This window comes from Huintestinicola sp., assembly GCF_051882455.1.
Lineage (GTDB): Bacteria > Bacillota > Clostridia > Oscillospirales > Ruminococcaceae > Huintestinicola.
The window spans coordinates 1-57671 of record NZ_JBJERV010000070.1 but is presented as its reverse complement, the minus strand read 5'-3'; the positions used below and the strand labels follow the sequence as shown (position 1 = coordinate 57671).

General features: G+C 48.0%; 50 protein-coding genes, 2 tRNA genes, 1 other RNA gene and 1 pseudogene (1 of these 54 running past the window's edge). 41 read left to right on the top strand and 13 right to left on the bottom strand.

The annotated features are described in order from the left end of the window. Positions 1-76, bottom strand: the 5' end (the start) of a protein-coding gene (locus ACI4J0_RS09315; RefSeq protein ID WP_439765535.1) for a methyl-accepting chemotaxis protein. 1433 nt of this gene lie to the left of the window's left edge; the window shows 76 of its 1509 coding nt (coding positions 1-76); it begins with the start codon at positions 74-76; the stop codon falls past the left edge of the window. Positions 77-328: 252 nt separating this feature from the next. On the opposite strand from ACI4J0_RS09315, the gene cdaA reads away from it, so the two are divergent. The 4 genes from cdaA to ACI4J0_RS09295 all read left to right on the top strand — a co-directional run bounded on the left by cdaA (position 329) and on the right by ACI4J0_RS09295 (position 5299). Then, positions 329-1267 carry a diadenylate cyclase CdaA gene (gene cdaA / locus ACI4J0_RS09310; RefSeq protein ID WP_439765534.1) on the top strand — a complete coding sequence of 313 codons (939 nt, stop codon included), beginning with the start codon at positions 329-331 and terminating at the stop codon, positions 1265-1267. Further along, the gene (locus ACI4J0_RS09305) at positions 1267-2673 is read left to right on the top strand and encodes a CdaR family protein (RefSeq protein ID WP_439765533.1); all 1407 of its coding nucleotides are present in this window, start codon (positions 1267-1269) and stop codon (positions 2671-2673) included. Before cdaA ends, ACI4J0_RS09305 begins: the two co-directional genes overlap by 1 nt. 197 nt (positions 2674-2870) lie before the next feature. Continuing rightward, positions 2871-3812 carry an ABC transporter ATP-binding protein gene (locus ACI4J0_RS09300; RefSeq protein WP_439765532.1) on the top strand — a complete coding sequence of 314 codons (942 nt, stop codon included), beginning with the start codon at positions 2871-2873 and terminating at the stop codon, positions 3810-3812. Continuing rightward, on the top strand, positions 3812-5299 hold the full coding sequence (locus ACI4J0_RS09295; RefSeq protein WP_439765531.1) for a hypothetical protein: 1488 nt from the start codon (positions 3812-3814) through the stop codon (positions 5297-5299). Before ACI4J0_RS09300 ends, ACI4J0_RS09295 begins: the two co-directional genes overlap by 1 nt. Positions 5300-5358: 59 nt before the next feature. Here ACI4J0_RS09295 and ACI4J0_RS09290 read toward each other — a convergent pair whose 3' ends face one another. Next, the gene (locus ACI4J0_RS09290; protein WP_439765530.1) at positions 5359-6774 is read right to left on the bottom strand and encodes an MATE family efflux transporter; all 1416 of its coding nucleotides are present in this window, start codon (positions 6772-6774) and stop codon (positions 5359-5361) included. Between the two features lie 163 nt (positions 6775-6937). Then, positions 6938-7573, bottom strand: a complete 636-nt coding sequence (locus tag ACI4J0_RS09285) for a TetR/AcrR family transcriptional regulator (RefSeq protein ID WP_439765529.1) — start codon at positions 7571-7573, stop codon at positions 6938-6940. A gap of 226 nt (positions 7574-7799) precedes the next feature. Between ACI4J0_RS09285 and ACI4J0_RS09280 the strand changes: the two genes are divergently transcribed. The 5 genes from ACI4J0_RS09280 (at position 7800) to ACI4J0_RS09260 (ending at position 12541) form a co-directional block, all read left to right on the top strand. Next, positions 7800-8762, top strand: a complete 963-nt coding sequence (locus tag ACI4J0_RS09280; RefSeq protein ID WP_439765528.1) for an alpha/beta hydrolase — start codon at positions 7800-7802, stop codon at positions 8760-8762. An 18-nt stretch (positions 8763-8780) separates the two neighbouring features. Then, entirely contained in the window at positions 8781-10196 is a 1416-nt protein-coding gene (locus ACI4J0_RS09275; RefSeq protein WP_439765527.1) for a condensation domain-containing protein, read from the top strand. A 35-nt stretch (positions 10197-10231) separates the two neighbouring features. Beyond that, on the top strand, positions 10232-10459 hold the full coding sequence (locus ACI4J0_RS09270; RefSeq protein WP_439765526.1) for an acyl carrier protein: 228 nt from the start codon (positions 10232-10234) through the stop codon (positions 10457-10459). Between the two features lie 8 nt (positions 10460-10467). After that, positions 10468-12003 carry an AMP-dependent synthetase/ligase gene (locus ACI4J0_RS09265; RefSeq protein WP_439765525.1) on the top strand — a complete coding sequence of 512 codons (1536 nt, stop codon included), beginning with the start codon at positions 10468-10470 and terminating at the stop codon, positions 12001-12003. 109 nt (positions 12004-12112) lie between these two features. Continuing rightward, on the top strand, positions 12113-12541 hold the full coding sequence (locus ACI4J0_RS09260) for an SCP2 sterol-binding domain-containing protein (RefSeq protein WP_439765524.1): 429 nt from the start codon (positions 12113-12115) through the stop codon (positions 12539-12541). Positions 12542-12899: 358 nt separating this feature from the next. Here the strand turns inward: ACI4J0_RS09260 and ACI4J0_RS09255 are convergent. Beyond that, positions 12900-12977: transfer RNA gene (locus tag ACI4J0_RS09255), tRNA-Pro, on the bottom strand. Positions 12978-13269: 292 nt separating this feature from the next. Between ACI4J0_RS09255 and ACI4J0_RS09250 the strand changes: the two genes are divergently transcribed. From ACI4J0_RS09250 to ACI4J0_RS09230, 5 genes are read left to right on the top strand one after another with little or no spacing between them, the layout of a single operon-like run. Continuing rightward, on the top strand, positions 13270-15390 hold the full coding sequence (locus tag ACI4J0_RS09250) for a ComEC/Rec2 family competence protein (protein WP_439765523.1): 2121 nt from the start codon (positions 13270-13272) through the stop codon (positions 15388-15390). After that, positions 15378-16457 (top strand): DNA polymerase III subunit delta, encoded by a 1080-nt coding sequence (gene holA / locus ACI4J0_RS09245; RefSeq protein WP_439765522.1) that lies wholly within the window; start codon positions 15378-15380, stop codon positions 16455-16457. Before ACI4J0_RS09250 ends, holA begins: the two co-directional genes overlap by 13 nt. Before the next feature lie 19 nt (positions 16458-16476). Then, positions 16477-17082 carry a toprim domain-containing protein gene (locus ACI4J0_RS09240; RefSeq protein ID WP_439765521.1) on the top strand — a complete coding sequence of 202 codons (606 nt, stop codon included), beginning with the start codon at positions 16477-16479 and terminating at the stop codon, positions 17080-17082. Positions 17083-17087: 5 nt separating this feature from the next. Next, positions 17088-18548 carry an MBOAT family O-acyltransferase gene (locus tag ACI4J0_RS09235; protein ID WP_439765520.1) on the top strand — a complete coding sequence of 487 codons (1461 nt, stop codon included), beginning with the start codon at positions 17088-17090 and terminating at the stop codon, positions 18546-18548. An 11-nt stretch (positions 18549-18559) separates the two neighbouring features. Next, positions 18560-19750 carry a DHHW family protein gene (locus ACI4J0_RS09230; RefSeq protein WP_439765519.1) on the top strand — a complete coding sequence of 397 codons (1191 nt, stop codon included), beginning with the start codon at positions 18560-18562 and terminating at the stop codon, positions 19748-19750. Positions 19751-19836: 86 nt separating this feature from the next. Here the strand turns inward: ACI4J0_RS09230 and ssrS are convergent. Both ssrS and ACI4J0_RS09220 read right to left on the bottom strand, forming a co-directional pair. Further along, positions 19837-20037: non-coding RNA, 6S RNA (ssrS, locus tag ACI4J0_RS09225), on the bottom strand. Positions 20038-20136: 99 nt separating this feature from the next. Next, positions 20137-20439 (bottom strand): DUF1292 domain-containing protein, encoded by a 303-nt coding sequence (locus tag ACI4J0_RS09220; RefSeq protein WP_439765518.1) that lies wholly within the window; start codon positions 20437-20439, stop codon positions 20137-20139. 1952 nt (positions 20440-22391) lie between these two features. Between ACI4J0_RS09220 and ACI4J0_RS09215 the strand changes: the two genes are divergently transcribed. From ACI4J0_RS09215 to ACI4J0_RS09200, 4 genes are all read left to right on the top strand, one after another. After that, positions 22392-24449, top strand: a complete 2058-nt coding sequence (locus tag ACI4J0_RS09215; protein ID WP_439765517.1) for a dynamin family protein — start codon at positions 22392-22394, stop codon at positions 24447-24449. 14 nt (positions 24450-24463) lie between these two features. After that, a complete protein-coding gene (locus ACI4J0_RS09210) occupies positions 24464-25438 on the top strand; it encodes a hypothetical protein (RefSeq protein ID WP_439765516.1) in 975 nt (324 codons plus the stop codon). 14 nt (positions 25439-25452) lie between these two features. Then, the gene (locus ACI4J0_RS09205) at positions 25453-27189 is read left to right on the top strand and encodes a dynamin family protein (RefSeq protein ID WP_439765515.1); all 1737 of its coding nucleotides are present in this window, start codon (positions 25453-25455) and stop codon (positions 27187-27189) included. 168 nt (positions 27190-27357) lie between these two features. Then, complete coding sequence (locus ACI4J0_RS09200) at positions 27358-27963, top strand: hypothetical protein (RefSeq protein WP_439765514.1); 606 nt, start codon at positions 27358-27360, stop codon at positions 27961-27963. Between the two features lie 119 nt (positions 27964-28082). Here ACI4J0_RS09200 and ACI4J0_RS09195 read toward each other — a convergent pair. Continuing rightward, positions 28083-28159 (bottom strand) — tRNA-Arg (locus tag ACI4J0_RS09195). A 151-nt stretch (positions 28160-28310) separates the two neighbouring features. On the opposite strand from ACI4J0_RS09195, the gene ACI4J0_RS09190 reads away from it, so the two are divergent. The 4 genes from ACI4J0_RS09190 to ACI4J0_RS09175 all read left to right on the top strand — a co-directional run bounded on the left by ACI4J0_RS09190 (position 28311) and on the right by ACI4J0_RS09175 (position 31123). Next, positions 28311-29384 (top strand): branched-chain amino acid aminotransferase, encoded by a 1074-nt coding sequence (locus tag ACI4J0_RS09190; RefSeq protein ID WP_439765513.1) that lies wholly within the window; start codon positions 28311-28313, stop codon positions 29382-29384. A 73-nt stretch (positions 29385-29457) separates the two neighbouring features. Then, positions 29458-30150, top strand: coding sequence for a DUF3592 domain-containing protein (locus ACI4J0_RS09185; RefSeq protein ID WP_439765512.1), 693 nt, complete (start codon positions 29458-29460; stop codon positions 30148-30150). A 4-nt stretch (positions 30151-30154) separates the two neighbouring features. Further along, entirely contained in the window at positions 30155-30523 is a 369-nt protein-coding gene (locus ACI4J0_RS09180; protein ID WP_439765511.1) for a DUF4186 domain-containing protein, read from the top strand. Between the two features lie 84 nt (positions 30524-30607). Then, positions 30608-31123, top strand: coding sequence for a helix-turn-helix domain-containing protein (locus ACI4J0_RS09175; RefSeq protein ID WP_439765510.1), 516 nt, complete (start codon positions 30608-30610; stop codon positions 31121-31123). A gap of 118 nt (positions 31124-31241) precedes the next feature. Here ACI4J0_RS09175 and ACI4J0_RS09170 read toward each other — a convergent pair whose 3' ends face one another. Beyond that, the gene (locus ACI4J0_RS09170) at positions 31242-32150 is read right to left on the bottom strand and encodes a mechanosensitive ion channel family protein (protein WP_439765509.1); all 909 of its coding nucleotides are present in this window, start codon (positions 32148-32150) and stop codon (positions 31242-31244) included. A gap of 223 nt (positions 32151-32373) precedes the next feature. On the opposite strand from ACI4J0_RS09170, the gene ACI4J0_RS09165 reads away from it, so the two are divergent. The 11 genes from ACI4J0_RS09165 (at position 32374) to ACI4J0_RS09115 (ending at position 44140) form a co-directional block, all read left to right on the top strand. Beyond that, positions 32374-34023: a methyl-accepting chemotaxis protein gene (locus ACI4J0_RS09165; RefSeq protein WP_439765508.1), complete on the top strand. Its 1650-nt coding sequence runs from the start codon at positions 32374-32376 to the stop codon at positions 34021-34023. A gap of 61 nt (positions 34024-34084) precedes the next feature. Next, positions 34085-35062: a 50S ribosomal protein L11 methyltransferase gene (gene prmA, locus ACI4J0_RS09160; RefSeq protein WP_439765507.1), complete on the top strand. Its 978-nt coding sequence runs from the start codon at positions 34085-34087 to the stop codon at positions 35060-35062. A 220-nt stretch (positions 35063-35282) separates the two neighbouring features. After that, positions 35283-35642, top strand: a complete 360-nt coding sequence (locus ACI4J0_RS09155; RefSeq protein ID WP_439765506.1) for a hypothetical protein — start codon at positions 35283-35285, stop codon at positions 35640-35642. A 156-nt stretch (positions 35643-35798) separates the two neighbouring features. Continuing rightward, positions 35799-36965: a hypothetical protein gene (locus tag ACI4J0_RS09150; RefSeq protein WP_439765505.1), complete on the top strand. Its 1167-nt coding sequence runs from the start codon at positions 35799-35801 to the stop codon at positions 36963-36965. Continuing rightward, positions 36962-37930 (top strand): tRNA dihydrouridine synthase DusB, encoded by a 969-nt coding sequence (gene dusB / locus ACI4J0_RS09145; protein WP_439765504.1) that lies wholly within the window; start codon positions 36962-36964, stop codon positions 37928-37930. The genes ACI4J0_RS09150 and dusB overlap by 4 nt, the downstream gene beginning before the upstream one ends. Continuing rightward, on the top strand, positions 37927-38361 hold the full coding sequence (gene rimI / locus ACI4J0_RS09140) for a ribosomal protein S18-alanine N-acetyltransferase (protein WP_439765503.1): 435 nt from the start codon (positions 37927-37929) through the stop codon (positions 38359-38361). The genes dusB and rimI overlap by 4 nt, the downstream gene beginning before the upstream one ends. Further along, a complete protein-coding gene (tsaD, locus tag ACI4J0_RS09135) occupies positions 38358-39374 on the top strand; it encodes a tRNA (adenosine(37)-N6)-threonylcarbamoyltransferase complex transferase subunit TsaD (RefSeq protein WP_439765502.1) in 1017 nt (338 codons plus the stop codon). The genes rimI and tsaD overlap by 4 nt, the downstream gene beginning before the upstream one ends. A 14-nt stretch (positions 39375-39388) precedes the next feature. Continuing rightward, positions 39389-40192, top strand: a complete 804-nt coding sequence (locus tag ACI4J0_RS09130; protein ID WP_439765501.1) for a JAB domain-containing protein — start codon at positions 39389-39391, stop codon at positions 40190-40192. 26 nt (positions 40193-40218) lie between these two features. Further along, positions 40219-43050 (top strand): excinuclease ABC subunit UvrA, encoded by a 2832-nt coding sequence (gene uvrA, locus ACI4J0_RS09125; protein ID WP_439765500.1) that lies wholly within the window; start codon positions 40219-40221, stop codon positions 43048-43050. 6 nt (positions 43051-43056) lie between these two features. After that, positions 43057-43725 carry a uracil-DNA glycosylase gene (locus tag ACI4J0_RS09120; protein WP_439765499.1) on the top strand — a complete coding sequence of 223 codons (669 nt, stop codon included), beginning with the start codon at positions 43057-43059 and terminating at the stop codon, positions 43723-43725. 145 nt (positions 43726-43870) lie between these two features. Continuing rightward, positions 43871-44140, top strand: coding sequence for a barstar family protein (locus ACI4J0_RS09115; protein ID WP_439765555.1), 270 nt, complete (start codon positions 43871-43873; stop codon positions 44138-44140). Here ACI4J0_RS09115 and ACI4J0_RS09110 read toward each other — a convergent pair. From ACI4J0_RS09110 to ACI4J0_RS09095, 4 genes are read right to left on the bottom strand one after another with little or no spacing between them, the layout of a single operon-like run. Next, positions 44097-45977 carry a hypothetical protein gene (locus ACI4J0_RS09110; RefSeq protein ID WP_439765498.1) on the bottom strand — a complete coding sequence of 627 codons (1881 nt, stop codon included), beginning with the start codon at positions 45975-45977 and terminating at the stop codon, positions 44097-44099. The genes ACI4J0_RS09115 and ACI4J0_RS09110 overlap by 44 nt on opposite strands. Before the next feature lie 12 nt (positions 45978-45989). Next, complete coding sequence (locus ACI4J0_RS09105) at positions 45990-48050, bottom strand: efflux RND transporter permease subunit (RefSeq protein ID WP_439765497.1); 2061 nt, start codon at positions 48048-48050, stop codon at positions 45990-45992. Next, positions 48034-48363, bottom strand: coding sequence for a hypothetical protein (locus ACI4J0_RS09100; RefSeq protein WP_439765496.1), 330 nt, complete (start codon positions 48361-48363; stop codon positions 48034-48036). Before ACI4J0_RS09100 ends, ACI4J0_RS09105 begins: the two co-directional genes overlap by 17 nt. Then, positions 48360-48953 carry an AAA family ATPase gene (locus tag ACI4J0_RS09095; protein ID WP_439765495.1) on the bottom strand — a complete coding sequence of 198 codons (594 nt, stop codon included), beginning with the start codon at positions 48951-48953 and terminating at the stop codon, positions 48360-48362. Before ACI4J0_RS09095 ends, ACI4J0_RS09100 begins: the two co-directional genes overlap by 4 nt. Before the next feature lie 181 nt (positions 48954-49134). Here ACI4J0_RS09095 and ACI4J0_RS09090 point away from each other — a divergent pair, with 181 nt between their 5' ends. The 8 genes from ACI4J0_RS09090 (at position 49135) to epsC (ending at position 57121) form a co-directional block, all read left to right on the top strand. Then, positions 49135-49704 carry a TetR/AcrR family transcriptional regulator C-terminal domain-containing protein gene (locus ACI4J0_RS09090; protein WP_439765494.1) on the top strand — a complete coding sequence of 190 codons (570 nt, stop codon included), beginning with the start codon at positions 49135-49137 and terminating at the stop codon, positions 49702-49704. Between the two features lie 463 nt (positions 49705-50167). Further along, complete coding sequence (locus ACI4J0_RS09085; protein ID WP_439765493.1) at positions 50168-50359, top strand: YezD family protein; 192 nt, start codon at positions 50168-50170, stop codon at positions 50357-50359. A 48-nt stretch (positions 50360-50407) separates the two neighbouring features. Continuing rightward, positions 50408-51301, top strand: coding sequence for a PLP-dependent cysteine synthase family protein (locus tag ACI4J0_RS09080; protein WP_439765492.1), 894 nt, complete (start codon positions 50408-50410; stop codon positions 51299-51301). Positions 51302-51304: 3 nt separating this feature from the next. Next, complete coding sequence (locus tag ACI4J0_RS09075; RefSeq protein ID WP_439765491.1) at positions 51305-51739, top strand: Mov34/MPN/PAD-1 family protein; 435 nt, start codon at positions 51305-51307, stop codon at positions 51737-51739. 6 nt (positions 51740-51745) lie between these two features. Beyond that, positions 51746-53203: a ubiquitin-like small modifier protein 1 gene (locus tag ACI4J0_RS09070; RefSeq protein WP_439765490.1), complete on the top strand. Its 1458-nt coding sequence runs from the start codon at positions 51746-51748 to the stop codon at positions 53201-53203. A gap of 95 nt (positions 53204-53298) precedes the next feature. Beyond that, on the top strand, positions 53299-54240 hold the full coding sequence (locus ACI4J0_RS09065) for a family 2A encapsulin nanocompartment shell protein (RefSeq protein ID WP_439765489.1): 942 nt from the start codon (positions 53299-53301) through the stop codon (positions 54238-54240). Beyond that, positions 54227-56068 (top strand): SufS family cysteine desulfurase, encoded by a 1842-nt coding sequence (locus tag ACI4J0_RS09060; RefSeq protein WP_439765488.1) that lies wholly within the window; start codon positions 54227-54229, stop codon positions 56066-56068. The genes ACI4J0_RS09065 and ACI4J0_RS09060 overlap by 14 nt, the downstream gene beginning before the upstream one ends. A 96-nt stretch (positions 56069-56164) precedes the next feature. Continuing rightward, positions 56165-57121, top strand: coding sequence for a serine O-acetyltransferase EpsC (epsC, locus tag ACI4J0_RS09055; RefSeq protein ID WP_439765487.1), 957 nt, complete (start codon positions 56165-56167; stop codon positions 57119-57121). Positions 57122-57402: 281 nt separating this feature from the next. Here the strand turns inward: epsC and ACI4J0_RS09050 are convergent. Further along, positions 57403-57671 (bottom strand): annotated as a pseudogene (locus ACI4J0_RS09050) (ABC transporter ATP-binding protein); the annotation flags it as partial.

Here is a 57671-nt window from a genome sequence, read left to right as displayed (position 1 = left end):
CTATCACCGCAGCTGTAACGTAAACAAGCGTCATTTTGCCTGCGGCGGTTTTAGTCCATTTTCGTTTATTATCCATAAGGAAGACTTCCTTTCAGTATTTGTCTCCGAACATCGCCCTGCTGCGACGGGGAATATTATTAAATATTATACCATAGCCCTCCTGTAAAATCAATAGTTTTTTGTAAATTTTAGATAAGCAATATAGACAATCGGGATTTTTTTGTGACCCTTTGACAAAATAGATCCGACATCAGGGCAAATGCACTTGAAAACCGTCTGCGGGTGTGGTATAATAATAAATAAAACTTACTTAGAAAGGATATGTCAAATGGATCTGCTGTACGAAATAAAAAATTCCCTGCTGACGATCTTGCCCCCCAGCATTTTTGATGTGCTGGATATCGCTTTGCTTTCCGTTCTGATATACTATATACTGAAATTTATGCGTCAGAACCGTGCGGGCGGACTTTTCAAGGGACTTGTGGTCATAGTAGCGGCGTATCTTGTGGCGAAGCTCGTCCATATGAAAGCCCTGGTATTTCTCCTTGAAAATGCGTTCAGCATAGGACTTATCGCCCTGGTGATACTGTTCCAGCCGGAGCTCAGGCGTTCCCTTGAGAATATGGGTCAGTCCAAGCTTATGGACTTCACGAAGGGAAGCAAGCCAAATCCCTGGGAAAAGCCCATCGCCGAAATATGCAGGGCGTGCAGCTATTTTGCGGACAACAGCGTGGGTGCCCTTATCGTTATCGAGCGCAATGAGAAGCTGGGAGAGCAGATAAAGACAGGCACCGCATTCAAGTCGGAGATAAATTCGCTGCTCCTTGAAAATATCTTTTTTGTAAATGCACCCCTTCATGACGGAGCGGTCATCATACAGGACGGCGAGATAGTTGCCGCAGGCTGTATGCTCCCCTCCACCTCGAGACCCGAGCTTGTGGACAAGGCTTTAGGCTCAAGACATAAGGCGGCGCTGGGAATGAGCGAGAACTCCGACGCCATAATAATAGTGGTATCCGAGGAGACAAGCGTTATCTCCATAGCCGAGAACCGCAGTCTTACAAGAGGACTTTCGGTGGACGCTCTGAAAACGATGCTTACCGAAAAGCTTATGCCCGGAGCAAAGACAAGAACGGAGCAGGAAGAGCCTGCAGCAAACAGTGAGCCTGTTTCCGAAAAGAGCGGCGAAGCCGTAAGCGGCTCAGATGAAAAAACGTCCTCTCCCCGTGACGGCTCCGATGATGAAAAAGGAAAGGAGGACGCCTGATGATAAAAGATAAAAAAGCCGAAAGATCTCAGGATAAGCTCCATACGCTCATCAAAAGCGCAAAGGATGTTTCTCCCGCCGAGATACCCGAAATGATCGGACAGTGGATAAAAAATCTTTTCAAGCAGGACACCCATCTGAAAATACTGTCTATCGTTGTGGCGATAGGTATCTGGGCAGTGGTATCCATAAGCGTTTATCCCACAATGGAAAGCGTTTACTACAACGTTCCCGTGAAGATATCTCTGGAAAATACCTATGCCGAAGCAAATCAGCTTGACGTTATAACCTCCTCCGCCGAGACTGTCACCGTAAAGCTGTCGGGAAACCGCAGTCAGATAGGCGAGATAAAGTCCGAGGACCTTACGGCTCTCGTTGACGTTTCCAGCGTTATGATGCCCCGAAGCTACAAGCTGCATATGAATATCGAATGTGCAAAGACCTCCGATTTCCAGGTGGTAAGCATTGAGCCTGACACCATATCCGTTTCCTTTGACAAGATAATCTCCAAGGAGCTCCCCATCACTCCCCAGCTTGAAAATGTTCGTATTGCACAGGGCTATATGAGCGGAGACGCAGTGGTAACTCCCTCAACTGTCACCGTAACAGGTCCCCAGGATATGATAAATTCCATAACAAAGGTGTGCGCAAGAGTTTCGCCCGAAAAGGAGCTTGACTCCACCTACGAATTTACTACCGACGAGCTTGTGCTTTACAACAACAACGCGGTCATTTCCGACGATAACGAAATGCTGAGCTTTGACAAGACAGCCTTTGCGATACAGATACCCGTTTTCGTCCGTCAGACCCTGCCGCTGGAGGTAAATATCATCAACGCTCCCGACAAGTTCGACCTGGATTATTTCCGCAGTCAGCTGGTATTCTCCGTAAGCGCAATTGATATCGCGGCTCCCAACGACAAGATAAAGGAGCTCAAGAGCCTCAACATCGGCACTATCAATATGAGAGAGGTGGACGTTGGCAGCATATTTGAATTTAAGGCTGAAAACTTCCTTCCCGACGGCTATGAAAATCTCACTCAGATAGATACCGTTACCGTTACCTGCCCCAGCGAGGGTATCAGGAAGAAGGCAATTGCCATCAAGGGCAAGGATATCCAGTTCGTGAACCGTCCCGCACAGTATGAGTTCGAGCCTGTTTCATCGGGTATGACTCTGTTTGTGGTGGGCGACGAGGAGCAGATAGACTCCATCACAAGAGAGGATATCACCGCTCAGATAGACCTTATCGACTTTGATATGCAGGAGGGCGACCACAAGATGTCCGTCGGATTTATAATCTCCTCCTATGACAAGGTGTGGTTCAACGGCGGCGACGGCATTGCAACGCCCAAGATAATCGTGAAGGCATCGGTTGCCGAGGAAGAAGAGATACTCGAAGAATAGCATACAATACGTACATTAAAAACGGCTCTCCCGAAAAAATGGGAGAGCCGTTCTGCTTGTCGGAAAAAAATGACATTTGTAACTGATTTTTTTTATTAAAATGACATTTGTAACTAAAGATATATGATATAATTGACATAACAAATTTATTATGATAAAATAAGGAAAATGATCCAAAATTATACGGAGGCAGGAAGATGATCGAGATATCGAATGCGTCAATGATATTTGAAAATGACAGAGCAGTCCGTTTCGGAAAAAAGGATACCGAGGGCTATGAGCATCGTGACAAGGCTCTCGATGATGTTTCCCTCACCATTCCCGACGGGTGCATATACGGATTTTTAGGCTCCAACGGCGCAGGAAAATCCACCCTCATGCGAATGATATGCGGCGTATACAAAACCGATATGGGCAGCATAAAAATAGACGGGCAGGAGGTCTATGACAACCCCGAGGCAAAGAAAAACATCTTCTTTGTAAACGACGAGACCATCGAGTATACAAGCTACACCCTTTCTGCTCTGAAAAACTATTACAGCAATTACTATGATACCTTCGACTCCGATACATACAACAGGCTGCTTGGCGTTTTAAAGCTCCCCGAGACAAGCCCTCTCTCCACCTTTTCCAAGGGAATGAAAAGGCAGGCGGTGGCGATGATCGGGCTTGCCTGCCATACAAAATACCTTATGCTTGACGAGGCATTCGACGGACTTGACCCTGCAATGAGAGCGGTCATCAAGGATATGATACTTGAGGAGACAAGGAGCCGCAGCGCAACTCTTATCATATCCTCCCACAATATCCGCGAGATAGGGGAGCTTTGCGACAGAGCAATGCTTATCCACAGCGGAAAGCTTGTATTCGCAGACGAGATAACGAATATCAAGAGCCGTTTCAGAAAGCTGCAGCTTGCAAGCCTCAGCCATACTATGACCTCCGAGGAGATAACTGCGGCGGATATTGACATAATGCAGTACAAGGCAGAGGGCAGGGTAGTACAGGTCATTGTCAGAGACAGCGAGGGGCTTGATGAAAAGGTCTCAAAGCTGGGCGCAGAGCTTTATGAGCAGATACCCCTTACCCTTGAGGAAATTTTCATATACGAAATGAACTTGAAAGGATACGGACAATAATGTCATTTACAAGAATTTACAAAGGCTCAAACGCCGAGCTTATTGCCCATAAGAAAACACGGGTCATAACAATTATCCTCCTTGCCTTTGCAGGGATGATATACGGTCTTGACACCTCCTCACGGGGTGATTATGTGAACCCTTCGGGACTTGGGATATTTATTTACTTTGCAGCGCTTGTGCCCCTCTTTTCCTGCTGTACGGCGGTTTTCAAGGATATGCACGATATCCCCACAGCGGACGTTCAGATGTCAATGCCCCTGAGCAGCGAAGAGAGGTATTTTTCAAGGCTTCTGACCATTTGCAGGATATGGCTCATACCCTTTTTCATTTCGGCGGCGGGAGCATTTCTCCTCTCTGCAATGTTTGCCGGCACTCATTACACTTATCACAGCAGCGATATAACGGACTATTCAAGAACATACCACCCGGAAGTGCTGATGGTATATAACCTGCAAATGCTGCTGTGGTTTTTGGCGGCAGTGCTGTTTATAATTGCAGTGACGGTTGTATGCCAGTGCTGCATAGGCGCAAAGGCGGAAAGCAAATATCTCCCCGTGATGATGATGACAGCCCTGTCCATATTTGCCCCTGCAATGTATTTTTTTGTTACCGATAATTTTGCGGAAGTACAGACCTCGGGCGAGCCGTTCATCTATTCCCTTTGGACATTCTCCGCCCTGTTCGTTGAATTTGACAGCGTAAGAGATATGATACTTATGCTTGTAAACTGCCTTATCTCACTTGGTGTCATATACTGCGGAAGGTTCATCTGCCGGAAGCGTGACGCAAGAACGGTGGGCAAGCCTATCGTGTTCCCGCTGTTTTTCGAGGTGATAATGTTTGTCACCCTGACCCTGTTCTTTGTGCTTTTCCATACGGACTGGGACAGCTTTGTGGTGATGTTCCTTTCATGGCTTGGAAGCATTATCCTGCGTATCGTTGTATCGAGAAAGAATTTTTCCTTTGCTAAGATCGGCATATGGACGGGAATGTTCATCGGATATTACATAGTATTCCTGCTCTTTATGTATATCGCATTCCTTACGGGGGGCTTCGGGGCAATAACAAAAACCCCCGTATCTTCGGAGTATGTGGGAGTCGGAGCAAACGTGGATATCCGCATAGTGGAGTGCCGGACAGTATATTGGTATGACGGATATGATAATGAAGAGCTTATAAATTCCGGCTTTCAGCTGGCTTTGACCGGCGGAAATACAGAAAAGCTTCAGAGCTTTGTGGATAATATTTCCCGGACAGCTTCAAGGCAGCCGAGGATAAAGGGGCTGTTTTCCCGTCAGATGTTCGGGACCCATATGCCCTCGGGCATATATCATTGTACCGTAAACGTCAGAGTGACCGACAAATACTATGATGACGGCAGTTACAGATACGGAAATACCATCTACAGCGCAGAGTTTAATATGACCCGCAGCGACGCAGAAAATCTGGCAAAGCTTGCACAGGAGCTTGATATGGGGTATTGATAAATGATAAAGCCGTTTCGCTTTCTGCAATGTGTGCAGGAAACGAAACGGCTTTAATTTTACTGTTCAGCAGTGCTGTGCTTTAATGCCGCACTCGGTTCATCGCTTATCATCGCCACTCTCTTTCGGTATATGCTTCTGAAAAGCAGTAATGCCACGATAACGGAAAGAAGCTCTGCAATGGGGAAGGACGTCCAGACCAGTGAGCAAAGCCCGCTGTTTTTCTTTGCCATATCCGCAAAGAAAAGGGCAGGGGGGAAGATGAACAGGAGCTGTCTGCAAATTGACACGATAAGCGACTCGCCGCCGCCGTCAAGAGCCTGGAAAATGCCCTGGAAGGCAACGTTTGCGCCCGCAAAGACAAAGCTTACGGAAATAATTCTCATAGCGCTTATGCAAAGCTGCTCTGTCTCTCCCGAAAGACCGAAAAGCTGCGCAAGGGGGAGAGCAAACAGCTCGATCACCGCAAGTCCTGCGACCATCATTACTTCTGTAAATAACATTCCCCATTTTATTCCGCCGTCAATGCGCTTTCTGCTGCCCATTCCGTAATTAAAGGACACAACGGGGGTAATGGCGTCTCTGATACCGAAGGCTATGAACAGCACCACCTGCTGTATCTTGTAGTAAAGACCGTATGCAGTGACCATATTTTCGCTTACGGTACCGAAAACGATGTTAAGCCCATAGGTCATTGCAGACATAAGCGCCTGAGCCACAACAGCAGGGAAGCCAATGGAATAGATCTCCTTTATCACAGTGAGTGAAGGCTTTATAAAGCTAAGCTTATTGTCAATTCCTGTGTTTACCTTAAAATGGAAGATAAGCGCCAGTATGAAGGATACTGCCTGACCTGCCACAGTTGCAACAGCCGCACCCCTTACGCCCATTTCGGGAAATGCGCCGAGACCGTAGATGAGTACAGGGTCTAAAACGATGTTCACCAAAGCTCCCGATATCTGTGCAATGGTGGAAAAGCCCGAGTGTCCGCCTGCCTGCAAAAGCTTTTCGTAAATGGAGAAAAATACGATGCCGAAGGAGAATATGCAGCATATCCTCAGATAATCCGCTGCCATTGAGCCGATAAGAGGGTTGTCTGTCTGTGAGAAAATATAGCTTTCCGAGCCAAATATCCCGAAGAGCATAAATATCACATATATCACTCCCGCGAGAAAAATGCCGTTTCCTGCGGTGCGGCTTGCCTTTTCCCTGTCGCCTGCGCCGAGGCTTTTTGCTGTAAGAGCGTTAACGCCCACGCCCGTGCCTATTCCCACAGCCACCATAAGCATCTGAAGGGGGAAAGCCAGCGTAAGTGCATTAAGGGCAGCCTCGCCGTTTTCTGCCATATTTGATACAAAAGCGCTGTCAACGATATTATACACTGCCTGCAATATCATCGATATCACCATGGGCACGCTCATGGAAAGCATAAGCCTGCCGATGGGAAGAGAGCCCATTTTTTCCGTTTTTTCCATAATATCATTCTCCTTATTCCCAAAATAAAAAAAGTGCAGCCAATGATCGGATTTACGCTCATCGGCTACACATCTTGATTTAATTATATATTTTTTGAAAAGGTTTGTCAAAGGCGATTTTCAACAAAAACATATTTCATTCAGAGAAAGATTTTTGCAGTTTTTACTCTATTGTATAATTGGGATATTCATCGGGAGTAAAGAGAAAATCAAAGCTTCCCTTTTCCGCCTGCAGACAGGTCTCAAGCACTCCTGCATATAGCTTCAGCTTGCGGTAAATGCCCTCGTTGTCCGATGGGAAAAAGGACTTGTCCAGCAGGAAGGTGAGCATTGCGATTATCATTTCCGCGCTTTCCTCGGGATAATCTGTGCGTATAGAGCCGCTTTCCACACCCTCCGCCAGAAGCTTTGTGAGAATGGGGGAGATGGTCTTTACAGCGGTCATCATCATTTTCATATGGAGCATAAGATTATCCTGCACATGGAAATAAACAATGATATTTTTCCTTTTGTCACTGAATTCCTGCTTGATGACCGACCTGAAAAGCGCCTTTATCTTTGCAAGGGGGTCATTGCTGCCGTAAACATCATTGAAATATTCCTTTATGGCAAGAGCATAGCTGCGCTCGATAACGGCGTTCACTATATCTTCCTTGCTTTCAAAATAATAATATATGCTGCCCTTGCCTATGCCTGCCTTTCTGGCTATCATTTCCACAGAAATATCCTTGTCGGAGATCTCGCACATAAGCTCTTCGGCAGCGTCTAAAATAAGCTCTTTCTTTTTATTGTCGCGCATAACGGTAATTTCCTCCGAGATCAAGTTTAGATAATTATATCACAAAAGGAATTTGATTTCAAGACAATATTTTATATAAAATATAAATTGACTTGCGGTCGAAAAAGTGATATACTGTAATAAAGTCAACAATCGACCGCAGGTCGGAACTGCGGTCGGAAAATCCTATATTTTTTTAGGCATTTTTCGACCGGAGTTCGACTTTTGCAGAAAGGAAGATGAATTTATGAGCGGACAGATCATCGGAGCTGCCGTTCTCGGTACTGCGGCAGTAGGCGCAGCGGTATTTACGGGAGCAGCCATTACCCTGTTCAACCGTGTTATCCCCCGTCAGGAGGTACTGAGGGTGGATATGAACGAGTTTGCTGATATGGATACCTGGGAGGAATACAAGAAAAAAATTGCCCCCAGAGCCGAATGGGTTTATTCCCAGCCCCTTGAGAACGTTACTGTAAAGTCAAGAGACGGTCTGAAACTCAACGGCTATATCCTTAAAGCTGAGGGTGAAAGCAAGGGCGCAGTGATATGTCATCACGGCTATACCAGCAAGGCGATGGACAATGCTGCTATCGCAGTGTTTTTCCACGAGCAGGGCTATGACGTGCTTTTAGCCGACAACAGAGCCCACGGCGAGAGCGAGGGAAAGTACGTCGGCTTCGGTATCCTTGACAGATATGACTGCTTAGAATGGATAAAGCTTATGGATAAGCGTTACGAGGGCAAGAAGGATATCCTGCTCTACGGCATTTCTATGGGCGCTACCACCGTTCTGATGGCTTCAAGCCTTCCCGAGCTGCCGAAAAGCGTTAAGGCTGTTATTTCCGACTGCGCATTTACATCTCCCTATGATGTGTTCTCCCACATACTGAAAAGGGACTATCATCTTCCCAAATTCCCCGTTATGAACATAAACGACGCTATCTGCCGCAAAAAGGCAGGCTACGGCTTCAAGGACTATTCCACACTTGACGCCGTAAAGACCACCGCAGTTCCCATTCTCTTTATCCACGGCAAAAAGGATAATTTCGTTCCCACCTGGATGACAGAGAAAAACTATGAGGAATGTACCGCCCCCAAGGATATCCTTATGGTGGATAACGCGGGACACGGCGCTTCCTATTACGAAAACACCGAGCAGTACGAAGCCAAGGTAAAGGAATTTCTCAGTAAATACGTTCCCGAGAATTAAACGGAAAGGAAAAATATTATGTACGAGAAGGAAATTGTCATCAACGGAGCGCCTGTTAAATGCTGGCCGCTCTGCGCCTCACAGAAACTTCACTATTTTACAATGCTTTTCAGCCCTCCTCAGGTGCTTAACATCGGCACAGGTCTTTACGTAAAGGACGATGTGGATTTCGGGGTGCTTAAACAGGCTGTATATAAGGCATATGAGCGCTTTGACTCAATGCGCCTGAGATTTGTAAAGGACCCCGACAACGAGCAGAACGTTTATCAGTATGTGGTTCCCTTCGAGGACAGAGATATCGAGTTCAGAGATTTTTCCAAATGGAGAGAGGAAGCCGCTCACGAGGAAATGTGCCGCTGGACGGCAGTTCCCTTCGAGCCCTTCGGCAAGCCCCTTAACAGAGTAGTTCTCGTAAAGCTTCCCGGGGGTTATAACGGACTTTACCTGAACGTTAACCATATGACAATGGACTCAAGCTCCATTATCGGCTTTGACCGCTGCGTGCTGGAATTTTACTGCTCTATGAAATACGGCACCGACGCTCCCGCTCCTATGCAGTCCTTTATCAAGCAGCTGGAGAAGGACCTTGCCTACGATGACAACTCTCCCGCAAAGCAGAAGGACGAAAAGTTCTGGATGGAGAGAATCTCCCAGAGCGAGCCTATCTTCACAGGCTTCACAGGTCCCGAGTATCTTATGACCACAAGACGTGAGCTTAATGATCCCGAGCTCCGCAGTGCGATGATGCCCTATGCGGACCCCTCTGCCGCAATTTCTGTCTACAACCTTGAGAAGGAGCCTTCAATGCGCCTTATCAAGTTCTGCGAGCTGTATAACGTGCCTATGGCAAGCCTTCTTGCAATGGGTCTGCGCACCGTTCTTTCCAAGTTCAACGGCGATGAGAAGGACGTATCCATCATCAACTGCATCGCACGCCGCGGAACCATTTCCGAGAAATATTCGGGCGGCTCCAGAATACACTTCTTCCCCCTCAGAACTATCCTTGACCCCGAGCTGACATTTATCGAGGGCATAAGAGCGATACAGGCAGAGCAGAACAAGCTCTACCGCCACGCAAACTATGACCCCATTGCAATGAGAATGGCTCAGGACAAGCAGTGGAACGTTCCCCAGGGCGCCTGCTACGAGAGCATAAGCCTTACATATCAGCCCCTTACCCTCAATCAGACCAAGGAGCTTCCCGACATTCCCTACAAGAGCCATTGGTACACAAACGGCGTTGCCAGCCATGCTCTTTATCTCACAGTAATGCACCGTCCCGAGGACAACGGTCTGGGCTTCAACTTTGAATACAAAAAGGCGCTTGTTTCCAAGGAGGAGATGGATTATTTCTACTACTATCTCTGCCGTGTGCTTTTCAGAGGCATCGAGGACGAGACCAGAACTATCGGTCAGATACTTGAAATGATATAACATTTATGATATAATAGAATTTGGAGGATCAGGCAATGCTTGAAAAAATGAAAGAGCTTATCGTTAACTATGTTGATGTAAACCCCGACGATATCACCGAGGACTCCCGTTTCGTGGAGGATCTTGGCTTTAATTCATACGATTTTATGAGCCTGCTGGGCGAGCTTGAAAATGAGTTCGATATTACCGTGGACGAAAGCGACGCTATAGATATCCACACCGTAGGCGAGGCTGTAAAGTACCTCGAAGAGCTTAAAAAGTGAGGTGCCGTATGAATAAGGAATGCGTAAAGAATTTACAGCAGCTTGTTAAGGAAGCAGCCGCAGAGTACGGCGACAAGGTCTTTCTCAAAGAGAGACAGGGCAAGGATATTTCCGAAAAGTCCTTTAATGAGTTTTATGATAACGTGCGCCGCATATCCGCATATGTTATGAGCAAAAAAACGGGGGAGGAGGCTCTCCACGCCGCAGTTATCGGTCCCACAAGCTATAACTGGCTCGTGAGCTACTTCGGCACAGTTTCCTGCGGAGGAGCCGCAGTTCCTCTTGACGCACAGCTTCCCTGCGAGGAGATATGCGACCTTTTAAACAGAGCGGACGTCAGCATTTTCTTCTTCGACAAGAGATATGAGAAGATGCTGCCTGCGGTGAAGGCTAACTGCCCCGGAGTAAAGGAATATGTAAGCTTTGACGATATCCCCGCTCTCCTTGAGGCAAACGCTCCCGCAGAGCTTCCCGAGATCGACCCCGAAACCCTTGCGGCTATCGTCTACACCTCGGGAACCACAGGCAGGAGCAAGGGCGTAATGCTCCTTCACAGAAATCTCATCGACAATGCAATGTGTCAGGACAACGAAAGCTCACCCGAGGACGTTGTAATGACCGTCCTGCCCATTCACCACATCTACTGCTTCACCTGCGACATTCTCTGCTCTCTGAGATACGGCGCAACCCTCTGCGTAAACGACTCAATGCTCCATATCCCTCAGAATTTAAAGCTTTACGCACCCACCCTTATGCTTATCGTTCCCATGATCGCAGAGACTATCTACAAGCAGATAAAGGCGGCTTCTGCGGCAAATCCCCAGATACCCCTTGCAGCTCTTGCAAAGGGCGTTTTCGGCGGCAGGCTCCATACAATTTACAGCGGCGGAGCATATCTTCGCCCCGAGCTTCAGAAGGCATATATCGATATGGGCATAAATATGGCGCAGGGCTACGGTATGACCGAGTGTTCGCCCCGAATTTCCACAGCTGACCCCACAGACCATTCCTGCAGCGGCGACGTTGGAGTTATAGTAAACGGCTGTCAGGTGAAGATCGAGGACGGGGAGATACTTGCAAAAAGCCCCTCGGTAATGGCAGGCTATTACAAGGACGAGGCTGCCACCGCCGAAGCCATAACTCCCGACGGCTGGCTCAGAACAGGCGACCTGGGATATGTGGACGATAAGAACCGCATTTTCATCACAGGCAGAAAGAAAAATCTTATTATCCTTGCAAACGGCGAGAACGTTTCTCCCGAGGAGCTGGAGAATAAGTTTGCAGGCAGAGACTTCATTTCCGAGGTGCTTGTCTACAGCGAGGACAATGTCATCACCGCGGAGATATTCCCCAATGCGGAATACTGCAAGGAAATGTCCGCCGAGGATATAGAGAAGCTGTTTGCCGACACTGTAAAGGAAATAAACAAGACTGTCACCTCCGCAAAGCAGATCCACCGTCTGCGTATCAGAGACGTTGAGTTTGACAAGACCACCTCAAAGAAGATACGCAGAAATCAGTCCGTACAGGGCAGACAAATCTGAAGCAGGTTGTGCCTGCAGCCACCTCGTCAGTGTATCTTGTGAGGAAAGTTTAATATGTGGCTCGGTACGTTTATCTGCAGTTCAAATCTTAATTTAAGGGGAAAATAAAATGACCTACGAAGAAATTTTTGAAAAGTCAAAGGAGCATATCCTTTCTCAGGCTCCCGAGGGACTTGAAGGCCATCTTGCCGTTCAGGTAAACATCATCGGAGAGGGTCAGGGCGCATTCTACATCGAGCTTTTAAACGGCAAGGTGTATGTTGAGCCTTACGAATACTACGACAGAGACTGCATTTTCATCATCACCGCCGAGGACTTCCTTGCTATCTGCGAGGGCACCTTAGACCCCGTTGCCGCATTCACCAAGGGCAAGCTCAAGATCGACGGCAGCATTGACAAGGCTCTTGAGTTTTCGAGAATAGTTGAGAATGCAAAGAAAAATGCCAAGAAGCCCGAACCCGAAGCTCCTGCAAAGAGCGAACCCAAAACTCCTGCAAAGAGCGAAGCAAAAACCGCACCCAAGTCACGAAAGAAATAAGACAGAGCAGTATATTACCCGAAGCCTGCATTTTATTGGCAGACTTCGGGTATTTTTTGTAAATATGTCTTGTTTTTCTGCTGAACTTTTTGAGTGAATATTTCGAAGAGGAGGCTCCTGCGGTAACTGTTGTTCCCGAAGATGAAGCTGCGGCAGAATCCGAGACCGAGCCTTCGGATTCGTCTGAAGAAAGGCAAGGGCAACCGATGAAATAGTCGATATGCTCCACATCAACGAAAAATATTGCCGTCAGGCTTGATTTGTTCCGATTTGACCAAAATTTGACCAAAGCCCATGATCTGATATAAGAATAACCTCTCCAATGACGCATTACAGCCATTTGAGAGGTTATTTCTTATGGTCGGAGTGACGGGACTTGAACCCACGGCCTCTACCACCCCAAGGTAGCGCTCTAGCCAAACTGAGCTACACCCCGACGCATTATAATATGTTTTCGGGAGCTCTCTCCCGACGACTATTATATTATATCACAGACAAAATCATTTGTCAAGCATTTTTTGAAATTTTTACGGGAAATATCGCCTGCCGAAAAACGGCTTGCCTGCGATAAATCAGACGATTATGAACTCTCGGGATAATTTTATTTACATTTTGGAAATAATGAAAGCTAAGCCTTTGCTAAGGAATGCTCTCCTCCTTGACATTTTTTCCTATAATATGGTATAATATCTCCGACAGCGTTACTAAAATTCGGGGAAGGATAGGCTATGACACGTAAAGCGGCGGTTTTTGGACTGGGATATCTTTCAGGTCTGCTATTGGCATCGTTTCTTGCCTTGTGGCTGTCGGGCATAGCGGGCGGCGTGCTTCTGTGCTTCGGCGCATCGGTGATGTTCATTGTCCGCCCCGAAAAAAGCGGACGTTTCTTTGCATTTTCTGCAGCAGCGTTTTCCTGCGGCGCGGGAATGATATTATACAGCGGCTATGACGCATTTGTGTATCGTGATATCGTCTCCCGAAGCGGCATGACCTTCGAGGGCAGCGCAATTATAAAGGACGTGAGAGTCTATTCCGAGGACAGCGCCTTCTGCACAGCACGAGTGGAATTTCCCGACGGAAAAAAGGCGGATATCGGCTGGTACTCAGATGACAGCGATGTGGTCAGGGGAGACAGGGCATATCTCTGCGGGACCCTTTATGCCCCCGAAAATACAGACTTTTTTAATTCCGCGGACTATTACCGTTCACGGAATATCTTTCTTCTTTTAGATACGGACACCGAGGAATATTTCCCGAAGGAGCATAATATTTTACGCACCCTTCGCGATATCCGCCAAAATGCCGCACAAATTATCCGCAGATACGTCCCCTCGGACGAGGGGGAGCTTCTTATCGGAATGATATTCGGCAGCGATGAGTGGAATATATCATCGGAAGCGGAAAAATGCCTGTACCGCTCGGGGGTGGGACACATTGCCTCCGTCTCGGGAATGCATATGGCAGTTGCAGCAGGTATAGCCTCAGCCGCAGCCGCTGCCCTGTCAATGACCAAACGGGGAAAGCTGCTGCTTGTGACGGCAGTGTGCCTTGTGTTCACCCTTGCCGCAGATATGGGCGTGTCGGTGAGCAGAGCCTTTATAATGACCATGCTTGTGTACTCGGCAGAGCTTTTCAAAAGGCAGAGCGACCCCTTGTCATCGCTTTCCATAGCCGCCTTTATCCTTACCGCAGGGACACCCTTTATCGTCCGTAGCCCGTCTTTTATGCTTTCATTTTCGGGAGTGTTCGGGGCGGCTGTTCTTGCTCCTTTTGTTACGGAGAATGTGAAAAAAGCATATGAAAACAGGTTCGGCAGGAAAATGGGCGAAGGGGCAGGGCTGACAGGCTCTGTGCTGACGGCTGTGTGCGCTTCTGCGGCGGTAATACCCGCGTCAATGCTCTGCCTTGACCGGCTGTCTGTGGTGTCACCGATAACAAATCTCCTGCTGTCCCCGTTTTTTACAGCGGCAATGATGATAGCTATGACGGGAGCGGTGCTAACTTTGCTGCCTTTTTCCTGGCTCTCGGGCGGACTTTTCCTTGCGAGCGGAGCCATATGCCGCCCCGTGCTGTGGGCAGCGGAAAAAATAGGCTCACTGTCCTTTGCGGCGCTTCCTTCGGGGACCGAGATAGCCCCTCCCATAATAGGGCTTGTGATAGTTTCCGCGGGAGTATCCGCCCTTGTTATGAAAAACAGGTCGGCGGCGATACTTACCGTTTCTGCGGCGGTGTTTTCGGGAGCGGCGGCAATAACGGTCTACAGGGCTGTTCCCTATGAATACACGAGGATAGCGCTGCTTACCGAAGGCAAAGGCTGCGTCCTCATAATATCCGAGGGGCAGTATTCGCAGATATTTGATTTTATGGGAAATAAGTCGAGCGTCAGAGCGGCTGAGCGTTATATTTCCCGAAACGATACGGGAACGGTGGGAATGGTTTTTCTGTCCCGAAATCCCGAATATTCCGCTCCTCTTTACAAAAAGGCGTTCCCGAATGCGCAGATAGTTTCGAGGGACGAAAATATCGGCTTGACATATGAGACGGAAGGTAATATAATTAAATTCGGCGGCGTAACCTGCCGTCCATATAAAGAATACTCCATAATTGAAGCAGGGGGAGCGGAGATCATCTGCATTGACCGCAAATGTGCCCCGCCCGATAAAAGCTTCGATATGTGTATCTGTAACTGCACCGCAGATGTGCCTGTACAGGCGGATATTTATGCGGTAACTAACAAGAATTACAAGGGTCTGCTTCCTGCAGATGAGATCATCATAAAAGGCGGGGGAGAATTTGCTGCCCACGGCGGAGAAATATATGTGAGAGAGGATAGAAAATGGCTTCGATAAACGAAAAAGAGCTTTCAAGGATAATAAAAAACGGCGAGCTGTCGGGAGCCTACTACCTCTACGGCACCGACCGCTACAGCATTGAAAAATACTGTCGGGCAATGGTTTCAAAGACGGTAAAAAAGGGCGATGAGACCTATAATCTCCACCGTTTCGAAGGGCGAGACCTTGATGTGGAGGGGCTTGTCGAGGTCTGTGACGCATTTCCCATGTTTGCGGACAAGCTGTGCATAACTGTCAGCGACCTTGATATGGAGGAGGAGACCAAACAGCGGCAGGGTCACAAAAGCATAAACGCCGACCGCATGAAGCTCCTTACCCAAGCTGTCTCGGACATTCCCGAGACCACAGTGCTTATTTTCTACACTCCGAATATTGACGTCTGCGGCGGAAAAAAGAAGCCCACGGCAAAGAACAAAAAGCTTATCGACCTTGTGGCAAAGCACGGCACGGTATGCGAGATAAACGTGAAAAGCAGAGCGGAGAATATAAAAATGATATCCGCACTTTTATCAAAGCAGGGCTGTACCATTGACGAGCGTGCGGCAGGAATGATACTCGACCGCTGCGGCGGCGATATGAACATGGCAGTAAACGAGACGGACAAGCTTGCCGCATATTCAAACGGGGGACATATCACCGAGAATGACGTATCGCTCCTTACCCCCGACAGCTCCGACGCAAAGTCCTACGACCTTGCAAACGCCGTTGCCGCAGGGAATATGAGCCGTGCAATGCAGCTTTACAGCGAGCTTACAAGCGACCCCGAAAATACCCCCGTGTATCTTCTCTACGTCCTTGCTGGCAGTATGAACGACCTTTACCGGGCAAGGCTTGCCCTTGACAGCGGCAAGACCATAGGAAATGTCATGCAGGATTTCGGCTATGCCGCAAATCTTGAATTTCGCGTAAAAAACGCCTTTTCATCTGTGAGAAAAACAAGCACAGGGAAGCTGAGACGCTGCCTTGAGATACTTGCGGACGCGGATATGGCAATGAAAACAGGCGCAGGAGACCCCGAGGTGATACTTGAAAAAGCCATCGTCTCAATGCTCTCGGAAAGATGATACAGAAGGAAGAATAATTTTGATAAACATAGACAAGGCTGTGGTTGTGGAAGGAAAGTATGATAAGATAAAGCTTTCCTCGGTCATAAACGGCGTAATAATCTGCACCGACGGCTTTCAGATATTCAAGGATAAGGATAAAATGAGCTTGATCCGTCATTATGCGGAGAAAACGGGCATAATAATCCTGACCGACAGCGACAGCGCAGGCTTCAAGATAAGAAATTACCTCAAGGGCGCGATAAAAAACGGCAGCATCACAAACGTGTACATTCCCGATATTTTCGGCAAGGAGCGGCGAAAGGCAGAGCCTTCCAAGGAGGGCAAGCTGGGTGTCGAGGGAATGAGCGAGGAGATACTTCTTGAGGCATTCCGCAGGGCAGGAGTGTCCTGCACCGAGGGGGAGAAGAAGCCCGGCAGCATTGACAAAATGCTCCTGTATGAGCTGGGGTATTCGGGTGCGCCCGACGCGTCTGTGCGGCGCCGAGAGCTTCTGAAAAGTCTGGGACTGCCCGAGCTTATGACCACTTCCGCCATTGCGGATATACTTAATACAATGATGACCGCCGATGAGCTCAGAGAGATAACGGCAGAGCTTAGCGGCATATACGTGAAGGGAGACTAACCGATTTGGTTTTTTCGGAGCTGAGCTTTTTATATTTTTTCCTCCCCATAGTAATGCTTTTGTATTTTGTTTCCGGCAATAAGCTGCGAAACATCATCATCTTCATTACGGGACTGCTTTTCTACGCCTGGGGAGAGCCTTTTTATGTAATAATAATGCTGCTGTCAACAGCCATAGACTACACCGCAGGCAGGCTGATGGACAAGTACGATGACGATAACAAAAAAAGGAAAATATGCCTTATCGTATCGGTTTGTATGAACGTGGGGCTACTTGCGGTGTTCAAATACAGCGATTTTATTTTTGACAGCATAAACGGTCTGCTGGGAACGGAGCTTACAAATCCCGTTGTGCTTGTAAACCGCGCACTAAATAAAATATACCCCTTCGGGCTTAACGAAAAGCGTGTGGACCTGCCTGTGGGCATATCCTTTTTCACCTTCCAGTCCATGTCCTACACCATCGACCTGTATCTGAGAAATATCAGCGTTCAGAAAAGCTTTCTGAATTTCGCCTCCTACGTTTCCCTCTTTCCCCAGATAGTTGCGGGACCCATTGTCAGATATGAGCATGTGGCAGGGGAGCTGGAGTCCCGTTCTGTGACGGTACCGAAAATAAGCGCGGGAATTGCCCTGTTTGTCAAGGGACTTGCAAAAAAAGTGCTCCTTGCAAATAACGTGGGAGCAATATGGTCCGAGGTCAAGGCAATGGATTACGGACAGATATCCGCGGCTACAGCGTGGCTTGGAATACTTGCCTTCACCTTCCAGATTTACTTTGATTTCTCGGGATATTCGGATATGGCGAGCGGTCTGGGAAAAATGCTTGGCTTTGAATTTCCGAAAAACTTCGACCACCCATATATATCAAGATCGGTCAGCGAATTCTGGCGCAGGTGGCATATCACTCTGGGCAGCTGGTTCAGGTCATACGTCTATATCCCTCTGGGCGGCAACCGCTGCGGGGCGCTCAAGACCTACAGAAATCTTTTTATCGTCTGGGCGCTGACGGGTCTGTGGCACGGCGCAAGCTGGAATTTCGTGCTGTGGGGACTTTATTTCGGCGTGCTGATAATAATCGAGCGGCTGGGCTTTGGCAAGGTGCTTGAAAAGCTGCCCTCGGGAATAAGTATGCTCTATACCTTCCTGGCGGCGGTGTTCGGCTGGGTGCTTTTCGATACGGATACCCTCGGGGACGCAGGGCGGTTCATTGCCGCAATGTTCGGCGCAGGGGGAGCGGCAGTGGACGGATATTTCAAATACACTCTCGTTTCAAACTGCTTCCTCCTTGTGATGTGCATACTCATCTCGGGCGGCATCGGCAGCAGGATAGCGGAGTACGCAGAAGGAAAAAGCAGGAGCTTCAAGGCTATATCCACAACCGTTCTGGTAACGGGCGGACTTCTCCTCTGCACCGCCTATCTGGTGGACGCTTCCTACAATCCGTTTTTGTATTTCAGATTTTAAGGTGAACGCATATGAGTAAAAATAAAACTGCAAAGACCCGTTCAGCCGCCGACAAAGCCCGCAGTACAGAGGTCATAACCTCAATTGTCACCGTGCTGCTGTTTTTCGGCATACTGACGGGACTTGGGCTTGCAACGGTATTTTCCGAAAAGGAGAGCTTTTCGGAGACCCAGAACAGAAAGCTTGCGGATTTTCCCGAGCTTACGGGCAAGAACATCTACAGCGGCAAATTCACAAGCGGGGTGGAGGACTACATTTCCGACCATTTCGCAGGTCACGACGGCTGGATAGCCGCAAAGACCGCCGCTGAGCTGCTTACGGGAAAAAAGGAGCGAAACGATATCTATATCCTCGAAAACAGGCTTGTGGAGAAGATACCCGAGCCCGATATGGAAGAGGTGCAGAAAAGCATTGACGGCATAAAGAAATTCGCGGCGGACAACCATATCGCGCCCTATGTGATGATAGTCCCCACCCAGGCGGAAATTTACAAAAACGAGCTGCCTGCCAATGCTCCGAACCCCGACCAGCAGGCGTTCATAAATGAGGTGTACGCACAGCTTGAGGGCAGCGCCGTGCCCATTGACGTGTACTCCACCCTCAGCGCCAACAAGGACAGCTATATCTACTACAGAACAGACCACCACTGGACGACCCAGGGCGCATTTCTCGCCTACATTGCCGCCGCGCGCAAGATGGATATAATGCCCCTTACCGAGGGCAGCTATGATATTGACCACGCCTCCGACTCCTTTAAGGGAACGTTCTATTCCAAGGTGCTTTACGAGGGGATAGAGCCCGACAGCATTGACCTGTGGCTCCCTGCGGACAGGGGAGAGGAGCCCGAGGTGGAGATATATTCCACCTTCGGCGCAGAGCCCGAGCTTCATGAGGGAATGTATTTCAGAGAGTATCTTGAGGTCAAGGACAAGTACAGCACATTTTTCGGTACAAATCAGCCCATGGTCACAGTCCGCACGGGAAACGAGGGCGGAAAGCTGCTTGTTTTCAAGGACAGCTATGCCCATTGCTTCGTACCCTTTATGACCGGGCATTTCAGCGAGATAACCATGGTAGACCTGCGCTACATTCAGATGTCCTACAAGGATCTGATTGACGTTTCCCGCTATGACAAGGTGATGTTTTTATACAATGCGTCCACCTTTATGTCGGACAGAAATCTGAAAAAGCTGATGTATTAAATCAATGTGCCCCTCATCGCCATAAACGAACAGGGGCACATGTTAAAAAAACAGCTTCGGCAAACGCCGAAGCTGCACAGTTTTCAATAAATACCGCCTTGCCGCCATGTGGCGAATAAAACCCGCACAAAGCAGGTGGGCAACAGCCCTTCGTTTTCACGCTCCCTGCGTCCGTTGGTCCGCACATCTAATGCGGCGGGAGGTCTGCAATCCGCCGAAGGAGACTGAATCCCTAAATAAAAGTGTTGGATTATAAAACCACACTTTATCGGTCAAGGCAGAATTCTTTCTGTAATTGTAGTATATCACAAACGAAATGAAAAATCAATAGAAATTTCTGTTAATTTTGCACGCCGAAATTTGTAGAAATACTATAAAAAACGGGATTATTCCTCGTAGGTCTCGGAAAGTCTGTCCATAAAGATCTGACCGATCCTCTCGTACTCGGCGTCATCGTCAATGGAAGCAAGAGTTTCCTCGCCGTTTTCATCTTCCTCGCTGCGGAGAATAACAAGCTCGGTGTCAGCCTCGACCATATCCTCGGGATTTTCATAATAAGGAACGAGAGCATAATACAGCTCGCCCTCATCGGTCTCATAGGTGTCCATAAGCTCGAAGGTCTGCTCAACGCCCTCTTCATCTACCAAGGTGTAGAGATCGGCGCCCATATCTTCAAAATTTTCAGCCATTTCCGAAACCTCCTGTTGTTTTTATTATTGTATATGCGCCCACAGGCGGGGTTATTCGGGAAAAATTCCCTGAATATGCCTGCCGTAAGACGTCTCAACATTTTTATTGTACCACTATTTACTCAAAATGTCAATATTGAAAATTCATAAAAATAATGCACAAAAGATATGCACTATTTTATCTCAAAAACTATTGACTTTTGCTAAAGAGTGTGGTATATTATTATCAAGGAAAGGGAAAGACCGGAAAGTAAGCCGAAGGGCTGAAGGGTTTCCCGGATCCCGAGAACAGCAGGCTTTCATCGTAAAGTATTCTGCATAAAAGTTTGGAAAGGAAGGCGAGTCCGATGGCAGACATTACAGAGCAGCAGTTTTCTAAGGGAATGTCCCACAGTGGCTCGTTTATACGGAAGGGCTTTTGAGAAAAACTGACGGGGAGTTTAAAGGCAATGTGGTTTAACCACTCACTCCGATTTATAAAACGAATAGTTTTTCAAAGTCTTAAAGGTCATAAATGTTGCGAGCCGCGATCATCACAGAATGATATGCGGTATTTTTATACTCTCTTTACTGTGACGGACATTCCCAAGATCAAAGTGAAAGGGATAATTCCGATGGAGTAAAGGGAATTTTTTTCGGACTTATATGACAGCGCAGACAGGCGACAGTTAAGCTTATCGGCTCCGCCGTCCGCAGGTGCCGGGACGTTCTTCCCCCGGTCGGCAGTGACATATCCGAGGCGGATGCTTAAAATCCGAAAGGGTTGATCGCTATGAAAATGAGGTATTGTTATAAAATTTCGTAGGATTGGAGTGAGTCCGACAGGTAATTAAGCTTTACCGCGAATAGCCGAAGGGCTGCGGCAGGAATGGATAATTTATTCCGAAAGGGATTGGTTACAATGATCACGAAAGGCTACCACGATCTGAATATTTGATAACTAAACCAAGGGAGTGAGTCCGACAGGTAATTAAGCTTTACCGCGAATAGCCGAAGGGCTGCGGCAGGAATGGATAATTTATTCCGAAAGGGATTGGTTACAATGATCACGAAAGGCTACCACGATCTGAATATTTGATAACTAAACCAAGGGAGTGAGTCCGACAGGTAATTAGGTTTTCCGCAAATCGCTGAAAAGCGGCGGCACGATGAAGATCATTCCGAAAGGATCGATTTTATATGATTTGGACATGCCTTACCGAATATTAAAAATATGGGAGTGAGTCCGATGGCATGAGAAAATGCCTGTGTCCGACAAGGACATTACAATTGTATAAAAATCTGAGATGATAGGTTGAGAGTCCGATGGAAAAGTAATTTTTCTTCACTAATCAAAAAATCTGTAGATATGGAGTGTTTCCGATGGCACGATAATGCTGCCCCGAATACCAAAATCTTATGATATGGAGATCAGTCCGATGGAAAGTTAAGTTCTGATTTTATCTTCAAAATTTTAAAATCCGGAGTGAGTCCAATGGATCGCTGAATCGTATCCGCATGATAATGCTTTATATAGATAGGCTTTTCGATGTACTGTACTACTGTAATGAAATGAGTGATGATATATGAAAGTTATCACCGAACGCAGAATGAACGCTATGTTTTGAACTACAGGGAGTGAGACCGCCTAACTATTTAAATTAAATATCGGAAATTTAAGAAGTCCCGTAATGTCTTGCGGGGCTTCTTTTTTGTGTATCCGGTAATCATTTTGTAACCTTTTTCCTTTCCGAAAATGTAAACAGAGGCAGATTTGTATAAATCTACCAAAAAGAAGTCTGGGATTTTTCTGTTTTACAGCTTGTCTCTCATTGACTTTATTAAGAAAAATATGATATAATATTATCAATATGGACTGATATTTTTCTGCGGTCTGTGCACCGGGACTATCAGACTGCGTTATATAAATACCGCATCGGGACTTTGTGCGGAATAATCACAGGAGGTTTATAATGGAACAACAGACTTATGATTTTGCGAGCTATACCTCGTTTCGGGAAACTGTCAACGACCTGACCGATTCCCTTGAGCAGCTCAAAGAGTATGCGGCTTCCCTCAATCTGGAAAATACCGCCCGCTCCATAGGGGATATTATCGAAAAATCCGCCGGCGACCATTTTGAGGTAGCTATCGTAGGCGAGTTCAAGAGAGGAAAGAGCACCCTTATCAACGCCCTGCTGGGTCAGGAGGTGCTGCCTGCGGACGTTCTTCCCGCAACCGCTACCCTGAACCGTGTTACATACAGCAAGGACCCTTACGTGGTAGTTGAGTATAAGGACGGCTCCAGCGAAAAGGTCGATATCAACCACCTTGCGGATTATGTCACAAAGCTTTCCTATGAGTCGGAAAAAAAGGCGGAGACCGTTAAGGAAGCCACCGTTTACTATGACACCGACTTCTGCAAAAATCACGTTGACATCATAGACACTCCGGGTCTCAATGACGACGAGCAGATGACCAATGTAACCATGTCTATCCTTCCCGAGATAGATGCTGCCGTTTTCGTTATCAGTGCAAATTCGCCTTTTTCACAGTTCGAAAAGGAATTTCTCGAGAATAAGATGCTCACAAGCGACCTGGGTCGTATCATCTTCGCCGTAAACTGCTTCGGCACCTTCTCCAAGGAGGACGAGGACAGGATAGTCGAGACCGTTGAAAAGCGTATCTGCAGCTATGTAATGGATAAGGCAAAGAAGGTCATGGGCGAAAATTCCAAGGAATTTGCCGTTTACAAGCGCAAGATAGGCAAGCCCAAGGTCATCGGCGTATACGCTAAGAAAGCCCTTATCGCAAAGGAAAACAAGGACGAACAGATGCTCCTTGAGAGTAATTTCCCCACCTTTGAAAGCGTTCTTGAAACAATGCTCACCAAGGAGAGAGGCTCCATCACTCTCCAGATACTTGCAAACAAGATAATCAGCTCCGGCTCCGAGATAATCAACTCCATCGTTATCCACGAGAACGCTCTCGTTATGGAGACCGACGAGTTTATGGAAAAGTATCAGCTCGCCATCGAGGAGATCGAGGAGATACGTACCAAAAAGCGTGAGGAGTTTGTCCGCATAAACAACGCTGCCAACAAGGTTTTCGAACAGCTGCAGCCTATCCTTGACGATTACTGGGTAAAGATCGAGGAGACCGCTATGCAGGTGATCGACGATTACCAGATGGCAGGGGAGGACCTCAAGCGCGAAAAGCTCAAGATAGTTTACGAGAAGCTCACCCAGAAGATCAAGGAAAATATCGAGAACAAGGCTCAGCTCATCTGCGAGCAGATCCAGAACGATATCAACGTTGGACTTTCCGAGGAGGCTGTACGTCTCCAGTCCTTCCAGGACGAGTTCTTCGAGTCCTTAAACCGTATCCAGGAGCTGTTCTCCGTTCCCGCAAAGCATAACCGTAACGGCGGAGTTGCCGACAGCATTATCGGCTCCGTTATCGGCACAGGCGGTATCGGCGGACTGTTCATCGGTTTCAGAGAAGCAGGCGTGAAGGGCGCTCTTCTGGGCGGTCTTACGGGTCTTACCACATGGCTTGCCACCTCCTTCCTTCTCGTTACCACCGTTGTTGGCGGAGCATTCCTCACCCCCGCAGGTATCTGCATTATGGCTCTCGCAGGCTTTGCAGGCACATTTACGGGCAAATTCGCAGTTGACAAGTTCCTTGTACAGGAGCGTATCGACAAGTTCAAGGTGAATATGAAGGCAACTGTCAAGAAGCAGTTCCACGAAATGAAGATCAATTCCGACTTTACCGAGTCTGTACGTCAGCAGGTATATAACTCCTTCTCGGGACTCAAAGCCCAGATCGAGCAGGAGACCGAGATAATCCTGAAGGATACTCAGAAAACTCTCGACGACCTGAACGATGTCAAGCAGCAGAAGAAGGTCATGTCCGACAACGAGAAGATCAGGCTCCAGAGCATCGCCGAGAATGTGGGCGGTATGCTTGCGGATACCTATAATCTCCACAGGGCTCTCACCGAGATCCTGTCCGATGATGAAGAATAAGGGGAGGGCAGGCAATGACAGATTCTTACAATCCTCTTATGGATATAAACACGTCCTTCTGCGACTATCTTGTTGAGCGCACACGTTCCTATCAGGAGCACGTGGTGGGCGGCACCCTTGACTACGCATTTGACGACGATTTTGCAATGCGCCAGAAAATAGGCGGCATTTCGGGCTGGTCAAGGCTTTATAAGGCTATCGTCAGCAACGATATCCCCGGACGCTTCAAGAGATATTTCCAGAGCAGCGACAGCGCAGGCTCTATGCAGTACGCAAAGGCTTACGAGGCTGCGAAAAAATGCAGCGAGAGACTTCAGATAAGTCTCCCCGTTGTTCTCGTGAGAAAAGCGGGCGAGGTCCCCGAGATAATGTCTATGGCGGGCGAGGGCATCGAGCCTTGTATCGTTATGACAAGCGATATTGCGGAGACTTTTTCCGCAGATGAGCTTTGCTTTCTTGTGGGCTGCGAATGCGGCAGGCTCCAGAACAGGCATTCGGCATTCAACTATGCCTTCACCTATCCCGGCATAAGCAGGGGAGACACCTCCTCAGACTCCGAGAACGGCGGCAAAAGCAACGTCAGAGAGCTTAACTACGTTCTCAACAAGTGGATAATCTCGGGAGATATCACCGCCGACAGAGCGGGCATAATCTGCCTTGACAACCCTTCGGATTTTCCGCAGATATACGCTTCAATAAGGAAAAAGGGCGTTCCCGATTCTTTCGGAAACGTTAACAAGGAAATTGACATAAACGCAATACTGAAGCACTATGAAGCCCTCCACATCACTCCCGTCAGGGACCTTAATATGGACGGCTGCTCTCCCGATGAACGCCGTATTGCTGCGGCTATGGAATTTATCGGCTGCGAGATCCTTTACATATGGCGCCCCGACCTGTCCTCTCCGTCAGGCCACGTGGGCAGCAAGCAGTCCCTTGAGATCCGCTGCGATATCATAGCAAATTCCGACAGCGGACATTCTGCGTAAAGGAGGAGCCTCAGATGGAAAAAAATTACGATAACGCCGCCGCTGATATAGCGTTTGTCAGAGGCGAGCTGTCCAAGCTTGTAAGCGACCCGGAGCTTGTGGCGATACTGGGCGACGAGGCTGTGGAGAGAATGTCCAAGTGGGACTCCATTATCGCAAATAAAATGGATCAGCCCTTTTCTCTTATGGTCACAGGCGATTTCAAGCGCGGAAAAAGTACGATAATAAACGCTATCCTGGGACGTTCCATTGCCCCTGTAAACGTTGCCCCCGAGACCTTTACGGTCAACTGCATCTCCTACGGCGAGAGACCTTCGGTGGAGGCTGTGCTCAAAAACGGGAAAAGAGTCACCCTCACTCCCGACGATCTGAGCCGCGACCGGCTTTCCGACCTGATGGATTTCTTTCCGGGTGAGCTTGACTTTGTTGATGTTAGAAGCGACGCTCCCATCTTAAAGGAGATACAGATAGTTGATACCCCGGGTCTCAGCGACCTTGACGATCTGGACAAGCAGGTAAAGGACTTCCTTATCAAGGCGGACGCGCTTATCTACGTGGCTTCCGCTCTGTCGCCCTTTTCCGAGTCGGAGCAGTTCTTCATAGCCGAGCATATCGTTCCCCAGAATTTCAGCAAGATCTTCGTACTTGTGAATATGATAGACGCTATGGACTCTATGGAGGACATTGAAAAGGTCGTGGGACGTATCCGCGAGATATGCTCTCAGATAATCCCCAACGCCGAGGTCTACGGCATAAGCGGCATTGACGAGTACCGCAGGAAGATAGGTCTCAACCGCCCCGACATCAAGGGCTTCCAGGATTATTACGAAAACCAGTTCCTTAAATTCGAGCTGGCTCTTTCCAGAGAAATAATCGTTCAGAAGGACACTATCCGCACTCAGAGAGTGTTCTCCATGCTCAGACTCATGCTCACAGACACCCTGAACCGTCTCAATATGATAAGCGATATGATGAAGCTGGACAGGGAAAATCTGGACAAGCTCTCTGTCGATTTTGAGCGGGAATGTACCACCCTTGCGGCGGCTCTCGAGAGCCAGAAACCCAAGATAATCCTGTCCATCACCGAGATGATGCAGGAAGCGGAGCACTGGATGTACGAGTTCTTCACCAAGCTCAGAGAGGACATTCTTGCCTGCCGCACCACCGCCAAGGACGAGGACGTGGAGAGACATTTCTACTCCTACCTTATGGACAAGGTGGGCGAGGCATACAGAAAGTGTCTTGAGATACATCACTCCCGTCTGAACGACGTTATAAACGATATGGCAGCCGAGCTTTCCAGAAAGCTGGGTATAGCAAACCTTGCAGGGGCAAGGATATCCTGCAGCGAAACGGTCAATGTCAACACCTTTGTGGCGGATAAGATAAGAGAGGCTGCTTCTCAGGGCGCAGACCGTGAAATGGGCTTCCCCTCCACCACAATACCCTTCTTCAAGAATATTCTTAAAAAGAAGCAGCAGTCCGAGATAATCGACTCCGCTCTGGAGAATTATGACGACATCAGAAACAACACCATCAAGGATCTGAAGGTGTGCTACAAAAACCTTGAGGAATTTGCTGCGTCCCAGCTTGACGAGATCTACCGCACTCAGGTAGAGGTGGGCAGGGAGACCGTTGCGGCGGCAATGGAAATGGCTAAATCCCGCAAGGATTCCGAGCTTCTCAGCAGAAATCTTGAAAAGGCTTCGGAGATCGTTATCGGCGCAGTTTCGGTGCTGAAAAAATATTGATATACGGCGGCAGACAAAAAAATTGTCTGCCGCATTTTACTATGGTAAAGTGGATTTATACAGAAATTTAAAAATTAAGTATATGCAAAATTACCATTGCAATTTATGGAAAGGTGTGATATAATATAGAATAGCTTTTTTATACGCTAATGAAGGGAGGGGCTGTTTATGTCTTTGAAAAGGTACCATACATTGTATCCTTACAGCATTTTCAGAGCGCAGATAGTTTTCAAGAATGTTGCCCCTCCCGATGATAAATGGGCGGAGGGAGTCCTCTGCCGTGACCCCGAGGGGGCTTTCTCTATCATAAACCGAAAGGCGGGGGAGGGTGTTTATGCCCTTGACCCCGTGTTCATCGACACGCTGGGTATGGCTTCGGGCTTTATGGACGGCAGCAAACGGGACATTTTCGAGGGGGACATTATCCGCATATGCCGCTTTTCGGGCGGTTTAACGGAGAATGTGAAGCCTGCAGAGATCGTTTCCGATGAGCAGGAGGACGAATTGCCCGAGCGCACAGTCTATGCCGATATCCCCGAGGAAGCGGAGGAGCTTTCCCGAATTGAGGGCGTTGTGTTTATGAACGGAGGTACCTTCTGTGTTCAGTTTTACGACGAAGCTTCAAAGACCCTTAACGCTATGCCCCTTTATATGTTTTTCGGCTTTGATATGCTGCCTGCCGAGGGCGCGGCTGTGAAGGTCATCGGCAATATGTACGATGATGAGGAGCTTTTTGCAAAAACTCTCAGGCTTTCGGATAATGCACAGAATTAGAACGGACTGCTTTCCGCATTTTTGCGGTGCAGTCCGTTTCGTCCTTTAAAATAATAATATAAAATGATAAAGAATAAAGATAACAAAAAAAGTCCGTAAAACGGACTTCAAATGGCATATGGCGTCCCCGGCGGGATTTGAACCCACGGCCTTTCGCTTAGGAGGCGAACGCTCTATCCTGCTGAGCTACGGAGACATTTTTCCTGTGACTTGTATATTATACCACAAAGAAATAAAAAATGCAATAGGTTTTTATATAACTTTTACTTGAAAATTTCGGGAGAATATGGTATAATTATATAAATTTAGGTTTATAGCCATTTTTACATAAAAGGAGTATGTTTAATATGGAAATCAAAATCACCAAAACCACATCGCCCAAGGCTAAGCCTGCTGATGAGTCCAAGCTTGGTTTCGGAAAGATCTTCACCGACCATATGTTCCTTATGAACTATGATGAGGGACAGGGCTGGCACGATGCAAGGATAGTTCCCTACGGTCCTATCCCCATGGAGCCTTCCTCCATGTGCCTCCACTACGGTCAGGCTGATTTCGAGGGACTCAAGGCTTACAGGACCGAGAGCGGCAGGATACAGCTTTTCCGCCCCGAGCAGAATATGGCGAGAATGAACGTGTCCAACGACCGTCTCTGTATCCCTCAGATCGACGAGAAGTTCTGCGTTGAAGCCATCAAGAAGCTTGTTGAGGTGGACGCTGACTGGGTTCCCCATCAGTACGGAACATCTCTTTATATCCGTCCCTTTATCTTTGCCATCGACCCCATGCTGGGCGTTCACCCCGCAAAGCACCTTATCTTCTGCATTATGTGTTCTCCCGTTGGCGCATATTATGCGGCTGGTCTTGCTCCCGTTAAGATTTACGTTGAGCAGAATTATGTAAGAGCCGTAACAGGCGGCACGGGCTTCACAAAGGCTGCCGCAAACTACGCTATCTCCCTCAAGGCTCAGGAGGAGGCTGACAAGGCAGGCTACGAGCAGGTTCTCTGGCTTGACGGCGTTCACCGCAAGTACATCGAGGAAGTCGGCGCTATGAACGTATTCTTCGTTCTTGACGGCGAGGTCATCACACCCAGCCTTGACAGAAAGTCCATTCTCGGCGGTATCACAAGAAAATCCTGCCTTGAGATACTCAGACACAAGGGCTACAAGGTAACCGAGCGCGACCTTGAGATAGACGAGCTTATCAAGGCATATGACGAGGGCAAGTTTGACGAGGCATTCGGCACAGGCACCGCTGCCGTTATCTCTCCCATCGGCGAGCTCAAGTACGGCGACAAGATAATGACTCTCAATAACGGCGAGATAGGTCCCGTTTCCCAGATGCTGTACGATACCCTCACAGGTATCCAGTGGGGCAAGACCGAGGATACATTCGGCTGGACTGTTCCCGTTATCGGCTAAAGCTTACAGATAGATCAACAATTGCCCGCATCTTCCCCAAACGGAGCCTGCGGGCATATTTTATGGAGGAATTATGGAGCGTTATAAGTGGAGCTTTCCTTTTAAAATTATCGGCATAGTATTTTTTCTGTTCGGCGCTGCCTTTCTGATAGTTCCCGTGATAAACATTGCAGGCTGGTCGGAGTTCGAAAAGGACGCTGTGCCCGTTACCGCCAGGATAATTGACATTGATACTCACACGACCCGAAGAAGCAATAGTCATAAGAGAACCACATATCACGATGTTTACATTGAGTATGAATATGAGGGCGAGACCTATTCGGAGGAGCTCGATCACTACACCTCGGGAATGAGAGAGGGCGATGAGCTGGAAATACTTATCGACCCCGATGACCCTTCAAAGAACCGCAGTGAGCCTTATCTTTTTTCGGGGATAATGGCGCTTTTCGGTCTTATATTCGGCAGTATCGGAGCGGCATTCCTGATACACGAGATCAAAAAGGGCAGATACATAAACGGGCTCATTGCCGAGGACAAATTTATCTATGCAAGTTACTCACACGAGGAGAAGGCTAATGTTACGGTGAACAACGTGCGGTATAACCAGGCGGTATTTGTTTATGAGGACGGCTTCGGCAGGAAGCTGATTTTCAAGAGCGAGCCGTATCACCCAAATTCCCGACCGTATATTCAGGGCGACTCTAAAAAGGTCTATGTGGATATGGAAAATGATCCCGGGAAGTATTACGTTTCAAGAGAGAAGTGAGGGTATGCAGACCGTTGATGAAGCGCTTATGAAGCTGAAAAGGTCTGATTTTCGGGCGAGGTTCCATCTCTCCCCGAAGGATATTGCATACATTGACAAGGTGGGGACAGAGACTGTCCGCAGGCATTGCGCCGACTTTATTGCAAGCCGTCTTGCCCCTGCGGACATACCCAATGACGGCAGGCAGACTCCCATGAGGGGGCACCCTGTCTTTATCGCTCAGCACGCCTGCGCCTGCTGCTGCAGAGGGTGCCTTGAGAAATGGTACCGCGTTCCAAAAGGCAGGGCGTTGACAGAAAATGAGCAGGAGAGGATAGTAAGGCTCCTTATGACGTGGATAGAGAGGGAATATTATAGACATACAGCGGGATAAGGGCGAAAATACGTTATTCCCGCAATATGTCCTGTACATTTTTTGCTCCGTCTGATATGATGTGGATTGAAAGGAGGTCCCGAATTGGATCAGAAGAAGATCGGCAGCTTTCTCAGAGAGCTGCGGAAGGAAAAAGGGCTCACCCAGGAGCAGCTGGCAGAGCTGACAGGCGTTTCCAACAGAAGCGTTTCGCGCTGGGAAACGGGGACAAATCTGCCCGACCTGGATATTCTCATTCAGCTCGCAGATCACTACAATGTGGAGCTGCGGGAAATTTTAGACGGTGAAAGGAAAGATGTACAGATGGATAAGGAAACACGGGAAACTGTTCTCAAGGCGGCTGATTACAGCAATATGAGTAAAATGGATTTCTCAAGGAAGGTTTTATATTTCTTCATTGCAGGTCTGGTCGCAGACGCAGGATATATGATACTGCTTTTCTCGGACGCAGGTGAGAAATTTGATTTTCTTTCGGGGCTGTGTCTCGGTATAATGACCGGTGTGCTTATTCTGGGCGTGATATATAATTCACGTTATATGTCAAAGCTTCGTGCGCTGAAGCTTCGTCTGCTGGGAAAAGCTCCCGATGGGGAAAAGTGATCTGATTAAGCAAACAAACCGCCTTGTGAAGATAAACGGCTTCACAAGGCGGCTTTTTGTGCAATGAAACAAATATTTTGAAAACGCTTGACAAATTGGAATAAATGTGCTATAATTGTTATACAGCCTTTGAGGTATGCTCCTTGATATCAACGTCAAGCTTGGAGTAGGGTATCTCGATGCCGTTTTGGTCAAAGGCGGTCTTCACCTGCTCGATAAGGTCGAAATAGACTGTCCAGTAATCGGAGGTCTTTGTCCAGACCCTTACGGTGATGTCAACGGAGCTGGCGGAAAGGTCGGAGACGCGGACAAAGGGCGCGTCCTGAGTCAGGATAAGCTTATGCTCGGCGATAACGCCGCTTATTACCTTTATCGCTTCTCTGTGATCCTCCTCGTAGGCGATGCTGAATTTCAGGTCTACGCGGCGCTTATCTTCACGGCTGTAGTTGATGAGAGTATTGCCCGATATCATGCTGTTGGGAATGTAGATGACCTTGTTGTCAACGGTGAGGAGCTTGGTGGAGAGGATACTGATATCCTCCACGGTGCCTTCATTTCCGTTGGTGCTTATAAAATCACCCTTCACAAAGGGCTTGTTCATAAGGATCAGAAAGCCGCCTGCCACGTTTGAAAGGCTGTTCTGCAGGGCGAGGGCTACGGCTACGCCTGCTGCGCCTATGGTGGTGACGATGGAGGTCATGGGTATTCCCAGAGTTGACAGGGTGATGACTATCACAAAGGCGGTGAATACAATGCCTATAAGGGAGCGGAGAAAGCCCTGTGCGGTCTCGTCCATACGGCTCCTGCCCATTGCCTTGTCGATGATGTGGAGAAGTATTTTGGCGATTATCTTGCCCACGATGTAGATTATTATGGCTGTTACCACTGTGGGGAGATAGGCTATGAGCGCATCGGAAAAGCTTTTTAAAACTGTGCTGTCAACTGTGCCGCTGGAAACCGCTTCAATTACGTTTTCTGCCTCGCTGACTATGGCGGGGGCGGTGGTTTCTATAACTGTTTCTTCCATTATTTGGGTTCGGTCCTTTCTTAAAAATATCCAAATAAAATTATAATGATTTTTCTTTGCGCACAAGTGGATAAAGTGTGAAAATATATCGAATAAAAATTGGTCGAAATATTATTGCGCGGGGAATGGGGAATTTGCCCCGACTCTTGACGGTTTCGGGAAAATGTGCTATAATTTCAGTAAATATGCATAAAAATTTTTTTACAGGAAAGACGGGAATAAAATGAAAGCCAACAAATTAAGCGCACGGCTTATGACAGCTTTTATCGCAGCGGCGGCTGTTATCGGGATAACGGCGTTTGTATCTGTGAGAGCGGTCAGGGGGCTTGAAGGATATTGCGCCGAATGTTCGGAAAGCTATGCCGCACGTGCTGCCGAAGTTTATGCGGCGAGGGACAACATACTCGGCGCCGAACGGGATATCCTGGCGGCGCTCTCATCTTCGGACGGCTCTGCTGCGGAGGAGTATATCAGTGCGGCAAGGAGCGGGCTCAATGCTCTTGAGGACAGTCTGATAAATGACGGGGAGGATATATGGAGCTCTGCCGCACCTGTTGAGGAGCTTATCGCCGCTTCACAGGTGAGGGACGCTGTTTTCGGAAGTGTGAGCAGCGGAAATATGAAGATCGCACGGAATGTTTTTTTCAGCGAGTATCAGCCCAAGCTTCTGGCGGCGGCGGAGTATACGGACAGCCTTCTTGCGGAGCTTTCGGCGGAGGGTGAAGACGCTTCCGCTCAGATATCGGCACGGGCATCAAAATATGCCCGCGTATGCGTGGGGATAGGGCTGCTGGGCATATCGGCGGTCACGTTTATTGCTTTGTTTATTGACAAAAGGCTGCGGGAGAATGCGGTCGAGGAGCCTGTGGACGAGGCTGTTCCCGAGGACAAGTATGAGCTTGTTTCTCCCGAGGCTGAGGAGGACGAGCGCCTTGCGGAGGCGGAGGAGACCATCTCTAACGCTGTGAACTGCCTGAACATTCTTGCAGACGGCGACCCCGACGCTGCGGCAGACGGGGAATATCCGTACAGGTATGAAAATGTGCTATCTGCGATCAGGAAGATGAAGGCGAGACTCAGATTTATCGGCGCTCAGATAAACCGTGCGGCGGAGTTTGTTTCGGCGGAATCGGTTAGGGTATCGGACAATGCGGAGGAGCTTTCCGCTGCCGCTCTTGAGCAGGAAACAACGGCGGAACAGCTTTCGGACAGCTTTGCAAGGATATCGGAGCTTATCGGTCAGAGCAGAGTATCCTCAGAAGATATGGGCAGCCTTGGAGCGAAAAGCGGCAGGCTTATGGAGGACTGTGCCCGTGAGCTTAATAATGCGGAAAATTCCCTTGAAATGCTCCGAAAAAGCGCCGAGGAGATGGAGGGGCTTGCTAAGGCGGCGGCGGACATTGCCTCACACGCAAATATGCTGGCGGTGAGCGCTGCTATGAACGCTGCAAAGGGCGAATGCTCGGGCAGGAGCCTGGCGGAGCTGGCTGACGAGGCAAGAAGTCTGGCGCTCAGGTCTGCCGAGGCTTCTTCGGAGGCGGCTGAGATAGTTAAGCGCTGCGGCGAGCGCATCGGTTCGGGTGCGGCGGCTGTTTGTGCTGCTTCGGCTTCCGCTTCGGAGGTATTCGGGCAGACGAAGGATATGTCGGGCAGGGCAGAGGCTCTTGAGGAGCTCTGCGAAAAGCAATCCGAGGCACTTTCGGCTGCAAAGGAATGCATGGACAAGATATCCGGCTTTGTTCTTCTGAGCAAAAATGCTTCGGAGGAATATGCCGCTTCGGGCAGAATGCTTTCGGAGCAGTCGGGGGCTTTGAAAAAGATAGTTCCCGGGCATTCCGAAACGGCTGCAGGTACTTCCGGCGAAACAAAATAAAGAACCCGTCTGATGCAATAAAAAATGAAAAATTAAAATGAACTTTTCGGGAGGAAAAAATATGAACTGGACTGAGGTAAATATATACACCACCACCGAGGGCATTGACCCTGTTTGCGGAAGGCTTTTAAATGTGGGCGTTACGGGCTTTCAGATACGTGACGCAAAGGATTTTGAGGATTTCCTCAACGACAAGACGGGCAACTGGGATTACATTGACGACGACCTTATGAATTTAAAGGACTGCGAGACCTGCGTTACCTTCTATCTTGCGGACAATTCTCAGGGTGCGGATATGCTGGCTATGGTAAAGACCGAGATGGCGGAGCTGGCGGCTATGGACAGCGAAAAGAAGTTCGGCAGGCTGGTATGCGAGCTTTCAAATGTCCGTGAAGAGGACTGGGCTAACAACTGGAAGCAGTATTTCAAGCCCCTTACCGTTGGCGAAAAGCTTGTTATCAAGCCCTCCTGGGAGAATTATGACGCTGATGACGAGAGAACGATCCTTGAGATAGATCCCGGCTCCTCCTTCGGTACGGGCAGGCACAACACAACTCAGCTTTGCCTTGAGCTTTTAGAAACTAATCTGTCTGAGAATGACAGGGTGCTTGATATGGGCTGCGGAAGCGGTATCCTTTCTATTGCGGCACTGCTTCTGGGTGCGGACAGCGCCTGTGCAGTGGATATTGACCTTAACAGCGTGAACATTGCGGGACAGAATGCACGGAAAAATCATATTCCCGATGACAGGTATATTACATATGCGGGAAATATCATTTCCGACGAGGAGCTCAGAAAGAAGATCGGCGGCGGATATCAGCTCATAACCGCTAACATCGTGGCGGACGTGCTTATCGCTATGGCTCCCATTTTCGGGGATTTCCTTGTTCCTCACGGAAAGATCATCATCTCGGGCATCATTATCGAGCGCTGTGACGAGGTCATGGCGGCTATGGAGAAAAACGGATTTATCCGCACTGAGCTTCGTGAGTCCGGCGGCTGGGCTGCGGCGGCTTTTGAGCGGGTGACGGCAGGCTGAGCCTGCAGCCACTCGTTCTATAGTTTGTTTGGGCGGCAGACTGTCGGCTCGGTAACGATACAAACATACTGACCGGCGGGTGATGACCCGCGGCGGCGGGGGGCGCCCCGCGGCGAGGTCGCGCTGTGAGTTGGTGCGGGTCGGGAGATTTGTTTCCGCGCCGTTAGATTTTGTATCGGCGCGTCATATCGGAATTAGAATTTGTAAAGGTATGCATATTATGGAAAACAGCAGATTTGTTACTTATACGGACAATGACCGAGAAACAGTAAGAAAAGGAATATCAGAAATTGCGAGAATATTACTTGGAACGGACACAGATAGAAAGCTTAGTATGTTATTATGTTTAGATTGGTTTATGGATCCGTACTATAAGCAAGATATAAGCAATATTCATGATGATTTGGTAAATCTATTACAAACAGTGATTATCTCAGCATATGAAGATGATGTTATTGAAGATGCAATTGATTTGCTGACAAGTTATGAATTACCCCCGTTTCCAATTATTGAGCAAAACAGAAACCTGATTCCACAGAAATTTCAAGATGATATAACCTATCTTTTAGAAATGAAATAAAAATAAATTCCGATTTATCGAGCTGTTGATATTCATGTCGGCGCGGAGACAAAACTGACCGCCCCACACAGACTAACAGCGCGACCTCGCCGCGGGTCGTCACCCGCAAATAGGAGCGTGAGTTCCTGTTTCATCTTTTTATCTAAGGAGAAGCCTATGAAACTTGTATACACATCGGAAAATAAGATATACCGCATTGACGGGGGAAACAAGTCGGAGATACCCTGCGGAAGGATAAACAAATACAAGGAGACCCTTGAGAGCATTCGTCGGCGGACGGAATGGAAAACTACGGGCACGGGCGCTCAGTTTACGGGTGTGGCAAGGGAATATTCCGGGGAGACTGTTGTTTCCGCCAGGATAACGGGTCTTTGCGAAAACAAGGGCGAGCTTATTTACGGCGTGGGGCTGGACGAGTCCTGCTCACTGTATCACAGAAGCTTTGACAGGACGGACGAGAACGAGGGACTTATCCTTTCGGGAAACGACCTTTATTTCGGTGCGTTCGACTGCTTTGAGGGGAAAATGGCGGTGAGTCTGGGATCAAATCCCAATGAGCTGCACATTGCGGTGATGGAGCCGCCTGCTTCCGCTTATGACGAGCTTACCGACGGGGACAGCATTGAAGAATATCCCTACTGGAGCAGATGTCACAGGAACCGCATTTATTTTTCCTCCGCAGGCAATGGCAGGAACGAATACGGTGCTGTGGCGGCGGTTTCGCCCAGATGCGGCGCTTATATCGATGTGGACAGGGGAGAGATGGAGAAATTTCTCTCAGACCCGGGGACCGATTTCCTCAGAATAAAGGACGACAGCTTCGGGAATATTTTCTATATCCGTCAGCCCTACGGCGGCGAGCACGAAAAAGATGGGTTCAAATTTTCGGATATACTGCTGTTTCCCTACAGAGTGCTGAAGGGCTTTTTCGGGTGGCTCAATTTCGTATGCACCAGGTGGGGCGGCGAGTCACTTAAAAGCGGCAGCAACGGTCTGCCCTCATTTACAAAAACGAAACAGCGTTCCGAGAGGGATATCATCATTGAGGGCAATATCATCAAAGCCGAAAAGCTTGCTAAGGAAGAGGACGCAAAGGAGGACAGCGGCTCGGTAATGCCCCTGTCACGCGTGCTTGTGAAAAGAGAGGCTGACGGCAGTGAGACGGTGATAAAAAAGGGCGTTCTGGATTATTCGCTGTGCCCCGACGGGAAAATTATCGTTTCCGACGGGCGAAAGCTCATTCTCCTTGAGGGCGAAAAGGAGACGGTCATTGCAAAGGCAAGGCTTGCTATGAATATTGTTTTGGAGGAATATCCCGGGTGAAAATTGGGAATGTGGAGATAAAGGCGACTGCCGCTCTTGCGCCTATGGCTTCGGTGGCGGACAGGGCTTACAGGCTTGTCTGCAAGGAGCACGGGGCGGCTTATATGGTCTCGGAGATGATATCCGCAAAGGGTCTTTGCTACAGCGACAGAAAGACCGAGGAGCTGTGCACTGTTGACGACAGGGAGCGGCCCTATGCTTTGCAGATATTCGGTGATGAGGCGGAATTCTGCGGCAGGGCAGCAGGTATGCTTATGAAGTACCGTCCCGACATACTTGATATAAATATGGGCTGTCCCGTTCCGAAAATTGCGGGTAACGGCAGCGGCAGCGCGCTTATGAAGGACCCAGACAGGGCTTATGATATTGTAAGAGCGGTGGTTTTGAGCAGCGATGTTCCCGTTACGGTGAAAATTCGGGCAGGCTGGGACGAGAACAGCATAAATGCTCCCGAATTTGCAAGGGCGATGGAGTCAGCCGGGGCGGCGGCGGTGACTGTTCACGGGCGGACGAAAAATCAGATGTATCACGGAAAAGCGGACCGGGGCATCATAAAGGCGGTCAAGGAGGCTGTGAGTATTCCCGTTATCGGAAACGGGGATATCTGCTGCGCCGAGGACGCTGCGAGAATGTACTCCGAGACGGGCTGCGACCTTGTTATGGTTGGCAGGGGAAGCTATGGAAATCCATGGATATTCGAGCAGATAGAAAGCTATCTTGAAAGCGGTATTATTCCTACGCCCCCCAATTTGAATGAGCGGCTTGACACTATGCTCAGGCAGGCGGAGCTGGCGGTTCGGTTCAAGGGGGAGCGGCTGGCTATGGCGGAGGCAAGGCGGCAGTGCGCCTTTTATCTCAAAGGGATCAAGGGTGCGGCAGGCTACAGAGGCAGGTGCGGTCAGCTGTCATGCCTTGATGATGTGAAGGAGCTTATCGCCTGCATTAGAAAGGATATGGGGTTATGATAGTTCGGGCAGATGGAGAATATATCCCACAGATCGCGGAAATTGAAAAAGCGGCTTTCACGGACCCCTGGTCGGAAAAGTCACTTGAGAGTGCGCTTTCCGAGGAAACGAATATTTTTCTTGCGGAGATCTCCGAGGGCAAGGTACGGGGATATATCATCGGCTCCTGCGACGGGTATTCGGGATATATCGAGCGCATTGCGGTAAATGCCGCTCACCGTAAAATGGGCATTGGCACACAGCTGCTTTCTGCATTTGAAAATGCTCTTCCCGAAACGGCTGACAGCATTTCTCTTGAGGTCAGGGCTTCAAATTCTCCTGCGATCGGGCTTTACGGCTCCTTCGGCTTTGAAAGGGCGGGGGTAAGGCGCGGTATGTACTCCTCTCCCAAAGAGGACGGGATAGTTATGATAAAAAAGGTGATAAAATGAGCGTTAAAATTCTTGGTATAGAGTCCTCCTGCGACGAGACGGCGGCTTCGGTCTCCCTTGACGGACGGACTATTCTTTCAAATATCGTGGCTTCTCAGGTGGAGGAGCACAAGAAATTCGGCGGAGTTGTTCCCGAGATCGCTTCGAGACGGCACGCGGAGAATATACTTGCTGTGGTGAGGGCGGCGCTTGATGAGGCAGGCTGCGGACTCAGTGACATTGACGGCATTGCTGTCACATATGCCCCTGGGCTTATCGGCGCGCTTCTGGTGGGCACAAGCTTTGCCAAGGGGCTTGCTATGGCGGCGGGTAAGCCTCTTATCCCCGTTCATCACATTGCGGGGCATATCGCTTCAAATTACATTGCCCATCCCGACCTTGAGCCCCCTTATCTCTGCCTTGTGGCGAGCGGCGGTCATTCGCAGATAACGGAAGTGCTCAGCTACACCAAATTCAGAGTTATCGGCAGGACGAGGGATGACGCTGCGGGGGAGGCATTTGACAAATGCGCGAGAGTGCTGGGATATCCATATCCCGGGGGTGTTCACATTGACAGGGCGGCGAAAAAGGGCGACCCCGACAGATACAAGCTGCCTATCCCCAAGGTAACGGGCAGCGAGTATGATTTTTCCTTCAGCGGACTTAAAACCGCGGTCATAAATCTGGCGCACAACGCTGAGCAGAAGGGGGAGACCCTGGACAGCGACAGTCTGGCGGCAAGCTTTCAGAAAACCGCTGCCGAAATGCTGGTGAGCAAGACGGTGGAGGCGGCGAAGGCTTTCGGTTACAAGACCGTTGCGGTGGCAGGCGGCGTTTCCGCAAATTCGGGCGTGAGAGAGCTTATGCTTCACGAATGCGGCAAGAGGGGAATCAAGGTATATCTGCCCCCTCTTGAGCTGTGCGGCGACAACGGCGCTATGATAGCCTGTCAGGGATATTACGATTTTCTTGACGGAAAAAGGGCGGACGAGAGCCTTAATGCGGTGGCTACTCTCAGCCTTGAGGATATCTGAACGGAGCGGTGAGTATGGATAATGTCTGGCTGGAAAATGCTCTTGACACTTTGCGGGAGGACGAGCTTGACAGGGCTTTGACCGAAAAAAAGGAAGAGATGAAAAATGCTCCCCCTAAAACTGCGGAGGATATGCGGAAGGAGTCCGCTAAGGGTCACAGGGGACGGGTAAAGGAACGGTTCCTTGTATCGGGTCTCGATGGCTTTGCGCCTCACGAGATACTTGAGCTTTTGCTGTTTTACGCTATTCCTCAGAGGGACACAAAGCAGATCGCCAAAGAACTTTTAAAAAAATTCGGCAGCGTGGCGGGAGTGTTCAATGCGGATATTTCGGCGCTTACGGAGGTAAAGGGGATAACAGAGAACGCTGCGGTGCTTTTCAAGCTTATCCCACAGCTCATAAGCGTTTATTATGCCGAGGAGCGCAAAGGCGTTTCCGTAACAACTACGGCTCAGCTTTCCGAGCTTTTCAAGCCCTATTTCGTGGGTTCGGGAACGGAGAAATTTATGCTCGCCTGCTTTGACAGCTCGCTGAGACCTGTTTCGGTGACTGAAATAAGCAGGGGCACATCTGCATATACCTCTGTGGAGCTGAGAAAAATAATGAGTGCGGCAATTGACAGCGGCTGCGCTATGGCTGCGCTGGCGCATAATCACCCGCTGGGCGCTCCTAAGCCCTCCGACGAGGATATTGCGGTGACAAGGCGGATAAATGAGCTGCTGAAAGCGGTGGATATTCGTCTGATGGATCATATTATTGTGGGCGGATCGAAATGCTATTCTATGAGGGACGGCGGAGATCTGGGAATTTTTGATTGATTTGATGATTTGAGAGGAAAATTAAAATGCCTATTGATAAAATCGTTATTAAGGGTGCGAGAGAGCATAATTTAAAGAATGTTGACCTGGAGCTTCCCCGTGACAAGCTTATCGTTATGACGGGACTTTCGGGCTCGGGTAAATCTTCTCTTGCATTCGACACCATTTACGCTGACGGTCAGAGAAGATATGTGGAGAGCCTTTCTTCATATGCGAGAATGTTTCTCGGTCAGATGGACAAGCCCGATGTGGACTCTATCGAGGGACTTTCCCCGGCTATTTCCATTGACCAGAAAACCACCTCAAAAAATCCCCGTTCAACGGTGGGAACAGTCACGGAAATTTATGATTATTTCCGTCTGCTTTATGCAAGAATTGGTATTCCACATTGTCCCGTGTGCGGCAGGGAGATAAAGCAGCAGTCGGTAGATCAGATAATCGACAAGATCTCCGCTCTCCCCGAGGGTACGAAAATTCAGATACTGGCTCCCGTTGTAAAGGGACGCAAGGGTGAGCACGTTAAGGAGCTTGAACAGGCGAAAAAGTCGGGATATGTACGCGTGCGCATTGACGGCATCGTTTACGACCTTTCCGAGGAGATAAAGCTTGAAAAAAACAAGAAGCACACCATTGAGATAGTGGTGGACAGACTTGTGGTGAAGCCCGAAATGGGCACCCGCCTTTCCGACAGCATTGAGACTGCTTCGGGTATTTCGGGGGGCACGGTCATATGCGACATCGTGGGCGGCGAGGAGATGCTCTTTTCACAGAATTACGCCTGCCCCGAGCACGGCGTTTCCATGGAGGAGCTTTCCCCCAGAATGTTCTCATTTAACAATCCCTACGGTGCTTGTCCGAAATGTACGGGATTGGGAGTTTTCCGCAAAATTGACCCGTCTCTTATCATTCCCAACACCGATCTTTCCATTAAAGAGGGCGCGATAAAGGCAAGCGGCTGGGGTACTACGGACGACGGCTCTGTTGCTATGATGTATTTCAAGGGCATTGCTCAGTTTTACGGTCATTCGGTTACAGAGCCGCTTAAAAACTGGAGCGAAGATGCTATTCACGCTTTGCTTTACGGTACAGGCAATGAGAAGCTAAAGCTACATCGTGCCACCGATTACGGCGGAGGTGTTTATTATCAGCCCTTTGAGGGAATTGTGAACAACCTTGAGAGACGGTACAGGGACAGCAATTCCGAATGGAGCAAGGCGGATATCGAGCAGTATATGTCCGAGGAGCTTTGCCCCGAATGTCACGGAAAAAGGCTTAAAAAGGAAATTCTCGGCGTTACCGTGGGCGGAAAGAGCATTGCGGAGGTTACGGAGCTTTCGGTTTTAAACTGCTATGATTTCTTTGATAAATTACAGCTTTCGGAGAGGGAAATGTATATCGGCGAGAGGATAGTCAAGGAGATAAACAGCCGTCTCGGGTTCCTTAAAAGCGTTGGACTTGAATATCTCACCCTTTCCCGTTCGGCAGGCACTCTTTCGGGCGGCGAGTCCCAGAGAATAAGGCTTGCCACACAGATAGGCTCTTCCCTTGTGGGCGTGCTTTATATCCTTGATGAGCCGTCTATCGGACTTCATCAGAGGGATAATGACAAGCTTATCGGCACTCTCAAGCGTCTGAGAGACCTGGGCAACACCCTTATCGTGGTCGAGCACGACGAGGACACTATGAGGGCTGCGGACTATATTGTTGATGTGGGACCCTATGCAGGAGTTCACGGCGGCGAGATAATCTGCACGGGTACCGTTCAGGATATTATGAACTGCCAGCGCTCCATTACAGGCGCATATCTCAGCGGCAGAAGAAAAATTCCCGTTCCCGAGGCGAGAAGAACGGGAAACGGAAAGTTCCTTACAGTGAGGGGCGCCAGAGAGAATAATCTGAAAAGTGTGGACGTTTCAATTCCCCTGGGCACATTTACCTGCGTTACGGGCGTAAGCGGCTCGGGAAAGTCCTCCCTTGTTAATCAGATACTTTACAAATATCTTGCGGCAAAGCTCAACCGTGCAAGGACAAGGGCAGGGGAGTTTGACACCATTGAGGGCGTGGAGGAGCTTGACAAGGTTATTGCTATCGACCAGTCTCCCATCGGCAGAACACCACGTTCAAATCCTGCTACCTACACAGGCGTTTTCAACGATATCAGAGACCTTTTTGCGGAGACCAATGACGCAAAGACAAGGGGTTATACCTCCGGAAGATTTTCCTTTAACGTCAAGGGCGGCCGCTGCGAGTCCTGCGAGGGCGACGGTATCATTAAGATAGAAATGCATTTTCTCCCCGATGTTTACGTTCCCTGCGAGGTCTGCAAGGGCAAGCGCTACAATCGCGAGACCCTTGAGGTGAAATACAAGGGCAAGAGCATTTACGATGTGCTTGAGATGACCGTTGACGAGGGCGTGGAGTTTTTCTCCAATCATCAGAAGATCTACCGCAAGCTCCTTACCTTGCAGGAAGTGGGTCTGGGATATATAAAGATAGGTCAGCCTGCCACCACCCTTTCGGGCGGTGAGGCGCAGAGAGTGAAGCTTGCCACCGAGCTTGCAAGACGTTCTACGGGCAGAACTATCTACATTCTTGACGAGCCTACAACGGGTCTGCACACGGCGGATGTCCACAAGCTCCTTGAGGTGCTGCAGAGGCTTACGGAGTCGGGCAATACGGTGCTTGTTATCGAGCATAATCTTGATGTGATAAAGACGGCGGACTATATTATCGATCTGGGTCCCGAGGGCGGCGACAAGGGCGGCACTCTGGTTGCCTGCGGCACTCCCGAGGATATTGCCGAATGCGAGGAGAGCTACACCGGTAAATATCTGAGACCCATGCTCGGAAAGGAATGATATATATTGGTTAATTTCGGAAACGAATGGGACGAGATAATGGCGGGGGAGTTCGACCTGCCCTATTACAAGGAACTGCGGGAATTTCTCAAGCAGGAATATTTTTCGAGGGAAATCTATCCCGATATGCATAATATTTTTAACGCTATGAAGCACACGTCTTATAACAATGTGAAGGCGGTCATTCTGGGACAGGACCCTTATCACGAGCCGGGACAGGCTCATGGGCTATGCTTTTCGGTTCAGAAGGGCTGCCCCATTCCGCCGTCATTACAGAATATTTACAAGGAGCTGAACTCAGACCTTGGAATACCCCCTGCTCCCCACGGGGAGCTGTACAAGTGGGCTGACAGCGGCGTTCTGATGCTCAACACCGTTCTGACTGTTAGGCGGGGACAGGCAAATTCCCACAAGGGCAAGGGCTGGGAGATCTTTACAGACCATGTTATCGGGAAGCTGAATGAGCGTGAAAAGCCCATTGTTTTCCTGCTGTGGGGCGGCAATGCAAAGGCAAAGAGGTCGCTTATCACAAATCCCAACCATCTTGTACTTACGGCGGCGCATCCCTCGCCTTTATCGGCGTACAACGGATTTTTCGGGTGCAGGCATTTTTCAAAATGCAATGAGTTCCTTGTGTCTCACGGTATTGAGCCTGTGGACTGGAGGATAGAATAGGCTGTATCGCATTCGGAGAATGTGTATTAAAGACGGTGAAGGCTATGGATATTCAAAAATATTTCTTTGCATTTGTTTATGATATGATATCGGTATCGGATCTTGAGAAGTGGCTGTATGAAAATTCCGATATTATTGAAATGACATAACAGACGTATCCGACCCGAAGGAGCTTCAAAGGCGGCTGAGAACGGCTTTTAAATTTCCAAAATGGTATGGCTTGAACTGGGACGCTTTTTATGATATTGCAGACTTATCCGAGATTGAAAGAATAGAGCTTGTGGGATTTGATGACCTGTATCAAGCTTGTACGAACACTGTTTTTTCAACTTTGCAGAAATGCAAATCTGTCAAAAATTACATCCGAAATTTTACATTAACCCGAATAAGCTTAAAAGCTTCTGCCAGAATGTAAGCTCCTGTTCCGGCTCGGTATCGGCTTTGATCGCTTCGGGAATTTTAACGGCTTCGGTTTTAATTACAAACTGCACCGAATCAACTTCCGTATTTTTCTCGGAAACAAAAGATCTCACTTCATAATCATCGTCGGACATTGAATCAAGCATACCGCTCAGATCGTCACCGAAGGTATCATCTATCTTAGCGGTTTCCGAACGCAGCTCGGAAGTGCCGTTGTGCATTTCAGCCGCTCCGTCCATAAGTTCTTTTGCACCCTTCGAAAGTTCCGAACCGCCCTCCGCAAGCTCCTTTGCACCGTCGGAAATTTCCGCAAAGCCGTCAGTCAGCTTTTTAACGCCGTCTGTGTATTCACCAATACCTCTGTCAAGCTTTGCGTATTCCGAAACAAGAGTGTTTATTCCGCTTGAAAGCTCGGACATATTCACAAGCATTTCCGAAAGCGAAGCGGTAAGTCCGGTTATCGCTTTGTCAAATTCCGCATATTTTGCTTTTAACTCCTTTGCGCCCGATTCAAGCTGTGCGGAAGCCTGTGAAACGCTGTTAAGATAGGTTTCCGTTCCGCCCAGAGCCGCATTATTGCCCGTAAGCAGAGTAAGAGTGCTTTCAAGCTGTTCGATCTGTGCTTTCAGCTTTGCGGCTTCCTCGGCATACTGCGGTACCTTTTCTATTTTAGCAAGCTGAGTTTTAAGCTCTGTAATTTGCGCCGTGAGCTGCGAAATTGCCTGCTCGTTTCCTGCTTTCAAGGTGTCTATGTCAAGCCCGTTTGCGCTCATTGCTGCCTTATAGCTTTCGTAATTCAGGCTTTTATTCAGCTGCACAATACCCCCGTAAAGCTCGTCAATACCCGACTTTATCTGTGCCGATGCGGAAGCGAGCCGGTCAAGCTTATCTGAATTTGCCGATACTCCGGTCAGAGAGGTCTGTATTTTTATCAGCGCACTTTTCACCTCGGCAGAGCCGTCCACAAGCTCCGAGGATTTGTTGTTAAGCTCGGAAAGTCCCTCCTGTGCCTCTGCTATTCCGTCACGAAGCTTCTGTATTCCCTCATTTAAATCGGAAACACCGTCATTCAGCTCCACAGTGCCGTCATAAAGCTCCTTTGCACCATCATCAAGCTCTTTTGCCCCGTCCGTAAGGTCGGTTATTTTTTCATCTATTTCCTCATTGTCAATATCAAGATCAAGGCTCATTTTTATGCCGTTAATAGAGCCTTCCGCCATTTCAAAATCCGTTACATCGGCAAAAATAGATCTTTCAAGTCCCTTGTCGGGCAGAACGGTGTAGGTTATCTGCTTTTTGCTGCCCACGTTTGCTACGGTCGCACCATCTGCCGAAATATTGCTGCACAGCTCCGTATCAAGCGTAAAAGAACACTGTAAAGCATAATTTTCATAAAAATCCGTGCTGCATTTTTCATTTTCGGTAATGCTTATTTTTATTTCAAGAGCGCCGCTTTTACCTGCGACATCTTCTGCGGAAAGCTCCTCTCCGTCAAGAAAATATTTTATTGAAATACTCCACGGTATCTCTGTGTTTTTCAGCGTTCCCTGATAATAGACCTTGCCTGGGTCGGAAGATGAAAATGTTATCTCATCGCCGTTTTGCGTGATAGTTCCGTCTATATTCAGCAGCTTAACATCGGTATAATCGCCGTAATCGGTAATATTTCCGCCGTCAAAGCTGTTTACCGCATAAACGCTGTTCACGCTTCCGTCTGCGTCTGCCATTACATATATGACCTCTTCCTTTTCGGCTGCCAATACCGGCATTGCATAAGATGATACAAGGCTGAGTGCAAGTATTCCCGAAATAATTTTAGTAGACTTTTTCATCTGAATATCTCCTTACTTATTTGGTACAAAATTGGATTTTATGGTTGTTCTGCGGATAACTCCGTCAAAAATATACAGAAGTCCCGGCAGAACGAAAAATACAATAATAAGTGAGAATATCGCCCCCACGCCCACAAACATTCCAAGCTGTGCAAGAAGTCCGTGAGTGGAAAGATTTCCGAGGAGAAGTCCCACAACTGTCAGCACGCTGCCCGATGTTAGAATGGAAACGGATACCGTGGAAATTGTTTTCGGCACAGCCTCCTTTTTCGGCATTTCACGGCGGAATTCCATATATCTGTCCGTCATAAGTATCGCATAATCCACCGTTGCGCCAAGCTGAACGGAGCTTATTATCAGATATGCGATGTAGAACACATAGCTGCCCTTGAAGTACGGCAGAGAAAGGTTCAACCATATTGCCGTTTCGATCGCAAGTACAAGTATTACAGGCAGTGATACCGACTTCATTGTAAGCAGCAGAACGATAAATACCGCCGCTATTGCAATAAGATTCACCTTTACCATATCCTTTGTTACCGTGTCCATAAGGTCATAGGTGCTTACGCCCTCGCCTGCAAGATAATATCCGTCCGCATAATATTTTTCGCATATTTCACGGATATTTTCAATAAGTTCAAAGGTGTTTTTGCCCTCGTAATCCGCATCAACGCTTACTACCATTCTGCTGTAATTTTCGGAGCAAAGCATTGAATATGTATCACTGTCAAGATACTGTTCGGGTATTTCTGCTCCTACCGTATCAACATATGAAATTATATCCTTGACCTGCGGCAGAGTGCCAAGTTCGTCGGAAAGTGCCTTTTCTGTCTGACGGCTAACCTTTGGAATGAGTACCACATAGGTATCCTGTTTGCCGAAAACGTCCTCAATTTTCGCCGTATCTGCGCCAAGACGGGTATCCTCGCCGAAAATGTGTGACGAACCGTAGTAAAAATCATTGGCATTTGATGCAAGATACACGGGTGCAATTATTATTACGAAAACAATTGCCATAGGCAGCATAATTTTGCTGACTGCCTTGCCGAATTTATCAAACTTCGGCACGAGGAGACGGTGACGTGTCCTGTCAAGCAGCTTGTAGGTAAGCATTGTCAGACAGGGCATAAAAATGAACACGCATATCAGGCTTATGGCAACACCCTTTGCAAGAGCAAAGCCAAGATCGGGACCTATCTTAAAGCGCATAAGTCCAAGGGCAAGAAAGCCGATAACAGTGGTAAGTCCGCTTGATAAAATTGAGCTTGTGGATTTTGTAAGAGCGTCCGCCATAGCTTCCTTCGGACTTGAAAATTCCTTTCGGCTTTCCTCAAAGCGGTGAAGCAGGAAAACCGAATAATCAAGCGATACCGCAAGCTGGAGTATCATTCCTGCGGCATTTGTTACAAAGCTTATCTCTCCAAAAATTATATTGCTGCCTGCGTTTATCATCAGCGAAACGCCAAGACCTATCATAATTACAACAGGCTCTATCCACGAATTTGTGGTGAGAAGCAGCACGATAATTACGAAAATGACTGCAATTATTGTGATAACGTTTATCTCGCTTACGGTGCTTTCCGTTGCCACCGCAGTTGATACGGCAGAGCCTGTCAGGGCGTTTTCTTCACCGATAATATCCCGTATCTCATTCACCGCAGACAGATTTTTCTCCTCGGAGATAGTTACCGTCAGCAGCGCATTTCCGTCTTTATAGTAGGTTTCGACCGTACCTTTGTCCATAGTTTCAACAGGCTGTGTGATATCGCAGGAATTGTCCAGCCACATAACATCGTCAACGCCGTCCACCGCCGCTATCTTATCCTTGTAATCAAGCGCCTGCGGAATGGTAACATCTTTAAGCATTACTCTTGCATTTGGTATGCCGCCGTCAAATTCTCGCTCCATAACATCAAGTGAAAGCGTGGAATGACTGTCATCGGGGAGATAGTCGTTCATATCGTAATTTACAGGTATAAGCGGCTTGCACAATGTAAAAAACACTGTCAGCAGCACAAATATCACGGTTATGACAACCGGATGGGAAATGACCTTTTCATAAAACCTTTTCATTCTCGTAAATGACCTCCTTTATAACACCCTGCATTAGCAGACTGCTTTTTCCGTTACGCAGGATAATTTCAAGCTTGTCGGGATAGATATAGCCGTCACCCCGAAAATCAAAATTGCTGACAAGGGTTTTCAGCGTTCCGCTCATACTGCATTTCCCGTTTGGTTCGATTTTGGCAAGATAGGGATTTTTCTCTCCCAGTATTTCAATATATCCGCTTTCGGAGCCAAGGGTTTTTTCGGCGTATCTTGTCAATATTCCTTTTTTCACGCCCATCTGAGTGTCGAGCGTAATAGTGTATTTATAGATTTTCATTTCAACATTCCCCTTAATTGTGCAATGATCTCTGCCGTCCGTTCTATCCCGAAAGAAGCACTGTTCAAGCACAGGTCATAGTTGCAGGGCTTCCCCCAACTTTTTCCCGTATAATATTCATAATAGCTTTTACGTTGTTTGTCGGTTCTTGCAATAAGCGCAGCAGCTTCCTTTTCGGTCAGTGCTTTGATATTTGATATGCGTTTTATCCTTGCTTCCAAAGGAGCGGAAATAAAAATACTTAAATGCTGTATATCGGCTTTATCAAGGATATGATCCGCACAGCGTCCCACAATTACACAGTCTGATTTGCCAGCATATTCAAGCACAAGACTGCTCTGTATCCTGAACAATATCTCATTTGCGGACAAGCCTCTGAGATTTTCTGCCCCATTGTAATGAACTGTATAAAGCCAACGGTTTTCCTTTTTCTCGTCAGCCTGTTCAAGAATTTCCGACTTTATTCCGCTTGCAGCTTCAGCCTTTTCTATAAAATCCTTATCATACAGAGGTATTCCCAGCCATCGCGCAAGCTCTGCTCCTATCTCGTGACCTCCGCTGCCGAATTCCCGACCGATCGTATATATCATTTGATGACCGCCTTTCAAATTTGATAAGATAAATATAGCTCATACAAAATAAAATTAAAACGGTTAATTTCGTTATGATGTGTAAAATACGGTCATTTGCCTCGAATTGACGGTCAAATATTAAGTATTGACCATTGATTTTTTTGATGGACAGTTGTATAATAAAATCGGAGGCGTTAATATGAAGCACGAAGTAACAAGTATGTACACAAAAAAGGCTCTGTCCGAATCGCTGAAACGATTTATGCAGACAAAGCCTTTTTCAAAAATAACAGTAAGTGAAATTATTGAAGACTGCGGACTTAACCGCAAGACCTTTTATTATCATTTTGCAGATACGAGAGATCTGCTTAAATGGACGTTTGAGCAGGAAGCAATCGAGGTAGTAAAAAGCTTCGACCTGCTTATTGATTATGAGGACGCTATTTTATTCGTAATGGATTATCTTGAAAAAAATCAGCATATGCTAAACTGCGTTTACGACTCCGTCGGACGTGACGAGCTGAAAATTTTTCTGTATAATGATTTCTTTGAGATCGGCAATATGATAGTTTCAAGTGCGGAAAAAGCGGTTGGGGTGCAGCTGTCCGAGGATTACAAGCGGCTTGTGGTGACCTTTTACACGGAGGGTATTGCAGGAATAATCATAGAGTGGATGAAGGGTGAGATAAAGTTAGATAAGGCTGACACCGTAAAATACATAAGCAGTATTTTCAGAAACGGTCTGCCTGCTATAATAAAAAATGTATAGGTAATACAACAAGCAAATTTTGCGATACGTTCTGACTGTCTGTTGAGTATCCTTATCAGCTTTTTGTCTTTCGGCAGAGCGGAAAGGCTGTCATTGATCTTATTCTGCGGTATATTTATCGCAGTTTTGTTTTGTCATTTATGTTAATTCATAAACAAAATGATCCGATTATATATGCATATCTACAAAAAATATACTAAACCTATTGACAAAGTAGGGTATAAGGTGTATTATATAGTTACAACCAACAAACACAGTAGGTTAATTTACTTAGGAAGGATAATTTTTATGAAAAAGCTGTTTTGCTGTTGTATGTGTAAAGGGCAGATGTAAATCGGTAAAAATTATCCTTAGCCGTTTTGCATTTGCTCTGTTGTGCTGCATATGCGAACAGCTTGAAATATGTTTTTTGAAGCTGTTTCATATTGTTATGAAGCGGCTTTTTTTGATTGGAAGTGACAAAATGTCTGTACAAAACGATGAATTTTCGGAGGCTGTGGAAATAATCCGAAAGGCATTGCAGGATATGGAGTTCGGTTCCATAACCATAATGGTTCAGGACGGACGCATAGTTTCCATAGAAAGCACCGAAAAATTCAAGGTGAAGCTTAATAATAACAAAACTGACCGGAACGCCGGAGGTTTTAAACGTTGATTGGAATTACGTTTAAAGCCTCCTTGTTTTTTTATGAGGAGGGGCAATATGACAATTCTTGATCTCATCGGAAATACGCCCCTGCTGAGCCTTGATATTGACGGTCTGAAAAGGGGAGTAAAGCTCTTTGCCAAAGCGGAATTTATGAACGTTGGCGGCTCGGTAAAGGACAGGGCGGCAAAGGCAATGCTTCTGAAAGGTATTGCAGACGGCAGGCTTACAAAGGACAAGACCGTTATCGACGCAACAAGCGGAAACACGGGTATTTCCTATGCAATGATATGCTCGGCTATTGGATATAAGGTGCGGCTCTGTATTCCCGCAAACGTATCTCCCGAACGCAAGTGCTTTATGAAAGCCTACGGTGCGGATATTATTGAAACTTCGCCCCTTGAAGGTATAGACGGTGCATATAACGAGGTGCAGCGAATTATTTCGGAAGCTCCCGATAAATATTTCTATCCCGACCAGTACAGCAACAATGAAAACTGGCTTGCACATTATAACGGTACGGGAAAAGAAATTCTGTCACAGACAGGCGGAAGCATAACTCACTTTGTATCGGGAACGGGCACGGCAGGAACGTTCACAGGCTGCGTAAAACGGCTGAAGGAATACAACAGCGGGATAAAAGCTGTAATGATGCGTCCCGATTCTCCATTTCACGGCATTGAGGGGATAAAGCACCCGTCGGCTCACGTCAGATCAAGCTTTTTTGACGAATGCCTTGCCGATGAGACCATTGAAATATCCACCGAGGAAGCCTATGAAATGACAAAGCTGCTTGCGCGGAAGCACGGACTTTTCGTTGGTATAAGCTCGGGTGCGAATGTCCTTGCGGCTCTGAAAACGGCTGAAAATGCACCGCACGGCTCGGTGATAGTCACCATTCTCTGTGACGGCGGAGGGCGGTATCTTTCCAATCCGCTGTGGGAGGTGTAGGGCTTGATATATCTTTCAAAGGATGTTATTCAGCATATGCTGACAGACGGAGCGGAACGTTATCCCGAGGAATGCTGCGGCATAATTTTCGGGAAACTAAACGAAAGCGGCGAAAAAACTGCGGAATATGCCGAGTCTGCCGAGAACGGATATGACCAAGCGGAAAAGCGGCGGCGTTTTGAGATAACTCCCGAAATTATGCTTAAAGCGGAGCTGACCGCACGAAAGAAAAAGCTTGACATTATAGGCTTTTATCATTCCCACCCCGACTGCGAAGCATTCCCCTCGGAATTTGACCGCACCCACGCACTGCCCGTTTATTCATACATAATAATGTCCGTGGTAAAGGGAAAAGCGGTAAAGACAAAAAGCTTTGTGCTTTCTGCGGAGGATATGCAGTTCTCGGAAGAAAAAATAATCATATGCAATAAGGAGTAAATTTTTATGGCGATAACCGTACTTATACCGACCACACTTCGCTCATTCACAAATCACCGCTCAGAATTGGAGCTGGAGGGCAGCACCGCAGGAGAGGTCATTCGTTCCCTTGCGGACGAATATCCTGAAACGAAAAAGGCTTTATTTGATGAAAACGGCGGTCTTCGTCCGTTCATAAATGTGTTCGTGAACGGGGAAAATATAAAGGTCTTGCAGGGGAATGACACTCCCGTAAAAACCGGTGACGAGATAATGCTTATTCCTGCCATCGCAGGCGGAGCACCCATAGAAAGCATTCTCGGCGATACAAAGGGCGAAAAGCTTACAAACGAGGAAATTCTTCGGTACAGCCGTCATCTGCTTTTGCAGGAGGTGGGCATAAAGGGTCAGAAAAAGCTGAAAGCCGCAAAGGTCCTCATTGTGGGAATAGGCGGTCTGGGAGCACCCCTTGCACAGTATCTTGCGGCGGCAGGTGTTGGAAAGCTTGGACTTATCGACTTTGACGAGGTTGATGAGACCAATCTCCAGCGGCAGGTCATTCACGGCACCCGTGACATCGGCAGACCCAAGGTAGCCTCCGCAAAGGACAGCATAAAGCAGATAAATCCTCTTGTAAAGGTGGAGACCTACAACTATATGCTTACAGCGGAAAATGCTCTTGACATCATTTCCGAATATGATGTTGTGGCGGACGCTTCGGACAATTATCAGTGCCGATATCTTGTGAATGACGCCTGCGTAATGCTGGGCAAGCCCGATGTATTCGGAGCGATGTATCAGTTTGAGGGACAGGCTTCGGTGTATTATGCAAAGGAAGGTCCCTGCTACAGATGTATGTATCCTTCGCCCCCTCCTGCGGGACTTGTGCCATCCTGCGCGACAGGCGGTGTTATGGGAGCGCTTCCGGGAATTATCGGCACCATTCAGGCAAACGAGGTCATCAAGCTCATAGTGGGCGGTGGAGAAACGCTTGTGGGACGGCTTCTTAATTTTGACGCATGGAAAATGAGATTTCGTGAGCTTAAAATACATAAAGACCCGAACTGCCCCATCTGCGGCGAGCACCCCACCATCACAAAGCTTGAGGAATATGATTATGCCGATTTCTGCGGCATAAAAAAGCAGGAAGAGGAGGAAGCCCCTGTTGAAGCTATCGAGGCAAAGGAGCTTAAACGCCGTCTTGACGAGGGCGAAAAAATAACTATTATCGACGTAAGAGAACCCCACGAGCGTGCGATAACCAAATTCCTTGATGCAAAGGTAATTCCCATAGGTCAGCTTGAACGCAGGCAGAATGAGCTTGACCCAACCGTTGATACGGTGTTTGTCTGCAAGGAGGGCAAGAGAAGCATACTTGCGGTAAATACTCTCAGAGAAGCAGGCTACAAGGGCAGAATGTTCAATCTCAAAGACGGCATTAACGCATGGGCAAGAGAGGTTGACCCCACAATGCCCCAATACTAAGATATTGATCCTTATTGCGGCAAGCCGATATGGGCGAAAAAAGTTTCGCCGCCGCAGTTCGATTGATATAAATATTATTTTTGGAGGAAACTATCATGGCAGAAGAAAAGATCAATGCACTTGGCGCAAAGGCGGCGTATAATTTAGCGGACGTCACCAAAACCAAACCACAGTACGGAGCACTCACACCCAAGTGGATAACCAAGCTCCTTGAATTCAAAGGACTTGAATCGGGCATTTACCGTGTAAACAGAGTCAAGGAGGGCGAAACTCCCCTTGATGTGCTGTGCAGTGCCACAAAGAAGTCGGATATCGTTCCCCAGGGCTATGTTGAATACGAGGAACAGCCCAGAGAATACCGTCTCAACTCCATTTCCACTATCATCAACATAAACACACAGATCGAGGACGTTTACAGCTCACCCTACGATCAGGCAAAGGAGCAGCTTAATCTTGCTATCGAGAGTCTGAGAGAGCGTCAGGAGAGCCAGCTTATCAACAATGATGATTACGGTCTGCTGAAAAACGTTCCCGATTCCCAGCGTATCCAGACAAGAAACGGCGCACCCACTCCCGATGACCTTGACGAGCTTATCACAAAGGTATGGAAGGAACCTTCCTTCTTCCTTGCTCATCCCAGAGCAATTGCCGCATTCGAGAGAGAATGCACCAAGAGGGGAGTGCCTCCCGTGACCGCAAATATTGCAGGCGGAAACTTTATCCTCTGGAGAGGAATCCCCATTATCCCCACCGACAAGCTGCTGGTGGACGGTCTTAAAAATCCCAAGAGCAAGAGCGGCAAGACCAACATTCTCCTTATCCGCACAGGCGAGGCAAAAAGAGGAGTTATCGGTCTGTATCAGGCAAATCTCAAGAACGAACAGTCCAGAGGTCTTTCGGTAAGATACAGAGGAATTGACGATAAGGGCGTAGCTTCCTACCTGCTTAGCCTTTACTGCTCGGCGGCTATCCTTTCGGACGACGCTATTGCAGTTTTGGAGGACGTTGAAGTAGGTGAATACTATGACTACGATTGATCGTTATCCTTTGGATAACAAATTACCTTCGGAAGGTGAGCTTGAAGCACTGGCGAATGGGCTTTTTCCCGAATATAACACCGCCGAATGTGCGGACGGCATTGAAAAGCTTGTGGCACAGGGCGATACATCTGTCATTGACAGGGCGGCACAGAAATCGGAAAGCTTTTTCAAACGTGAAGCCTTTCCCTTTCAGAGCGAAATAAACCGTCTTGACGGCTATGCAAGGGCTGCGGAAGAAGTCCTCGGCGAAGTATCGAACGTAAATGCAGATGAATTTTATCCCGAAACCTCGCCCCTTGACGGATTTGCTCCCGTGGGAAATGCTTCATATACCCTGCCCTTTACGGATATAACCTCTGCTGCGCAGGTTTCGGAAAATGAGCTTTACAAGCCTAAGTATTCCCTTGATGAAAATGACCTTGATACTGTGATTTCCGAGCTGGACGGCTTTGGGATATATCGTGAGGAAAAAGCGCCCGTTCAGCCTAAAGCATCGGGATATTCTCCCGTTGTGGTATCGCAGGCGCAGTCGGCAGAAACTCCCACTCCAAAAGCAAAGGCGAATAATTCGGAAAGCGGAAATTTCAGGCAGAGCAACAATAATTCCATTATCATCGGCACAAAAACGCTGGAGCAGATTCGCCGTGATTTCCCCATTCTTGGCGAAAAGATAAACGGTCACGACCTTGTATGGCTTGATAACGGCGCAACTACACAGCGCCCGCAGCAGGTCATAGACCGCCTTACCGAGTACTACACCCACGAAAATTCTAACGTTCACAGGGGCGCACACACACTTGCCGCACGTTCCACAGACGCATACGAGGGCGCAAGGCAAACTGTCTCCGATTTCATCGGAGCCTCTGACAAGAACAATATCGTGTTCGTCAGAGGTACCACCGAGGGAATAAACCTCGTTGCAAACGCATATGTGAAGCAGTATCTTCACGAGGGCGATGAGATAATAGTTACTCTCCTTGAACATCACGCAAACATCGTTCCCTGGCAGCTTATCGCACAGGAAACGGGAGCGGTCATTAAAGTTGCGCCCGTTGACAAGTCGGGACAGATAATTCTCTCCGAATATGAAAAGCTGTTTACAAAGCGGACGAAATTCGTTTCGGCGACACACGTTTCAAACGTTCTGGGAACAATTACTCCCGTTGCAGAGCTTATTTCCATTGCCCACGCCCACGGTGTAAGGATACTCATTGATGGAGCGCAGTCGGTGGCTCATATCCCCGTAAATGTGACCGCTCTTGACGCAGATTTCTTCGTATTCTCGGGACATAAAATTTTTGCTCCCACGGGAATAGGCGTTGTCTACGGTAAAAAGGATCTGCTTGAAGCCGCAAGACCATATCAGGGCGGCGGAAATATGATAGCGGACGTTACCTTTGAGCGCACCATATACAATCCCGCTCCCAACAAATTTGAAGCAGGCACAGCAAGCATTGCTGACGCTGTAGGACTCGGTGCGGCTCTTGAATATCTTAACTCAATAGGTATGCCCGAGATAAGCCGCTATGAGCATGAGCTTGTTTCCTACGGTATGAAGGAGCTTGCCAAGATAAAGGGGCTGCACCTTATCGGCACGGCTTCTCAGAAGTCAAGCGCACTGTCCTTTATCCTTGACGGCTACAACAACGAAACGGTAGGACAGCACCTTGATAAATACGGCATCGCAGTAAGAACGGGACATCACTGCGCACAGCCTATCCTGCGTTCCTACGGGCTTGAGGGAGTAGTCCGCCCCACTCTCGCGCTGTACAATTCTCCCGAGGATATCGACAGGCTGGTTAGGGCGATCCGCTCGCTTACATAACAAAATTCTTCAAACTCCTTAAAGATATATTCCAAAGCGGACGGCAGGATAAAAGCGTTCTGCCGTCCGTAAATGTTATAAACGGAGGCACATATTATGCATAAGCTTGAATCTGAGGTCAACAAACTTATCGGCGACATTCTCTCCGATTATGAATCGGGCAGGGATATTGATAATATCCAAACCTTTGACCACCCCAAAAAGGAAGTTATCATTGAGATAGTGGAGAAGCTGAGGAATATCATATTTCCCGGATTTTTCAAAAACGGCACATACCGCATTTATACGGTTAGAAATAATATGACAATGCTGCTTGAGGACGTGCTTTATAATCTTATCAGGCAGATAACAATAGTGCTGCCCTATAATCCCGAATATGTAAATTCGGACGAGGTGGATATTGCCGATGAAGCGGAGCGGCTTGCTCTGAAATTTCTCGGAACCATACCCAAGATCCGTGAATATGTTGATACCGACGTTCAGGCGGCATTTGACGGAGATCCAGCCGCATTCAACAAGGACGAGATAATCTTTTCATATCCGGGACTATTCGCCGTTATGGTAAACAGGATAGCTCATGAGCTTTATCTGCTGAATATTCCCCTTATCCCGAGAATTATGACCGAATATGCTCACAGCGTTACGGGAATTGACATTCACCCCGGTGCGCAGATAGGCAAATATTTCTTCATTGACCACGGTACGGGTATTGTTATTGGTGAAACTACCGTTATCGGGGATAATGTAAAGATATATCAGGGAGTAACTCTCGGTGCGCTGTCCACAAGGGGCGGACAGAAGCTGAAAAACAAGAAGCGTCACCCCACCATTGATGATAATGTCACTATATATTCGGGGGCATCTATTCTCGGCGGCGAAACTGTTGTGGGCAAGAATGTTGTTGTAGGCGGCAATGCCTTCATCACCAAATCTATCCCCGAGGGGGCAAGGGTAAGCATAAAAAATCAGGAGCTTAGATATAATTACGATGCAGCGCACCCTGTGCAGCGTGCAGAGCTTGAGATGGACGAAAGCTGGTTTTATGTGATATGATATGTCTTGCTTTATCGGCTGTTATGCCTGTGCAGTTGGTGCTTTGTTTGCTTTGATCGTAAATCTGATCGCATTACGGAAGATCAAGCACCTGAATCTTACAAATGTAAGCGGCAATTAAGGGATCGCTGAAAAAAATCGTTTCTGCCGCCTTATGAAAATTATAAAGATTATTTATGGAAAGCGGTTGTGATCATATGATCATGACCGCTTTTTTGAGTGATTATTTTAGTTTCTTTCTTGAAAAAAAGGTTTTGCTGTGCTATAATGTAGAAAAAACATTACCAAACAAGTTCATTTGCCGCAGCGGGATATTTGTTTATAGTCACTTCGGAAACAACGCCGTCCTGAATATGGATGACCCGGTTGGCCATTCGTGCGATCTCTTCGTTATGTGTTACCATAATTAGTGTTGTTCCGTTCTGCACTGCCTTCTGGAGCAGTCCGAGAACATCTATGCTTGTTGAATAATCAAGAGCAGCTGTCGGTTCATCAGCAAGAATGAGCCTTGGCTTTTTCGACAAAGCGCAGGCTATGGTCACACGCTGCT

Bases quoted from the DNA above. Each gene is read 5' to 3' on its own strand.
- cdaA (WP_439765534.1), top strand. From the start codon at position 329: ATGGATCTGCTGTACGAAATAAAAAATTCCCTGCTGACGATCTTGCCC.
- ACI4J0_RS09305 (WP_439765533.1), top strand. From the start codon at position 1,267: ATGATAAAAGATAAAAAAGCCGAAAGATCTCAGGATAAGCTCCATACG.
- ACI4J0_RS09300 (WP_439765532.1), top strand. From the start codon at position 2,871: ATGATCGAGATATCGAATGCGTCAATGATATTTGAAAATGACAGAGCA.
- ACI4J0_RS09295 (WP_439765531.1), top strand. From the start codon at position 3,812: ATGTCATTTACAAGAATTTACAAAGGCTCAAACGCCGAGCTTATTGCC.
- ACI4J0_RS09290 (WP_439765530.1), bottom strand. From the start codon at position 6,774: ATGGAAAAAACGGAAAAAATGGGCTCTCTTCCCATCGGCAGGCTTATG.
- ACI4J0_RS09285 (WP_439765529.1), bottom strand. From the start codon at position 7,573: ATGCGCGACAATAAAAAGAAAGAGCTTATTTTAGACGCTGCCGAAGAG.
- ACI4J0_RS09280 (WP_439765528.1), top strand. From the start codon at position 7,800: ATGAGCGGACAGATCATCGGAGCTGCCGTTCTCGGTACTGCGGCAGTA.
- ACI4J0_RS09275 (WP_439765527.1), top strand. From the start codon at position 8,781: ATGTACGAGAAGGAAATTGTCATCAACGGAGCGCCTGTTAAATGCTGG.
- ACI4J0_RS09270 (WP_439765526.1), top strand. From the start codon at position 10,232: ATGCTTGAAAAAATGAAAGAGCTTATCGTTAACTATGTTGATGTAAAC.
- ACI4J0_RS09265 (WP_439765525.1), top strand. From the start codon at position 10,468: ATGAATAAGGAATGCGTAAAGAATTTACAGCAGCTTGTTAAGGAAGCA.
- ACI4J0_RS09260 (WP_439765524.1), top strand. From the start codon at position 12,113: ATGACCTACGAAGAAATTTTTGAAAAGTCAAAGGAGCATATCCTTTCT.
- ACI4J0_RS09250 (WP_439765523.1), top strand. From the start codon at position 13,270: ATGACACGTAAAGCGGCGGTTTTTGGACTGGGATATCTTTCAGGTCTG.
- holA (WP_439765522.1), top strand. From the start codon at position 15,378: ATGGCTTCGATAAACGAAAAAGAGCTTTCAAGGATAATAAAAAACGGC.
- ACI4J0_RS09230 (WP_439765519.1), top strand. From the start codon at position 18,560: ATGAGTAAAAATAAAACTGCAAAGACCCGTTCAGCCGCCGACAAAGCC.
- ACI4J0_RS09220 (WP_439765518.1), bottom strand. From the start codon at position 20,439: ATGGCTGAAAATTTTGAAGATATGGGCGCCGATCTCTACACCTTGGTA.
- ACI4J0_RS09215 (WP_439765517.1), top strand. From the start codon at position 22,392: ATGGAACAACAGACTTATGATTTTGCGAGCTATACCTCGTTTCGGGAA.
- ACI4J0_RS09210 (WP_439765516.1), top strand. From the start codon at position 24,464: ATGACAGATTCTTACAATCCTCTTATGGATATAAACACGTCCTTCTGC.
- ACI4J0_RS09205 (WP_439765515.1), top strand. From the start codon at position 25,453: ATGGAAAAAAATTACGATAACGCCGCCGCTGATATAGCGTTTGTCAGA.
- ACI4J0_RS09200 (WP_439765514.1), top strand. From the start codon at position 27,358: ATGTCTTTGAAAAGGTACCATACATTGTATCCTTACAGCATTTTCAGA.
- ACI4J0_RS09190 (WP_439765513.1), top strand. From the start codon at position 28,311: ATGGAAATCAAAATCACCAAAACCACATCGCCCAAGGCTAAGCCTGCT.
- ACI4J0_RS09185 (WP_439765512.1), top strand. From the start codon at position 29,458: ATGGAGCGTTATAAGTGGAGCTTTCCTTTTAAAATTATCGGCATAGTA.
- ACI4J0_RS09180 (WP_439765511.1), top strand. From the start codon at position 30,155: ATGCAGACCGTTGATGAAGCGCTTATGAAGCTGAAAAGGTCTGATTTT.
- ACI4J0_RS09170 (WP_439765509.1), bottom strand. From the start codon at position 32,150: ATGGAAGAAACAGTTATAGAAACCACCGCCCCCGCCATAGTCAGCGAG.
- ACI4J0_RS09165 (WP_439765508.1), top strand. From the start codon at position 32,374: ATGAAAGCCAACAAATTAAGCGCACGGCTTATGACAGCTTTTATCGCA.
- prmA (WP_439765507.1), top strand. From the start codon at position 34,085: ATGAACTGGACTGAGGTAAATATATACACCACCACCGAGGGCATTGAC.
- ACI4J0_RS09155 (WP_439765506.1), top strand. From the start codon at position 35,283: ATGGAAAACAGCAGATTTGTTACTTATACGGACAATGACCGAGAAACA.
- ACI4J0_RS09150 (WP_439765505.1), top strand. From the start codon at position 35,799: ATGAAACTTGTATACACATCGGAAAATAAGATATACCGCATTGACGGG.
- rimI (WP_439765503.1), top strand. From the start codon at position 37,927: ATGATAGTTCGGGCAGATGGAGAATATATCCCACAGATCGCGGAAATT.
- tsaD (WP_439765502.1), top strand. From the start codon at position 38,358: ATGAGCGTTAAAATTCTTGGTATAGAGTCCTCCTGCGACGAGACGGCG.
- ACI4J0_RS09130 (WP_439765501.1), top strand. From the start codon at position 39,389: ATGGATAATGTCTGGCTGGAAAATGCTCTTGACACTTTGCGGGAGGAC.
- uvrA (WP_439765500.1), top strand. From the start codon at position 40,219: ATGCCTATTGATAAAATCGTTATTAAGGGTGCGAGAGAGCATAATTTA.
- ACI4J0_RS09110 (WP_439765498.1), bottom strand. From the start codon at position 45,977: ATGAAAAAGTCTACTAAAATTATTTCGGGAATACTTGCACTCAGCCTT.
- ACI4J0_RS09105 (WP_439765497.1), bottom strand. From the start codon at position 48,050: ATGAAAAGGTTTTATGAAAAGGTCATTTCCCATCCGGTTGTCATAACC.
- ACI4J0_RS09100 (WP_439765496.1), bottom strand. From the start codon at position 48,363: ATGAAAATCTATAAATACACTATTACGCTCGACACTCAGATGGGCGTG.
- ACI4J0_RS09095 (WP_439765495.1), bottom strand. From the start codon at position 48,953: ATGATATATACGATCGGTCGGGAATTCGGCAGCGGAGGTCACGAGATA.
- ACI4J0_RS09090 (WP_439765494.1), top strand. From the start codon at position 49,135: ATGAAGCACGAAGTAACAAGTATGTACACAAAAAAGGCTCTGTCCGAA.
- ACI4J0_RS09085 (WP_439765493.1), top strand. From the start codon at position 50,168: ATGTCTGTACAAAACGATGAATTTTCGGAGGCTGTGGAAATAATCCGA.
- ACI4J0_RS09080 (WP_439765492.1), top strand. From the start codon at position 50,408: ATGACAATTCTTGATCTCATCGGAAATACGCCCCTGCTGAGCCTTGAT.
- ACI4J0_RS09070 (WP_439765490.1), top strand. From the start codon at position 51,746: ATGGCGATAACCGTACTTATACCGACCACACTTCGCTCATTCACAAAT.
- ACI4J0_RS09065 (WP_439765489.1), top strand. From the start codon at position 53,299: ATGGCAGAAGAAAAGATCAATGCACTTGGCGCAAAGGCGGCGTATAAT.
- ACI4J0_RS09060 (WP_439765488.1), top strand. From the start codon at position 54,227: ATGACTACGATTGATCGTTATCCTTTGGATAACAAATTACCTTCGGAA.
- epsC (WP_439765487.1), top strand. From the start codon at position 56,165: ATGCATAAGCTTGAATCTGAGGTCAACAAACTTATCGGCGACATTCTC.